This window comes from Capnocytophaga sp. G2, assembly GCF_035282625.1.
Lineage (GTDB): Bacteria > Bacteroidota > Bacteroidia > Flavobacteriales > Flavobacteriaceae > Capnocytophaga.
Genome location: NZ_JAYKBU010000009.1, coordinates 57,672 through 115,342, shown reverse-complemented (window position 1 = coordinate 115,342; position 57,671 = coordinate 57,672). Strand labels below are relative to the sequence as shown.

Here is a 57,671-nt window from a genome sequence, read left to right as displayed (position 1 = left end):
AAAAACGTCCTGAAACTTCGTTTGTTGCCTCTGCTGAGGGAGAAGTATACCCGTTGCGGGGTCAAACTTGCCTGGGGCATGAAAAAGCGTCTGTCGTTCTTCTGCCCTTTGGTAGCCCTTGCCTTTGGTGGTACGGATATGCACTAGTTGTACCCCAAAGAAATCTCTTGCTTGGCTTAGTATAGGAATTAGCTCTTCAAAGGAATGCCCATCGTAGCTGCCTAGATACTCTATTTGCAAATCAGCAAAGAAACTACCCTTATCGGCTCCCTTTGCCAAGCGTTCCAAGTAATAGCGAAAAGCACCTGTGGAGGGGTCTATGCCTATTTGGTTGTCATTGAGTACCACCAGCATATTGACCTTGCTATCTCCCATTTGGTTGAGTGCTTCCAAGGCCATGCCATTGACAAAAGAAGCGTCCCCGATGACAGCCACATGCTTGCGTGAGAAATTCTCCTCGAGCACTGCCGCGGTAGCCATGCCCAATACTGCCGATAGCGAAGTGCCTGCATGGCCTGTACCGAAGGGGTCGTATTCGCTCTCCTTACGCCTTGGAAAACCTGAAAGGCCACCCCATTGGCGATTGGTAGCAAAGCGTTCGCGCCTGCCTGTAAGGAGCTTATGCGGATAGGCCTGATGCCCCACATCAAAGACCAATATATCCTCAGGAGTATTGAAGACATAATGTAGGGCGATGGTCAGCTCCACCACGCCCAAGCCAGCCCCTAGATGGCCTTCTTTGGTAGCTACTTCATTAATGATAAAATGGCGCAACTCCCCCGCTAGCTGCCTAAGCTCAGCGAGAGAGAAATGGCGGATATCCGCAGGGGTATATACTTGTTCGAGTAAAGTCATTTTTTATTACAAAGAACTCAAATAATCCTGTAAAATAAGTGTGGCACTGATGCGATCCAAGAGGGCTTTGTCTTGTCGTTTTTTTTTCTTAGTGCCGCTTTCCACCAATATATGTGAGGCTATTTTGGAGGTAAAGCGTTCGTCATAGCGGGAGACGGGTATTTCGGGGAGTTTCTCTTGGAGTTTCTCCATAAAGGATACAATAGCAGCCTCACTCTCAGAGGGTTCGCCCGAGGTCTGCTTAGGTAGACCTATGATGATCCGTTCTACGGATTCGCTCTGGCAATATTGTTGCAAGAAATCCAATAGTTCAGTTGTTTCTACTGTCGCCAGTGCCGAGGCAATGAGCTTGAGTTCGTCCGTTACCGCGATACCACAACGCTTGGTACCATAGTCTATAGCAAGAATACGCATTTGAGCTTTTAATTTTAAGTTTTGAGTTATTCTCTTCATTTTTCACTTTTCATTCTTCACTTACCACCGTCCATATATATCCCTCCCAAAAGAAGCTCCGTGTCTCATACGCTTTATCTCCCTCGGGATGGGTGATGAGTGCTTGTTGGCGAGAGGCGAAGGATTGGAAATGAGGCACTTGCAAGTCCTCATAAAAGCGTACTGAAGGTAGGTCGGCTATCTTATAGAGGGCTTCCTTGATCGTCCATAGTTGGGTATAGGCTTGTATCTGGGTAAGCTCGTCCATATCAGAGGGAGCTTGCCAAGGGGTAAAGCGGGGGGCAAGGCGAAGGATACGGGGGGTACAGCGCTCTATGTCTATCCCTATGGGGTGCGGGCTTAGGGCAATCATCACAAAATCGTGGCTATGAGAGATAGAGATATATTGTCCCTCTATCTGCGGCTTACCCTCCGAGGTATAGTAAAGAGCTGTGGTAGGTAGTTGCGCCTCCCGCAAGAGGTGGCGGAGGGCTAAAAACTCCCTCTGTTTTTTCTCGCTGTGGAGGGTCGTCAGCCGCTCTTCCTCCCTTTGGGAGAGGGTGAGACCAGAGCTAAGCTGCACCACCGTCTCAGTGAGTTGCCATGTATAAACATGGGTATCGACTATATGGAGTTGCTGGAAAAAAGGCATCTATTTCGCAATTAGGGCGGTGATAAACTGGTAATCGTCTTCATTATTTACAAAATCCATATAAGAAACATCTATAACTAATATATTTAAGGAAGTATTTTTCTTTAGAAAAGAGAGATAACTTCTCTCTATACGTTCTAAATATTCTTTAGAAATAGGAGTCTCAAAGCTTCTTCCTCTTTTCTGTATGTTTTGTAATAAAATGTTAGTATTTTGATGTAAATAGATATATAAATCTGGTTTTTCCATACGCTCAAAGAACAAATAAAAAATCTCCTCATAGAGAGTATATTCTTTTGCTCCTAGTGTCTCAGAAGCAAAAATAAGCGATTTAGAAAGGGCATAATCAGCTATAAGTGGAATTTTTTCTTTTTTATTAGCAAGTACCTTCTGTAGCTGTTTATAACGGTCTTTGAGAAAATTTAGTTCTGTTGCTAAAGCAAAACGTTGAGGTTCCTTATAAAAATCTTCTAAAAAAGGATTGGAAAGAAATTCTTCCAAGAGTAGTTTTCCTGAAAAATCCCCTGCAAGCCTTGTGGCTAAAGATGTTTTTCCTGCTCCTATATTTCCCTCTACAGTAATATATTGATATTGTGTGGCATAAGAAGGATTTAATAAAGAAATTTTCTTTCTTACCAAAGAAAGTTCCGCAGCATCAGGGCAAGATTTTAGGAGTTCTTCCGTAGTTTTTTTCTGGATAGGATGCATATATTGTGGAGCAATATCCATTAAAGGAATCAATACAAACTTCCTAAAAGTCATTTTAGGGTGTGGTACACAAAGCTGATTAGTTTGAGCAACAATATCATCATAGTACAGAATATCAATATCTAAAGTCCGTGCCTGATACTCTTGTGAGGAAGAGGTAGCACGCACACGTCCTAAATGTCTTTCTATAGTATGTATCTTACACAGAACTTCCTCCAAAGAGAATTGAGTATGCACTTCCACACAAATATTATAAAAAGGAGTTGAGGAAAATCCCCATGCAGGGGATTCATATAAAGAGGATACTTTTGCTACTTCTCCCACCGACCGTGTAAGCAAAAAAAGAGCATGCTGTAAGTACTGTTCACGATTTCCTAAATTACTTCCTAAAGAAAGATATAAGATATGATATGCCATTGGATAAGTTCGATTTATGAAAAATTAAGAATTAAGATTTTGTCTTACAAAGTCTTGAATATCTTCAAAAAAAGGAAAAAAATCTTGTTCAAAAAAAGATTCTTCTGTTCGAAGAGAATCAGTAGCATATTGCATCTGTGAACGGAATCCTGTACGCCTATCCATTTGATAAAGGATTTTGCTAAGACCTGCAAAAGTCTGATAGGCTTTGAGCCAATTATCCCGAATCATATAAGACACAATAGATTGAGTTCTCGTATTAAGTATTTCTCTTTTTTCCTGTAGAAGGGTGTAAAATTGAGTAATATAAGTGTCCAGTGGCATAGCAGAGAATGTTTGCCAATGCTTAGCCAAGAAGTAATCATAGAAAATATCTGTAATCACCCCTGCGTAATGACCATAGAGGGGGACTAACCGCTTTTTGCTAGTACGAAAACGAGGATGAGCATCAGTGAAAGTATCTATCTGTCGGTGCAAGAGGATACCTTTTTGGACAGGTTGAGGATAGTCCAAATATTGTTTTCCACGTATGGTATCTCCCATAAAGTTTCCTATCTTGAGTAAATCATTATCATCTCCCGATAAAAAGATATGTGCTAAGAAATTCATTTTCCATTATTAATAATTAATGGCTAATAACTATTAATACTAATCATTAATCATCATTACTTATCCTTTACAATAACAAAACGTGCTTTATAACCCGTAAGTAGCGCCCATGTTTCACTAATAAGCACATTATTATTCTCATCTATTACACGGAACTCAGCAGTATTAGGTCCATAGAGCCCCTGATTAAGAGCCTTGATTTCTATTTTATTAAAACCTATTTTAAGAGGAATATGTAATTTTTGGAAATTACCACGAAGATATACATTGCTTACTATGAGTTCATCATTGAGATACACATCTACCAAATCACCATCCACATCAGCATAATCCCTACAGAAGATACCTACTGCATCAGCAGTACTATTGAACTCTCCATAGGATTTATCTCCCTTAAGTGCGGAGAGGTCATATTCTTCTTCTTGTTTCAAATTGGTCAAGTGATCAGGGAGTTTAAATTCCTTATGAGCATATTCCTTACGATACTGACCTGTGAAATCTACTCCTTTATTTTCTGAAGAGAAAGAAGGAGTTGGATTATTTTTCAGATAGTTTTTCATCCAAGATTCCACCCCTGAGGTTTTTTCAGAGGATTTAGGTTGCAAAGGGGCTTCTTTTTTAGGAGTAAGCGAAAACCTTCCTGTAGAAAGCTTCTCAGGTTGCCCATACATATAAGCAGTAAAAGCTAAGAATACTATTAGAATTGTTCTCATGTCAAGAAAAAAGCAAAAAGCATGCCAAACACAAAGGCGCAGAGGATTACGCCTTTGTTTGTTTACTATTTTTTCTTTACCAGAACCAATCTAGAGGTAAACTTTTGTCCTTGCATTTCTGCTGTATCAGAAATTATTAAAGAATCATTCTTAATAGTATAAGCACTACGTTCTATTCTTCCTGTTTCATTGGTTACCTTTATACTATCTTTGCTTGCCGTATAAGCGAGCTTGAAACTATCCTCTTTACAATCTTCTCTTTGCATAAAAGTATGATAGATAATAGAATCCTTTCCAAAGGAAAGATAAGTCTTCTTAGTACAATCATCTAAAGGTTGTGTTTTCCCATTCACAGCAATACTTGTCATTTGCCAATCTCCTGCCAAAGAAGATTTCTTTTCTGAACAAGCACCCAGTAGTGCCAAAAGGGCAGTGATGCCTATAATTTTTTTCATTGAAGTAATTTTGAGTGCAAAAGTACATCTTTTCTTTCAATTGTCCTAAAAAAATAAAATAAAACTTTTTTGTTTAGTAAAAATATAGTACTTTTGGCATTTGTTTCTTATCCATGAAGAAAGTAACTATTTTAGGTGGTGGAAATGTAGCTTATCACTTAGCCCAAGGACTTTCCAAAAGTTCAGAGTACACCCTTGTACAACTATATAATAGGAGCCCTCTAAGTGCTCACTTCTCCAGTATTCCCACTGAGAAAATAATGCTTTTGGAAGATTTACTTCCGGCAGATATCTATATTATTTCGGTAAAAGATGAGGCGATATCCTCCCTCTCATTAGACTTACCTTTTGAAGGGAGGCTAGTGGTACATACCTCAGGAAGTGTTCCTTTAGGAGCTCTAAGTGACAGACAACGGCGAGGTGTTTTCTATCCCTTACAATCGTTTTCAAAAGGGCAAACCATAGATTTCTCAAAAGTGCCTTTCTGTTTAGAAACAGAATATAAGGAAGATTTTCCATTATTAGAGGGTTTAGCGAGAGTTTTCTCTCCTAAATATTATGCTATTGATAGCCTACAAAGGCAATACTTACATATAGCTGCTGTTTTTCTAAATAATTTCACCAACCATCTCTGGTACTTAAGCGAAAAACTCTGTCAGCAAAAAAGAATTCCCTTTGAACTTCTACAACCTCTTTTGGATGAGACCTATCAAAAAGTTCAGCAAATATCTTTCTTTCAAGCACAAACAGGTCCTGCTAAGCGAGGAGACAGAGCCATCATAAAAAATCACTTAGAATTATTACATGGATTAGAAAAAGAAATCTATAAAAATATATCAACCTCTATATTAAATACTTATGGAAAATAAAAATTACAAGGAATTATTAAAGGACATTACCACTTTTATCTTTGATATAGATGGGGTGCTTACTCAGTGCCAAGTATTGGTACAGAACGATGGCGATCTGTTGCGTTCGTTCAATGTAAAGGACGGCTATGCCATTAAGCAGGCTGTTAATCAGGGCTATCGTATCGCTATCATCACAGGAGGGAATAATATAGGCACCCGTAAAAGATGTGAACAGTTAGGGATTACTGATATCTATATGGCTAATCATCTGAAGATAGAACCCCTAAAGGAGTTTATGGATAAGTATCAACTTCGCCCTGAGGAAATCCTCTATATGGGGGACGACATACCTGATGTAGCTCCTATGAAGTTAGTAGGTTTACCTACCTGTCCACAAGATGCCGTAGCTGAAGTAAAAGCTGTCTCTCGGTATATCTCCTACTTAAAAGGAGGAGAAGGTTGTGTAAGAGAAATTATAGAACAGGTAATGAAAGTACAGGGAAAATGGCTTACAGAGTTGACCCAACGCTTATAGACAAACTAAAAAATAATGTGTATCTTTGCCACTTGTTAAATTATATTACAACTAATAATGATTAATTATAACGGAGAAATACAACAGACAACCCCTGCCATCTCTGCTAAAAATCGTGGGTTTCTTTATGGAGATAGCGTTTTTGACCTTGTAAAATACGTAGAAGGGAAATTTCTTTTTTGGGAAGAACATTACTTACGGCTTATGGCAACTATGCGTATTGCTCGTATGGATATTCCTAATAGCTTTACCCTTGAATTCTTGGAAAATGAAATTCAGAAGACTATACAGGCAAATTCATTGAGTGCTAAACCTCTGTTGATACGAACTACCATTACTCGCAAAGAGGGAGGCGGTTACACTCCTGAGAATCAAGATATAAATTATTGTATTGATATTGACGGGATCACCACTCCTTTCTATCAAAACCTTAATATTCCTTATGAAGTAGAACTCTTTAGAGATTACTATACACAAACAGACCTATTGTCCACCCTTAACTCCACCAACCGCCTACTCAATATAATAGGAAGTGTTTTTGCCAGAGAGAATGATTATCAGAATTGTATCCTGATGAATACAAATAAAAATGTAGTAAGTTTTTTGGATGGAAACATATTCTTAGTATTTGGAAATGAGATAGTAACTCCTCCCTTGTCCGATGGAGTTCCTAATGGCATCACTCGTAAAAAGCTTATAGAGGCCATTAGAAAAACTAATGATTTTACTTTAGAAGAACGTACAGTATCTCCCTTTGAATTACAAAAAGCAGATGAGCTTTTTCTTACCAATACTCGTGAGGGTATACAGTCTGTAAGTAAATATCGTAAAAAGGAATTTACAAATACAACAGCAATAAAGCTATTGGGAAAACTCAATACTCTTGCACGCTTAGGATAAAACTATGAAAAAAAAATATCATTTTCTCGTGAGTTTGTGTATTGCTTTCTTATGGATAGCATGTGCTCGTGTTGGATCTCCTACTGGAGGTGAACAGGATAAAACCCCTCCAAAAGTACTAAGAACCACCCCTCCTAATGAATCAGTCCACTTTGTAGGAAATCGTATTCGTATTTATTTTGATGAATATGTTGTTCTAAAAGATATACGCAAACAACTTATCATCTCTCCTCCTATGAAATATTTTCCTGAGATCACCCCCTCAGGAAATGCAGCTAAGTACATAGATATTAAAATATTAGATACTTTAAAAGCCAATACTACCTATACTTTCAATTTTGGAAAAAGTATTCAAGATAACAATGAAGGAAATCCTCTAAACTTTTTTTCCTATACGCTTTCTACTGGGGATGCTATTGACTCACTTACCTTAAAAGGAAATATCAAAGATGCTCAAAGTGCAAAGCCCGATAACTATGTGAATGTCATGCTTTATGAAGTAGGTGAGAAATTCTCTGATTCCATTATATACAAAGAACGACCTACCTATGTAGTTAACACTTTGGATAGCTTAACTACTTTTGAACTCACTCACCTGAGAGCAGGAAAATATATGTTAGTGGGTATGAAAGATAAAGACAATAATTATCTCTTTGATCCTAAGACCGATAAGATAGGCTTTCATAAAGAATTTATTACCCTCCCAACCTCAGATACTACCTACACCCTCACACTTTTTAAGGAGATATTACCTCCTAAGGCTTCTCGTCCTTTTATCTCAGGAGAGAAACGCATAAGCATTGGCTATCAAGGAGAAAAGGATAGCATTCAAATACATCCTCTATCTCCTCTACCCACAAATTTTGAATGGGCAATAGAGAAAGAACCCACGAAAGACACTCTATGGATGTGGTATAATCCTCAAATAAAGGATTCCCTCAAACTACAAGTAAAGAGTGATAAAGTAGATACATTCAATATCAAACTTCGTAAAATAAAGCCTGAAAAATTTACTATTAATACAGAATATAAGGGGACTTCTCCTACTAAAGAGGAAATTCATTTTCTTTCCAATATTCCTATTCGTACTTTTGATAAAAATTCTATACAAATTACAGATAAAGATAGTACTCAAGTAGATTTTCAAGTAAAATTCACTCCCAATACTTCTCAAGTAACTCTTACCCTTCCTGTAAAAGAAGGAGAAAAGTACAACCTTGTTGCTCAGAATGCCTTTGAGGACTTCTATCACCAAAAGAGTGACACCCTAAAAGAGTCCTTTTCTGCTAAACGCACTGAAGACTTTGCCTCTCTTAAAATATCCTTTAAGGATTCATTACACTTACCCATAATCATAGAACTTACAGATAAAGATGGAAAGAAAGTCCTCTATGACCAATATGTAGAACATTCAGCCTCTACTTACAGTTTCCCTTTTGTAAAAGCTGGGAATTATCTACTGCGCATAATAGAAGATACCAACCATAATAAAAAGTGGGATACAGGAAACTTTCTGCTTAAGAGGCAACCAGAGAATATTCGATACTTTGCCAAAGAAATAGAATTACGTGCTAATTGGGAAGTAGAACAAGAGATCTCTTTTGATAATTAGCCCTTAATATGATAAATATACGACAATATACTAAAGAATTCAGCTATAACCTACGCCTAGCAACTCCGATTATTCTTTCCATGTTAGGACATACTTTAGTAGGGGTAATTGATACAGCCATGGTAGGCAATGTAGGAACTTTAGAATTGGCTGCTGCTTCCTTAGGCAATAGTTATGTATTCTTATTAATGTCATTTGGAATTGGATTCTCTACAGTAGTAACAACTCTTACCGCTGAATCAGAAAAGAAGAAAAATCCCACAGAAACCAAATCCATTCTCACTCATGGAATTTTTATCAACGGTTTACTTTCTTTAATCATTTTTGGAGGTTTATTTTTTTCGGAACCTCTTATGCGATATACCCAGCAGAAAGAAGATGTTATTGCCCTGGCTGTACCTTATGTACATTTGGTAGCTTTCTCAATCATTCCTTTAATGATTTTCCAATCCTTTAAGCAATTTGCTGACGGTTTTTCCATTACTCAATATTCCCTCTATGTAACTATTATTGGGAATTTATTCAACATTTTTCTAAACTATTTGTTTATCTATGGGAACTGGGGATGTCCTCGTATGGGCGTACTAGGTGCTGCAATAGGTACTCTTGTCTCCCGATTCATGATGCCTTTTATGTTATGGATTATCCTTTATAAAGATACTCGTATGACCCAATATATGACTAAACTTATTCCAAAAATAAATAGAGGTATGGTAAAGAAATTCCTTAACTTAGGAGTACCTTCAGGATTACAGGTAGTCTTTGAAGCTGGGATTTTTATTGCTGCTACTTGGATTAGTGGTGTATTAGGGGAGGTCTATCAAGCAGCAAACCAGATAGCCTTAAGTATTGCTACCTTAACTTTCATGATTGCTAATGGGATGAGTGTAGTGGCAATGATCCGTGTAGGAAATTATAAAGGATTAGAGGACTATATTTCTCTACGTAGAGTTGCTATTTCTATCTTTCTCTTCATTCTTTTAACTCAAATAGTTTTAGGTGGTATGATAGGCATCCTACGATATGAGCTCCCTACATTATTTCTTGATACTAATAAACTTAGTTCCCTTAGTAAAATTACCTTAGTAATAGATGAATCCGCACACTTACTTCTAATTGCTGCTCTTTTCCAGCTTGTAGATGGTTTACAGACAGTCGCTTTAGGAGCTTTACGAGGTTTACAGGATGCAAAAATTCCTATGGTTTTATCTTTTATCTCTTATTGGATTATTGCCTTTCCTATCTGTTACTACTTAGGACTACATACCTCCCTTAGAACTACAGGTATTTGGATAGGGCTCCTCTCTGGACTTGCTTTCTCTGCTATCTTACAGACTACCCGTTTTCTGTTCTTATCAGGGAAATTAATCAAGCATAATCATTCTTAATTTAAAAAACATTAATATGAATTCATTCCCTAAATTCTTACTTGGTGATAACACCGATTATCCCGATGCTATCTTCATTATTCACACAGAATTTCCTCGCTTTATCCTTAACCTCACTAATGATGAGGTAGAATGGCTTGAAGAATTTGATAAAGAAGATGAGGAGGAACTTGCATCCTCAGCGGAAAGTCTCATTGGAGAAGCCACCGCTTTTTATGATCGAGAAATAAGCCGCTATGAATAATTTTATAAATACCCTTAATGAACTTGACCAAGAGATGATTCTCTTCCTCAATGGATTAGGTTCTCCTTTTTGGGATGGTTTCTGGCAATTCATTACTAACAAGTGGACTGCCGTTCCGTTATATGCTTTACTGTGTTGGCTCTGCTATAAGAAGCATTCTTTAAAGCAATTCCTTGCGATCCTTTTGTGTATTGCTGTGATGATTGCCCTAACTGACCAACTCTCCAATCTCTTCAAAATACAATTTCATAGGCTTCGTCCTTGTCATAATCCTTTGATTAATGGACGACTTCGCTTTACTCATTGTGGAGGACAATTTGGATATTTCTCAGCCCATGCTGCCAATACTTTTGCTTTAGCCTGCTTCTTAGGAAATATATTCAAACACTTCTATCCTAAAATGCTATTGTGGCTATTATTATGGGCTTCTATAGTTTCTTACAGTCGTATCTATTTAGGAGTACACTATCCTTTAGATGTACTTACAGGGCTCTCCATAGGTATACTTTTCGGGTATGGTATGTACATTTTCTATAAAAGAATAATAATTAAAAAGATAAAATAAGAAAGAGGTTACCCTTTTCGGACAGCCTCTTTCTCTTCAATAGCCCCTTCCTATACAAATACGCTACTGACAATAAATCCCTATCATAGGGTTTGTATATACTTGTTAAATATTTTTTTATGATGTTTTAGCTTATCTATTTTTAGTAAAGATTATCCAAGAAAACTTATTTTGCTAAAACTGTCTTCATCTCTCCTTGACAAATACAAGTACCTCCTAAATAGGTTTCTATCCTCACTAAGGTTACCTCCAAGAACTCTTGAATAATATTTATATGAGTCTTTAAAACTATTCCTATTTCCGGAAGTTGATAGATTTCTATTTGCTTGATAGCTCCAATATAACCCATAGGAGTAGGTTGGTTATTCAAATAATAAGCATACCCCTTATGCAGAGCTACACTTTGTGCCATGTGCTCAATAAGTCCCGCTGCAGAAAGGCAACTTCCCTGTACAAATATATTCTTCTTAGTAATGGTAAATCCTACTAAAGCAGATGTAGAGTCATATTCCAAAAGAGCATCTACCATTATCATAGGTGAGCGCTGTGGAATAAGTTGCTTTATGAGCTGTAAATCTGAAATTAGGCATTGCTTCATGTAAAATCAAAAAGAGTAAGAAGAGCAGCTTTCATCGCTCTTCTCAATTATGCATCTATATTGGCATATCTAGCATTTTTCTCAATAAACTCACGGCGAGGAGGTACATCATCTCCCATAAGCATAGAGAAGATACGATCAGCTTCTACAGCATTTTCTATAGTCACCTTACGCAAAGTGCGATGTTTAGGATCCATAGTAGTATCCGCAAGTTGTGTAGCATTCATTTCACCTAACCCTTTGTAACGCTGAACAGCTACCTTAGCCTGTGCCTGAGAATAAAATTCATTTGTAATAGCATCTCGTTCCTCATCTGACCATGCATATTGCTCTTTTTTACCTTGTTTGAGCAAATATAAAGGAGGTGTTGCTATGTAAATATGTCCTTCCTCAATAAGTTCTCGCATATAACGGAAGAAGAAAGTTAAGATAAGGGTAGCAATATGAGAACCATCTACATCGGCATCACACATAATGATTATCTTATAATAGCGCAATTTACTCATATTAAGTGCCTTAGAATCTTCATCCGTTCCTATAGTTACCCCTAAAGCCGTATAAATATTTCTAATTTCCTCACTATCAAGCACTCTATGTTGCATTGCTTTTTCTACATTAAGAATTTTCCCTCTAAGAGGGAGAATTGCTTGAAACTTTTGGTCACGTCCTTGCTTAGCGGTTCCTCCTGCGGAATCTCCTTCTACTAAGAAAAGTTCACAATTTTCAGGATTTTTATCTTGGCAATCCGCTAATTTACCAGGAAGACCTGCCCCTCCCATAGGAGATTTTCGTTGTACGGCTTCACGTGCTTTCTTAGCCGCCAAGCGAGCTTGAGCTGCTAAGATCACTTTATTTACTATCGTTTTAGCATCTTCTGGATTTTCCTCTAGATAGCTCTCCAACATCTCAGAAACAGCTTGAGAGACGGCTGCAGTTACCTCTCGGTTACCAAGCTTAGTCTTAGTTTGTCCTTCAAATTGAGGCTCCGCTACTTTCACTGAAATAATGGCTGTAAGTCCTTCACGAAAATCATCTCCTGAGATCTCCAAAGGATTCTTCTTATCTTTGCTCGCCTTTTCTAATAATCCTGATTTATCGGCATAATTCTTCAATGTGCGAGTAAGCCCCATTCGGAATCCCTGTAAATGAGTTCCTCCTTCATGTGTATTAATGTTATTTACATAGGAATGTAAGTTCTCATTGAAGGAATCATTATATACCATTGCTACTTCAACAGGTATCTCATTCTTCTCTCCTTCCATGGAAATAATTTTTGAGATAATAGGAGGACGATTACCATCTAAGTATTGGATAAACTCTACTAAGCCTTTTTCAGAATAGAATTCTTGAGAAAGAGGTTTTCTTTGATCATCCTTTTCTCTCAAGTCAGTAAGTGTTATACGAATTCCTTTGTTAAGGAATGCTAGTTCTCGAATACGAGAAGCTAAAATATCATAACTAAATTCTATAGATTGCTGAAATATTTCAGTATCAGGGAGAAAAGTAACCTTAGTTCCTCTTTTATTTGTTTTTCCTATTTCTTTAACCGGATAAAGAGCAACCCCTCGTTCATACTCTTGTTGCCATTCTTTTCCATCACGATATACAGTAGCTGTCAGATGTGTAGAAAGTGCATTCACCACAGATACCCCTACTCCATGCAATCCTCCGGAGACTTTATAGGAACCTTTATCAAACTTTCCCCCAGCCCCTATTTTGGTCATTACCACCTCAAGGGCGGAAACTCCTTCTTTTTTATGTATATCCACAGGAATTCCACGACCGTTATCTTCTACTGTTATAGAATTATCAGGATTAATAAATACAGAAATAGTATCACAATATCCTGCAAGAGCCTCATCTATGGAGTTATCTAACACTTCATAGACTAAGTGATGCAATCCTCTCATTCCTACATCACCTATATACATAGAAGGACGCACACGCACATGCTCCATTCCTTCCAAAGACTGGATATTATCTGCTGAATATTTGTCTTGATTTAATTGTTCACTCATTGGAGTTTTATTTATGAAAAATCGGACAAAGATACAATCTTTTTTTCTCACTCACAAATTTTACAAACAAATAATGGAAAAATTTTTATTGTTTATTCTTTGAAAAATACTTATTTTTGCCGCCAAAAAACAACTTTTATGAAATGGCAAGGAAGACGACAAAGCGACAATGTGGAAGATCGCAGAGGAGTTAGCACTACGGGAAAAATAGCTGCAGGCGGTGGGGTTCTTGGAATTATCATCCTTCTCTTACAAGTGTTTGGTGGAGAGACAGGTCAGACTTTAGCTCCGTTATTAGAACAATTCAACCAAGCAGGGCAAACCTCCCAGTTAGCCAATGAGGCAGACCTTACTGAGGAACAAAAAGAAATCAAAGCCTTTACTGCTACCGTACTGGCAGATACCGAAGATGTGTGGGAGAAAATATTTAAGGAAAATAACTTAGGTACTTACCAAAAGCCTACCTTAGTACTTTTCACTGATGCAGTACAAACTGCTTGCGGAAATGCTAGCAGTGCAGTAGGTCCTTTTTACTGCCCTGGTGACCATAAGCTCTATATGGATATGAGTTTCTTCGAGGAACTTCGTACCCGTTTTGGAGCTAAGGGAGGAGATTTTGCTATCGCATACGTAATGGCACATGAGGTAGGTCATCATATACAAACGCTCTTAGGAACTTCTCAAAAGGTACATCAAGCGCAACAAAGACTTAGCCAAAAAGAAGCCAACAAACTCTCGGTATCCTTGGAACTTCAAGCCGACTTCTATGCAGGGGTATGGGCACATTATGACAAACAGTATTTAGATGCCGATGATATAGAAGAAGCGGTAAGTGCAGCCAATGCTGTAGGGGATGATGCTATCCAAAAACGTATGCAAGGACAAGTAGTTCCCGACTCTTTCACCCATGGCACCTCCAAGCAACGTGTATATTGGTTCATGAAAGGTTATGAAACAGGTGATATCAATCAAGGAAATACCTTTGAATAATAGTTAAATGTTTAATGATCAATGATTAATCATTGTTACCATTAATCATTATAAAAGTTGGGTAAATCAGCTTATCGCTATTTCTGGAGAAGAAATAGAGGAAAGTCCGGACACCACAGAGCACTATAGCGGGTAACGCCCGTCCGCCGCAAGGCGAGGACTAGTGCAACAGAAAGCAAGTACAGTTCGGCTGTAGTGAAATCAGGTAAACTCTATAGGGTGCAACGCCAAGTAAACCGACAACTAAGAGTAGCTCGCTCAATGTCGGAGGGTAGGCGGTTAGAATGGTCTGGCAACAGTCCATCCAGATAAATGATAAGCACTTTCCTCCAAAGGGAAAGCACAGAATCCGGCTTATGATTTGCCCACTTTTTAAAGTGAAGAATGAAAAAGCAAGTATTGAATAAAAGATGTGAGATTTTTGTTAAATCTCGCAGTTTTTATTCCAACAGTTTTTATATCTTTTCCCATTCAATAGAATTAGGTCTTTTCTGTGTCTTGAAAAAAGATTGGGCTACCTTGTAAAACATATCAATAGGGAGCACTTTGTTTTTGCTAAGGAATACCTCCGTCCCATGTATATTCTCAACAAATACTTCTATACCTTCTTCTGTACCTCCTTTGCTTATATATTGTACTTCTTCATCCAAATAGTAAATAACACACTTATTCCCTTTGACAAAAGCGGATAACTGAGGAAATCCATTTTCCTTAAAAGTTAAAATAAAAAAATTGACCTCCTCTAAAAATCGCTTTCTTAGTAATATTTCTAATTCTTCAAGAGAAACTACAAAATACTCTTGGTTAAAATCATTTAAGTACATTCTTACTCTTTATTTTCCATTATCATATATTTTTACCTTTCACAAAATCCTAAAGATAAAAGTTTTTCCCTAAAAGCTGTAATAACAGTGGGAGGTGTTGCTGATTCATGTTTGATATTTACCAGTAATTTTGCTTTCTCCTTTTCATCTATATAAACTTCTTTCTCTTTATAAAAATACATCCAAAAGAAAAAACCGTTATAAGAAACCGTTATTTCATCATATTCCTTATCTACTCGCACTATTTCATCTTTTAGCCTTTCTTTTAAGTTACTAAAAGAAGTCTCTATCACAAAAAAGCTCTCTACTGCCATCTTACTTTTTACTTTTCACTTTACTTATGATGATGCCTCCCGCCATGGCTACATTGAGGCTTTCTGCCTGTTGTAGTTTGCCAAAACGAGGTATGGTAATAGCTCCATTGGCTAAGGCGGCAACCTCTGGACTGACACCATTGGCTTCGTTGCCCAAAACAATCACACAATCTTCAGGGAAAGTAGTAGTATAGAGGTTTTCCCCCTCCAAGTTCGCTACATATACAGGTAACGCACAGGTAGCCAAGAAGCCCTCTAAGGGTAAATAATGCACCTCCACCCGTGAGAGTGATCCCATAGAGGCTTGCACTACCTTAGGATTATAGCAATCCACCGTCTGCTCGCTGCACAGCAGCGTTTCTATGCCAAACCAATCACATAGGCGAATCAGTGTACCCAAGTTACCAGGGTCTTGGACATTGTCTAAAGCCAAAATAAGTCCCTCTTGGAGTATCTCCTTTCTTTCACGTTGCTGGAAGATAGCCACCCCTTCATCTGGATGTTTTAGAGTGCTGAGTCGCTGGAGTTCCTCTGGACTTACAAGAATTAGCGGATGCCCCACAAGATGAGGAGAAAAAGCATTGGTTGCGTAGATAGCCTTTGCCTTATAGCCTGCTTTCAGAAATTCTATTATACTTTTCTTTCCTTCTACCACAAAAAGCCCTAGTTCGTTTCGATATTTCTTAAGGGAAAGCTTCTGTAGAAGTTTGAATTGATTTTTGTTTAGCATATCTGTACTAAATAATCATAAGGCAAATATACAATTATTTTTGAAAAAATAGTATCTTTGCAAAAATATTCATCTCTATGAAATACTACCTTATCGCAGGAGAAGCCTCAGGCGACTTACATGGAGCAAACCTGATGCATTCATTACAAAAGATAGATCCTCAAGCACAATTTCGTTTTTGGGGTGGTGAACGTATGGAAGCGGTAGGGGGTACATTGGTCAAGCATTACCGCAATTTGGCTTTTATGGGCTTCTGGGAAGTAGTAGCCAACCTTAGGACTATTCTTCGCAATATTGATTTTTGCAAACGCGATATCGCTCAGTTTCATCCCGATGTGCTTATCTTTATTGATTACCCTGGTTTTAATATGCGTATTGCTAAGTGGGCTAAGGAGCAAGGAATTCCCACTCATTATTACATTTCACCACAAATATGGGCTTGGAAAGAGAATCGTATCAAGGCAATTAAGAGGGATGTAGATAAGATGTATGTGATTCTTCCTTTTGAAAAAGATTTTTATGAAAAGAAACACCAATATCCTGTAAATTTCGTAGGACACCCTCTCTTAGATGCGATTGCTTCTCGTAAGGAAATAAGTGAAGAGGAATTCAAGCGAGAAAATAGCTTAGATAAGCGACCCATCATTGCCTTACTTCCTGGCAGTCGCAAACAGGAGATTTCCAAGATGCTCTCAGTGATGCTTTCAGTAGTAGGAAGCTACCATCAATATCAGTTTGTTATTGCAGGAGCCCCTTCTCAGGAATATGAATTCTACAAACAGTTCATCAAGGAAGAGAATGTACATTTTGTTAGTGGGAGAACACATGATCTGCTTTCTCTCTCCTATGCTGCTTTAGTAACCAGTGGAACCGCAACTCTTGAAACAGCATTATTGAATGTACCTGAAGTAGTATGCTACCGAGGCAATTGGATTTCTTATCAGATTGCCAAACGAGTTATTAACTTAAAATATATCTCCCTAGTGAATCTTATTATGGATGCTCCTGTAGTTACTGAACTTATCCAAGGAGCACTCAATACTCGAAACTTAAAAGTAGAATTGGAAAAACTCCTTACTCCCTCTTATCGGGAAGAACTTATTAATAACTATAAGAAATTGAGAGATAAATTAGGCAACAGTGGTGCCAGCGATAGGACAGCTAAAGCAATTTTCTCCTCTATAAAATAAAAGGCATCACAATAGGCGCCAAAATAGCAGTAAAAACTCCATTGAAAATCATTCCTAAACTAGCGTAGATAGCGTGCTTTTCACTAAGGTTCAGAGCAGCCATAATCCCTAAAGCATGTGAGGCTGTTCCCAAAGAGATTCCGCGTCCCATAGGGCTTTTGATCCCTGTCCATTGAAGCACTTTAAAACCTAAAATAGACCCTAAAATTCCAGTAACTATTACAGCTGCTACTGTAAGAGAGGTAATTCCATGTAGCGTTTTGGAAACTTCAAGAGCAATAGGGGTAGTAACTGATTTAGGAGCCAAAGAACGAATGATAGCATCACTAGCTCCCAACCACTTGGCAATATAACTTACTGAAAGGATTCCTGTTAAGCTTCCTATAAATTGTGAAACTAAAAGTGGAAGTAATTGTTTTTTAATCTTGGAAAGTTGTTGGTATAGAGGTACGCCCATAGCCACGATGGAAGGCTTGAGCCAAAAATCAATATACATTCCCGCATTACGCTCATAGGTCTCATAGGAGATATTGAAGATAACCAAATAGCCAATAAGGACAGAAACGGCAAGCATCACAGGGTTTAGAAATACCGATTTGTATTTCTGCTGGAGCATGAGTACTCCATAATAGACTCCAAAGGTAAGAGCCAAAAGTACTAAAGAGTTTTCAAATATTTTCATGATGATGTTTGGTTCTTTTACGCATAAGTTGATAAATATGTCCGGTAATAACCATTACAATAACAGTGCTAACTACAATAGCGATACTGATAGACCAAAAATTTTTAGCTATTAGGTCAAAATAAGCCAATATAGCCACACTGGGTGGTACGAAGAACAGTCCTAAATGGGAAATTAACATATCGGAAAAAGCTTTAACCCAGTGCAATTTTATCCATCCCAAACGTAAAAAAAGGGTAAGCAATATCATTCCTATAATGCTAGAAGGAAAATGAATTTCCGTGAGATACACTACCAATTCTCCCAAAGCTAAGCAACCAAAGATGATGGCACAATATCTGATTAACATAAAAAAGTAATTAAAAAACGGGCGCAAAGGTACAACTTTTAATAACAAATGACCAATGATTCATAACAAATCTTTTCCACATTATTCAACAAAAAATCCGACTCAAAAAAGTGAGTCGGATTTTTTGTATATGGAAAAAGTTGTTTTAACCTCCAAAATCATCGAAGCGAATGTTTTCATCAGGCATACCAAAGTCTTGTCCCATTTTCTGAACAGCTTTGTTCATCATTGGAGGACCACAGAAGTACAATTCAATATCTTCTGGAGCTTCGTGTTTGCTCAAATACTGTTCAATGACAGCATTGTGAACAAATCCTAAGAATCCATCCCCTTCAGGATCATTGATATCTTTCTTCACTTTCCAATTGTCTTCGGGTAATGGTTCAGAAAGTACAATAAAGAATCTAAAATTAGGAAATTCTCGTTCAAGTTCACGGAAATGTTCTACATAGAATAACTCTCGTTTGGAACGACCTCCATACCAATAAGTAACCTTCCTTTTAGTTTTTAAGGTTTTAAAAAGATGGTATAAGTGAGAACGCATAGGCGCCATCCCTGCTCCCCCACCTACATATAACATCTCAGCATTAGAATCATTGATAAAGAACTCACCATAAGGCCCTGAAATGGTTACCTTATCTCCTGGTTTGCGAGAGAAGATATAAGAGGAAGCCACCCCTGGATTTACATCCATCCAACCTCCTTTAGCTCTATCAAATGGAGGAGTGGCAATACGCACGTTCAACATTATACGGCGCCCTTCTGCTGGATAGGAAGCCATAGAATAAGCACGTTCTGCTGGATCTGGATTCTTCATCACCAGTGGCCATAGCTTGAACTTATCCCATTCCATTTTGAACTTCTCAGGCTCCCCTGGATGTTCTTTAGGATGTGCAGTAATATCAATATCTGTATATTTTACCTCACAGGCAGGAATTTCAATTTGAATATATCCTCCTGGTCTGTAGTTCATATCCTCAGGGAGCTCTACCACGAATTCTTTAATAAATGATGCCACATTATAGTTGCTCACTACTGTTGCTTCCCATTTCTTGATACCAAACACTTGTTCTGGTACCCCTATTTTCATATCTTGTTTTACTTTTACTTGGCAAGCCAGGCGCATACCTTCTTTGAGTTCTTTCTTGGTAAAGTGAGGTGTTTCTGTAGGAAGAGCTTCTCCTCCTCCTTCATATACATGACATTTACATTGCAAACAGGATCCTTTACCACCACAAGCCGATGGTAAGAAAATCTTTTCATTACCTAGGGTAGATAGTAAAGATCCTCCTATGGGTACATCTATTTCTTTATCATTATTAATGGTAATCTTCACAGGTCCCGATGGGGTTAGTTTTTGTTTTACATAAAGTAAAATCGCCACTAACAATAAAATTATCACTAATAATCCTATTACTGTAACAGTAATAGTTGTTAATATTTCACTTACTAAAATCATTACTTAAATCTTTTGTGTTATTGGCTAATTTATCAGTTTTCACTTCTTGTTGAATAGTTGTTTCTTGTTTAGGTGCTTCTTTCTTTTTGCTATTATCTCCGGTAAGCATTCCTCCGAAACTCATAAAGCCTATTGCCATAAGTCCTGTGGTGATAAAGGTAATTCCTAAACCACGCAAAGGAGCAGGCACATGTGAATAGCGTATCTTTTCACGAATAGCTGCCAGGGCAAGGATAGCAATAGCCCACCCTAATCCTGAACTAAATCCATAAGCTACTGAAAGCCCAAAGGAATGAATAGTTTCTTCACGTGATTGCATAAAGAGTGATCCTCCTAAAATAGCACAGTTCACTGCTATCAGTGGCAAGAAAATACCCAATGAATTATATAACGATGGTGAGAATTTCTCCACAATAATCTCAACAAGCTGCACCATAGTAGCAACAGTAGCAATAAATAAGATATAAGTGAGGAAACTCAAATCATATTGTGCATATTCTTCACCTAACCAAGCCAAAGCACCTTCTTTGAGGATATATTGGTTCAACAAGTAGTTCATTGGTACGGTAAGTGTTTGTACAAAAATTACAGCCGCCCCTAAGCCTATAGCAGTTGACACTTTTTTAGATACAGCCAAATAGGAACACATACCTAAAAAAGTAGCAAATATCATATTCTCGACGAATATGGATTTAAAAATCAGTGTTAAATATTCTAACATTTTGTTCTCTTTTTAAATGATTAATGACTGTTCTCTATAAGGGCTTTGTTACGTGAACGCTGTACCCATACTACGATACCATAAGTTACCAATGCCATTGGAGCCAAGAGCATAAATCCATTATTTTCATACCCTAAAGCATACACACCCGTTTTCTTGATAGGGTCCCCTAATACTTGAAAACCAAGCAAAGTACCTGATCCCAAAAGTTCACGGAAGAAAGCTACAATAAGCAAAGCGATAGAATAACCTCCTGCATTACCCAAGGCATCTAAGAAAGATTTTCCCGGAGGGTTCCCTAAGGCAAAGGCTTCAAAGCGTCCCATCAGAATACAGTTAGTAATAATAAGCCCTACATATACTGACAACTGCTTGCTCAGGTCATATACAAAGGCTTTGAGCACAAAGTCCACCACAATTACCAAGGTTGCTGCTACGATGAGCTGAGCAATGATACGAATTTTAGGTGGTATCACATTTCTAAGCAAAGAAATGGTTACGTTCCCCATTACCAGCACAAAGGTAAAAGAAAGGCTCATTACAATAGCTGCTCTAAGTTGGGCTGTAATCGCTAAAGCTGAACAGATACCTAATACTTGTACTGTTACAGGGTTATTATCCCATAAGGGATCTTTTACTAGTTTGATATCTTTTTTTGTTAGTCCCATAGTCTTATTTGTTTAAACTCTTAATATAGGATACATAGGCGGAAATTCCATGCTGAATCATATTAGCAACTCCGTTTCCTGTAAGAGTAGCTCCTGCAATAGCATCCACCTTACCATCTTCTTTACGTTTGTTTTCAGGGTCTGCATTGGTTTTGGAGATTTTGATACTTTGGAAATTACCACTTGCATCTAAGAGATGTTCTCCAATGAAATCATCCATGAAGAAGCGTTCCTTAATATTAGCTCCTAACCCGGCAGTTTCTCCTTTATGGTCAAAGAAAACACCTTGTACAATTAAATCTTTATCCACTGCAATATACCCCCAAATAGCATCCCATAATCCACGACCATTTACAGGGATAATATAGATTGTTTTGCCATCTTTTTCTCCCACATACAAAGGTAAGCCTTCACGGTGACCATTAAAATTAATCAGATCATCTGCTCCTTTCACTTCCTTAGCGGTATTATCTGCAGGATTAATAAGGTATTGCTCTTTAATATATTTATCAAATTCAGCATTTGCTTCCTCTGTAGTTAAAAACACTACCTTTCCTTCCCCAAGGGATCCTTCATTATGATTTACCCCCATAGCATAAAGGATATTTTGTTTCTTTTCTAGTTTCTTATTCTCACTGATTTGATGACTCAGTGCGGAAGAAATTCCAGCGAGCAAAGCTCCTACGATTACCACCATGACAATGGCGAAAATCACTGTGTATGAATTACTTTCTGTTTTGATTGCCATAATTATGCGGTTTTAGTAGTTAGTTTTAAGCGTTTTTTTCGACGTGAAACATTGGCTTGTACTACAAAATGGTCAATAGTTGGCGCCAATACATTCATTAGTAAGATAGCAAGCATCACCCCTTCAGGATAAGCTGGGTTGAAACAACGAATAGCAATAGCCACAAATCCTGCTAAGAAACCATAAATATATTTTCCTGTATTGGTCTGTGCAGCAGTTACTGGGTCAGTAGCCATAAAAACCGCTCCAAAAGCCAAGCCTCCGATAAGCAAATGCTCATAAGCAGGCAGACTCCACAGAGCAAAGAATTGTGTACCTTCCACCGATGGTGCCAAACAATTAAAGATAGTCCCCATCACAAAGGCGCCTACGAACATACTCACTATCACTCTCCAAGAAGCAATCTTGGTATAGATGAGGAACAAAGCTCCTAAAAGTATCAATAAGGTAGAGGTCTCTCCTACAGAACCTCGAATAAATCCATAGAAAAGGTCTGAAACTTGATAAGTCTCTGGTTGCCCTTGTGCTAAACTTCCCAAGATAGTCTCCCCAGATACAGCATCTAACTTTGCTCCAGCAGCAATATCACTTGCTCTCTTAAGAGTTCCTTCCACCCATACTTTGTCTCCGGTCATTGAAGTAGGATAAGCAAAGAATAAGAAAGCGCGAATGGTAAGGGCAGGGTTTAGAATATTCATTCCTGTACCTCCAAATACCTCTTTCCCTATAATCACTCCAAAAGCCACTGCTACAGCAAGCATCCAAAGGGGTATATCAATAGGTACAATCAATGGTACCAACATACCAGTTACCAAATATCCTTCTTCTACTTCATGCTTACGGATAGTAGCAAAGATAAATTCAATACCTAAACCCACTATATAGGAAACAATAACTAAAGGAAGTACCTTAATAGCTCCTATGGAAAAATTCGTCCAATTCCAAAAATCTCCACTGAAAAAGGACATTCCTGCTTGAGGTTCTAAGTCTCCAAAAGCTACTTGATGCTGGTATCCTGCATTAAAGATACCAAAGATCAAGCATGGAATCAGTGCCATAATCACGGTATTCATAGTCCGCTTTAGGTCATCAACTGCCTTAATATGAGTACCTCCATGGGTTACCTCATTAGGCGTATAAAGGAAAGTGTGAAGTGCATTAAAGGTTGTTTCCCACTTAGTGCCCTTATACTTCTCTTTTAATGTATGTAATTTACTTTTTAAACTCATTTTATTATGAATAAGTTAATTATTTCTTTTTTATTGATTTGCGAATTAGTTTTAAAGCCCAATCGTAATGACTTGACGTTGCCGAAACTAAGTAAGAGCCTAAGGAGGTACTGCCCGTCCAGTGATACTTCTTTTTGGTAAAAAGCTCCTCATCAGTGTGTTTCAGTATAAACTGGAACACTTTGTTATGAGTGGCTTCAAAAAGTGAGAGCATCTCAGTAAGTGATACTTCTTGACACTGTTCCCATATCTCTTGGTTTAATTTAGGAGTGTCTTTCATAGTGTAACCTTCTTTGGGTATTTTGGGTTTACCTCCTTTCATTCCTTCCTCATACCAGTTTAAGAACAATAAATGCCAATAATACAAATGTCCTATAACATCACGAATATTCCTATTCATAGTACCTTCGGGAAATGCTTTTTCTCGCTGCCTCTCAGGTAGTGCTTCTATCAAAGAAATCAACCTTTGGTAATTTTCTTTGGCTAAAGTTACTAGACTTCCTTTACTTGTTGGTCTTGCCATAGGTTAGGCTTTTGCTCTTAGCATGTCATAAACAGTCTTATCAATATGGAGATATTCTATAATCTTATGAATGTCAAACTCTACTTTATCCTTCTTACTTTCCTTACGCTTAGCATTGGAGACAGATAGATAGTACTCACTTCCCGATGTATATACAGTGAATGTACTATGATTTTCTCCTTCATCACCTCTTTGAATAGTTTCTGATAATTGTTCCCAATCACCTTGTTCAACTTTCTTTTTGAAATCTGCCTCATTTTCTATAAAAGAAAAGATAGGTAAGTTTTCTTCCTTGAACCATTCTTGTATTTGTTCATCAAAAGGGAGTCTGGCTCTTTTAGCTGATAAAACACTGAAAAACATGATAATAGCAAATTCTGCCACCCAAATTGCAGTAAGGAAGCCTCCACTAATAGTATTTCCTTTGATTCCCCAAGTACCATTTTCATTGATAAGCTTTATCAAATCCAAAAGAGCAGAGGGATGGGAAAGCAGATAAAGTAATTGTTCGAATTGAACATTACTTACCACAATTCCTATTTGTTTGTTCCCGTAAGATTCTGTTCCATTAATTGCTAAATCCGACCATACCACCCATTGTAAATAATAGGCAACAAGACCAGAGAGAATAGCCAACAGAATAGCCAATCCATAACTGCGAACTTTTCCTAAATTAATCATTAAATAACTTACTATAAAACAGATTCCAAAACCGAATCCTATAGTAATTAAGACATTTATATAAATTAATGGGATATACCATGTTGCATAAGCATATATAGCAGAAAGTATAGGAAATACTACCACACATGCTAATACAAAATAAAGAAAAGCTAGAGGGGAAAATTTCCCTGAAGGTTTGTAATAATTTGACATATAACTACATTTAACTGTTTGCTATCCTAATTCATCCATCATTAAATCAAGCCCATCTCTGATGATTTGCTGATGTGGTTGTTTGGACACACACACAAACTCAGTCAAGGCAAAATCTTCAGGAGCTATCTCATAAGCTCCAAGATTTTCTAATTCATCCAAGTCCTTATACAGACAAGCTTTTAGCAACTGCATAGGATAGATATCCAAAGGAAACACTTCTTCATACATACCCGTTACTACAAAGGCACGCTGTTCACCATTGGTATTGGTGGTAAGATTATACTTTCTGTTAGGGTGAAGCCAAGAGAAAGTAAGCGCACGGGTAAGTGAAATCTTATTAGAAATAGGTTTCGCCCATCCTAACAAATCATAATCATTTCCTTCAGGAATAGCAGTAATTTGATCATCATAGAATCCTAAATAGTCATTTTCACTTACTTGAGTACCCGTAAGTACATCACCACTGATAATACGTGTAGTTGCTATATCCTTCACTTGATTCCCTACCACTGCACTAATTTGTGCTCCTGCAAGAGCTGTTACATATTCAGGAGCCTCAATACGAGCACCTGTAAGAGCCACGATACGAGTAAGGTTCATCTTTCCTGTAAGGAAAAGTTCTCCAATAACTACCAAATCCTGTGGAGTTACTACCCATACTACTTCTCCTTTATTTATAGGACTGATATGAGCAATCTGAGTGCTCACATTTCCTGCAGGATGTGGACCAGAGACATTATGCAAAACAATGTCTTTAAGATCACGGAAAGGAGATAGTGAACTATCCTTGAAAACAGATACATGTACCTTACCTGTGGTGAGCTTAGATAAAGCTGTAAGAGCTACCTGTAATTCTTTTTCCTTTCCTTTGAGTACATAGTCATAATCAGGCGCAAGTGGATGGGTTTTGCAAGCCGATACAAAGATTGCCTTAGGCTTACTATCCACACTGGCAATTACGTCATAAGGACGTTGTTTGATAAATGGCCAGCAACCTGATTGTAACAAATGCTCTTTAATTTGTTGAGCAGAAAGCTGTTCTACTTCTTTCTTTCCGAAGTCATGAAAAGACTGAGTAGTGTCAGGAGTAATTCTGATTTCCAGAATTTTACGGCGTTCTCCACGGATAATTTCCGTGATAGTACCACTAACGGGAGAAGGGAACAATATCCTTTCATCTCTTTTGTCGTAGAAAACGGCGTCTCCGGCTTTGAGTGTTGCCCCCTCACGTACAATGAGCTTGGGGATTACGCGGTGGAATTCAGCAGGCTTTATACCGTATACCTTTGCCAGCGGAGTGGCTTTGGTAATTGTCTCGGCTTTTCCTTCCAACTGAATGTCCAATCCTTTTCGAATACGGATGTCGCTTGACATAGGATATAAATTAGTTAGTTTCTTAAAAAGTCGCGCAAAAGTATCATTTTTTTTTTAATTAATTATCAAAATTTTCTTTTTTAACAGCCTTATTCTATTATTTATATTCTTTATAAATAAAAATATTATTTGCCCTACTATGGAATACTTATCCTTGATGGAAGTATCTTTTTCTAACTGTTTTCTCTGGACTAAATAGTTAAAGAATATGTTTATTTACATATACCCTGCTGTTTTATGTTAAACACTGATAATTATATATTATTGAAATACAAGCCTTTGAAAATAAAAAAATAAAAATAGTATTTTTTTCTATGTTTTTTTCAAAAAAATGATATACCTTTGCGCCGTTAAAACTTAAAAAAACAGAATTAAAGATGAAAAAAATTCTTTTATCTGCAATAGCTGTATTTGCATTCAGCTTTGCTAACGCTCAAGAAGAAAGCGATTTTGGATTCTCTAAAGGAGATGTTCTTGTAGAAGGAAATCTTAGCCTAACTTCTAAAAGTGTTCCTGATGGTAGCAGCACCAAAACTACCACTTCTTATGGTTTTGCTCCTGTAGGGGGTTATTTTCTTTCTGATAATTTTGCCCTTGGATTGGGGTTGAACATTTCTTCAGATAAAGAAAATTCTCGAGAAGTAAACACCTTTGGTGTGGGGGTATTTGGACGTTACTACTTCCTTGAATTAGGACAACGCTTCAAAGTATATGGACAAGCAGGTCTTGGTTTTGATTCCATCAATGACAAAGTTGCTGATGCTAAATCCACTGAATTCGGTTTCCATGCTGGCTTAGGAATGAATTATTTTCTTACTAAGAGTTTTGCTATTAACTTTGGTTTAACTGATATCTTCTCTGTTGTAAATAACAAACCAAAAAATGGAGATGGTACTACCACTGTTAATTTCAATGTAAATAAGTTTAACAACTTCTTTACTACTCCTACTTTTGGACTTTCTTTCAGATTCTAATTATCTGACAGTTTAGGACAATATAAAAACCGCTCTATAGAGCGGTTTTTATATTTTAGGTAGTTATATTCCCTAACCTTCTAAAGCATTACAAATTCACATCTCTACCCTGATATTGGTTAAGATAATCCTAATAAGTGTCGCTTCCCTTAAGAGACATATATTATCTTAACTAATGAGGAATATAAGATTTTTTTAATGGATTTGCATCAGTGATCATTGACATTTGACCATTAATCATTGTCCTAATCCTTTTCTTAAGCGAATAGCAGTAAGAACTTTCTTGGTATAAAGGGGAAAATCTGCGTTGAGGATCCAACCAAAATAACCAGGCTCTTCTTCTAAAATTTCTTCTACCTTACGACCTTTATGCTTACCAAAGGTAAAAATCTCTTCTCCTTTATCATTATAAGCAATAAATCCTGCAAAATCAGCTATTTGTTTACGAGTAGTAAAATCACTTAGTTGTTTGACATCATTGGGTAGCGTATCAGAATAACAGTCCAATTGTGCTTTAAGGATTTCATAAGTAGCATCAGTATCAGCCTGTGCAGAATGAGCATTGTCCAGGGACTTCTTACAGTAGAACTTATAAGCTGCTGAAAGAGTACGCTGCTCCATCTTATGAAAAATAGTTTGTACATCTACCGTTACACGGTTCTTTAGATCAAAATCCACTCCTGCTCGTAGGAGTTCCTCTGCCAACAAAGGGATATCAAAGCGATCAGAATTATAACCCGCTAAATCAGAATCCTTAATAAGGTTATGTATTTGTTTTGCCAGTTCCTTGAAAGTGGGGGCCTGAGCAACCATCTTATCACTAATTCCATGAATGTCCGTAGAAGCTGCTGGGATAGGTATCGTAGGATTCACCAGCCATGTTTTACTTTCGCGGGAACCATTAGGGAACACTTTAAGAATAGAAATCTCCACAATGCGATCTTTGGAGACATCTGTCCCTGTAGTTTCTAAATCAAAGAAACAAATAGGACGAGTAAGGTTTAATTCCATGTATATGTTCAATTGAAAAAACAGCACAAAAGTAACGAAAAAAATCATATAATTAGGAACAGTAAGAAATTTTATTTTTTATTTTCAAAATTCCTTTTAAATTCGTAATTTTGTATCCATATAATTACAAATTATAAACATGATGAATTATAAACGAATGTTACCCCTTGTGGCTCTTGGAACTATAGGAGTTCTCAAGGCACAGAATGCACCGTATTGGCAACAACATGTAGATTACAAGATGGACATCAACATGAATGTAAAGAACTACCAATACACAGGAAAACAAGAACTCACCTACACTAACAATTCTCCTGACACCTTGAAAGTAGTGTACTACCATGTATTCCTTAACGCTTTCCAACCTGGAAGTGAAATGGATGCTCGTTTGCAGACTATTCGTGACCCCGATCGCCGTATGGTCAACAACAAAGGTACCAAAGAGAAACCTCAGTATGAAAGTCGTATTTCCCTTCTTAAACCTGAAGAAATTGGATATGTACGCGTAAATGCTCTTTCTCAAGATGGTACTCCTGTAAAATACAAAACAGAAGGTACTATTGTAAAAGTGGATTTGAACAAGCCTATCCTTCCTCACTCCTCCACTGTACTTAAGATGGACTTTACAGGACAAGCTCCTGTGATGATTCGCCGAAGTGGGCGTAATAACCCTGACGGTGTGGCTCTCTCCATGACTCAATGGTATCCAAAATTAGCAGAATATGACTATCGTGGATGGGATACTACTGAGTATATTACTCGTGAATTCTATGGCGTCTGGGGTAATTTTGATGTAAAGATTACCATTGATAAGAACTATGTTGTAGGGGGCTCCGGCTATCTACAGAACAATAATGAAATCGGTTTCGGTTATGAAGATGCGGGTGTAAAAGTACCTAAAGTAAAAGGTAATACTCGTACTTGGCACTTCTATGCACCACAAGTACACGACTTCACTTGGGCTGCCGACCCTCAATTTGTTCATGATAAATTAGATGCTGGCAATGGACAAACTCTCCACTTCCTTTACAAAAAATATCCTGAAAATTGGAAGAAAATCCAACCTCAAATGCTCAAAACCTTCAACTTCTATAATAAGTTCGTAGGCAAATATCCTTGGCGTCAATACTCCTTTATTCAAGGAGGGGACGGAGGTATGGAATATGCTATGTGTACTCTTATTCAAGGCGGTGAAAACTATGATTCCCTATTAAGCACTGCCGTACATGAGTTTGGACATGCTTGGTTTCACCTTATCTTAGCCAGTGATGAGACTGCTTATCCTTGGATGGATGAAGGATTTTGCTCTTATATACAAGATCGTGCTCTCGGCATGTTAGGGGCTAAAGATCCTTTTGTAGGCTTTTACAAATCCTATAACAGATATGTAAAATCCAATTATGAAGAAACTCCTACCCACCAATCCGACCGTTTCAATACCAATTATGCTTACTCTATTACCGCCTATAGTAAGGGAGCTCTCTTTCTAAGACAATTAGAATATATTATTGGTGAAAAGAATGTAGAAAAAACGCTTCAATTATATTATAAGAAATTTGCTCTCAAGCATCCACAACCTCATGACTTTATTCGTTGTGCTGAAAAAGTTTCTGGTATGCAACTCCAATGGTACCTTAATGAATTCATGCAAACACCTCACCATGTAGACTATGCTGTAGAGAAAGTAGGAGCCAAAGGCAACAAAACAGAAATCACCCTCCGCCGTGTGGACAGGATGCCGCTACCTACTGATGTATTCGTAATAGATAAAAATAATAAAACCTATTACTACTACATCCCTCTCCGTATGCAGTTTGGAGAAAAAGAAAATCCTTATAACTATGAACGTAAAGTATTACCTTCTTGGGGTTGGGGACATCTTACTTACACCTTTGATGTAGATATACCTTTTGAAAATATTCAAAAAGTAGTTATTGACCCTAATAATATTACGACAGATATTAATACTGATAATAATACTTTCCAAAAATAGAAAGGGTATTAGTTTTTTATATTACAAAAGAAAAGCCGTTCCGAATGTGGAACGGTTTTTCGTATTTTTATAAGTACGAGGAGCTACAAGCTCTCGCTATCATAGGGGATCAGAACTTATACCCTACCCCTACTTGAATTACACGGTTATTACTATAGTTCTTAGAGTCTCCATCTTTTGTAAGATTTGCTAATCCCCAGTTGTAAGAGGCTTCAAAGAACAATCCGTTATTAGGCAAATTGTATTCCACCCCTAAGCCAATACCATAATCAAAATGTCTGTAGGAATCCTTGTCTACTGTTTCTGTTTTACCATCTTCCTTTAATTGACTACTTAGGATATACCCCATATAAAAGCCTGCTTTAGGTCGGAATCCCTCAAAATCATACTTTATCCAAACAGGCAAGTTAAGGGTGTGTTGTATATATTTCCCGTCCCCTTCTTTAGCTTTAGCTCCTTGGTTGGAATAAGTGAGACCTGCATCCATAAGGACAACATCATTAAAGGCAAATTCTGCTAAACCACCTACATAGAAAGCAGGACGGATTTTAGTTTCAGCCTTCACATCATTCACTTTGGAAGCTATATCAGCAAGGTTAAGCCCTGCACGAGCTCCAAATTTTACTTGTGCACTGGCTCCTACTACAGTAAGAGCGGCAAATACTACGGTCATTAATACTTTTTTCATAAATATATAATTAAGTATGTTTCCCTACTCTATTAAAGGATTTTCGGGTTTTTCCTTTTTTATTCTTTTACTGAGGGCAAAAGTAAGTTTTTCCTCTGATAGTACAAAGAAAATTGAATTATTTTTACACTTTTCACTTTCAAAAACCATGTTAAGTCAATACCTATGATTAGAAATTAATCATCGGTCATTGCTATGGCTTTTGCCAAAAATAATCAGGGTCATTTGTGATATATTCTTCTTTTTCTTTTTGAATTGTAAAGCCTTTAGGCAAAAGAGCTACAAATGAAGTATCTGATTTTCTAAAACGACTTTCTGGGTTAAATTTGCTCTGTAGTGGACAAGAGAACCAATACAGGTTTTTTGCCATATAAACCTCCAGATACTCTTCTTTGGTTAGCTTTTCCTTGTTATTCCAATTAGCATCTTTGTTAAGTACTAAAGGCTTATTATGTATCAATCGGTCTCTTACCTCCGCAATACTTAAGAGATTTCCCTTTTCATCCTTTACATAGGCATTAAAAGTTGGGTCTATCCAAATCCATTTCTGCAACTGTTGAGAATAGACACTATTAATCACATGACAATCTGTATCATTGGGATTCTTAGGCATACAGGTTACATAACGAGATGGAATTCCCATTGCCAGATACATTTCATTGAGTGTAATAGCCAAATGCCTACAATTCACCCCTTTCTTTGTTGCTTTATGATAGTTGTAGATATCTATAGCATCAAACTCACAGAGCGCATAATTTCTACCATCATGTACAATGTTATTATGTACAAAATGGAGTAAATTGAAAATCTTGGAAAGCTCATCCCCTGTTCCCGCTACGGAATCCAACTTAAAATAATTTCTCACTTGCTCAAGGGAAGGATCATTAGCTGCTTGATAAGTAAAGCGTGGAAGCGTATTTGTTTGCTGTTTTTGATAAGCTCCTGCTTGTTGTAGTATCACAAGTTTATCAAAAGGTTTGAGTTTTTTCAATAATGCAATAAATTTCTTTTCCTTGCGAATATTAATAAAATCTTTATCTGTCTTTACATTTCTATAATCATCATAACCTAAAGCTACTGCTTTTTCAAGAGTTGCAATTGCTTCCTTTTTCTTGTTTTGTAAGGAGCGTACGCAAGCCAAATTATAATATATATTGGCTTTTATAGCCTCAATAAGGTTCTGGTTCTTTTTATACTTTGGGTCATTTTCAGTCAAGGATACTTCCTCCAATTTTTTCAAATTAGAAATAAAAATTCCCTCTTCTTCTTGATACTTTCCTTCCTTATGCAATTGCTGACACTTGCTATTGGCTTCTTCGAAATAATTGAAATAGTCCTCCAATGTATAGGAAGATTGAGCCTTTGTATACAAAGTAAAAAGACTCAAAATAAAGAATAAAAAATACTTTTTCATATCTATGTGTTTTTAGATTAATGCCCAAAATTACGATTTAAAAATGAAAAAGAAAAGAAAAAATCTTCTTATTTCCATAATAACAAATAACCAATAGTTAACTATTGGTTATTTGTTATTAATTATTGATCATTAATTAAAGGTATATCGGATGGTAATTCCTGTTCGAATAGTAGTCATTGGGTAGGAAGTAGATATAGCATATTTGGAGAAGGAATAATCAAAATAGAAGATTCCTGAGAGATTCTTGGAGAAAGCATAATCTGCCGTAAATCGAGCTAACCAAGAAGTTTGTCCATTAGTTACCTGATTATCATCTAATTCCATATTGCGAATTACAGTATAATCGCTGCGTAAGGCTATATCTGCCTTAAGGTTAAGGTCACTCTTGATAATCACATCACGCCCATTAAAGCGGGAAGCAAAGCTAATATCCTTAAAGCGATAACCTAATCCTAAGCGGTATTCTTTACGCATAAGTTCAGTGAGATAGTTATTATCTAAACTGATAGAAATAGTCCTATCTCTGCGAATTTCTCCCATCACACTGAATGAATTTTGCAACTCAGTATCAATACGAATAAGAGGAGAGAACTGTTCTACGAGGTTTACATTAGTAAAGAGTTTTTCATTTCGGAAATTGCCTCCTTGATCCAACTGAGTAGGGTTCTGGTAATATTCCAAATTAGTACGGAAATTACTTAGTGCATAACTAGCTCGATAGCCATGAGTAAGAGAGAAACGACGGAAAATTTTTCTAAAACTTTCCAAGCGCATTAACCCAGAATAGCGAATAGTCCATGCTGGGATAGGAATATTCCTAAAGGCTCCTAAAGAAACTTTATTAGCACTCCGCCCTGTATAAGCTGCATAGAAGGCAGGCATCATTACCGCTTGGTTATTTTTTCCAAATCCTTTAGGGAATCCATCACTATCTATATTGGCAGGATTGGTGAGGTCTATTCCCTTTTGTTGTGCCAAACGATTGGCGATGGTAATCCTATTCTCTTTAAAAGTTTGGAATGCTTTAGAGCTATATTCATTAGACTTCATGAAAGAAGTCAAGATCATATTATCCGAAATCACAAAGCTACCTGTAGTATTTCCTATAAGTGGATTATAACCACCATTGATAGCATTAAAAGTTTCCGCAAAGTTATCAATGTATTCACGATCAGCCTTAAGGTCTATTTGCAAATCATTAGTAGGCTGCAAACCTGCTGTAATTCCTAAATTCTTATTGGTAGAACGAATAAACTGCTCATTAAAGTCAGCAAAATTAGTAAGCCACCCATGCCGACCTGCCTCATAACGGATATCATCTTGCCACCCAAAGGCAAAAGGTAAAGAAGGCTTAGAAGAACCGAAGAAACCTACTTGAGGTAAATATCCTGGTAACATAGTACCATTAGTTTCCGTATAACTAACTCCTATACGCTTTATCATAGTAACAAAACGTAAAAGATGGTCTTTGGCTGTCCACTTATCATTTTTACCTTTATTCTTCACTCCTAAAGAAGTATAGAAACGATCAAAAGTCATATTCGCCGCAAAATTGTGGGTGTTAGCATTCTGTACTTTATTAATCTGGTGTCCTGCTACCTGAGTAAGAGCGTCAGAACCACGTTGCCAATCAAAATCACCAGTATAAGAATAAGAAGCTTTCAAGAAAGACAAGTAAGGTAGCTTATCCAATGGTAGTTCATAATTCACTTTAAAAGCAGACATAAAGTGATTAGGAGTACCTGGATTCCAAAAATCATTCCATAGAGTGAGTTCTTTATTTACCTCTTGTCGCCCATTTTCCCACTGGTAATAATTACGAACAATATTACTATTGGTGACATCATAACTTATTTTAAGAGACTTAGTAAGGGAATAATTGAGCCCATATTGCCAATCAAACAGATAATTACGTTGTTGTAATTCAGGTAAAGGCACCTGATTATTAGGATTCACTCCTAAAGGATACACTTCACGGAAGCGTTGACGAGCAAAAGTACGCGTAATAGTAGGTCCTATATAAATATTATTAGGCAAGAGATTGAAATTCACCTCAGAAAGCCATTTAAGGTATTTATTAGTATTTATTTTCTCATTTCCTTTGAAAGGAAGTATCTGCTTTTGTTCAAAAGCATGTGCATATTGTATTCCTGTACGCACATTTTGCTCCCGTTGATTTTCTATTTCAAAATCATGGTGATCCATCTGATTATAAGCATAGTTAAAAGTAAAATTCTCTATACTATATATTTTGGCTTTTTGTTCTTCAGCTAAGTTTTTCTTAACTCCTATCAAGGAGATACCTTTACGTAGGGTATAATCTTCAGCCTGTCGCTTAATAAGGTCTTTTTGTTCTTGAGTTTGAGCAGCATTAATACGATCCTTCAATCGTATATCCTCATATTGCGGATCATATTCAGGAGTAGCTACTGTTGAGGAACGATTAAGCCCTACAGGAATTTGCATATTCCACTTTTTAGGAAAGAGCTTACCAGCATTGATATTCATCATAGCATCAAACTGACGTACTTCTTGACGGCTACGTTCATTAGGTTTTTGTTCTACAGTACCAAAACCTACAGTACTCATTTTCCCCGTAACAGAAATATCCATAAAGTCCGCAGCATTCAAATCCACAGCAGCTATTCCAGCCCAACCTCCTTTATTCTCCAGTTCAGCCAATCGTAATTCATTAAACCATAATTCTCCACATATACGATTAGAAGTTACATTCTTCACGCCTATCATAACGATTTGAATATTTCCTAAAGAAGGATTCCCCTTAATTGCATATCTATTTTGTCCCATCGTGTGAGGTGTTGTGGCAGGTGATGGAATATGATTAAGGTTAGCATCATAATAGGTAAGATTCGCTAAGTTTCCACTATTAATTCCTTTAGCCTTTATTTGGGTAAGTGCCTCCATAGGGATATCAAATCTGTTCTGAGAGGGCCAAATCACCTCTTCTAAATGAGCTCCTGCGGGAGTTACTTGTAAAGGAATCTCCACCTGATAGAAATTTTCAGACAAATCCGAACCTAAACGAATAAAAGCTACCATTTCCCCATCAGCAAGGGATTGATTTTTATAACGTTCCGCATGAACAAACATCTTTATGCGCTTATACTGTCGAAGGTCTGCATGAAAATTCTTATAAACCCCTCGTGCATCATTAGTATTAAGGTCACACACTGTATAGGAAAGAGATTGCTCATTTTGCCTCACAATAGTGTTATTTTGATTCACTTGTTCCCTATATACCCCAGGAGGCATACGATAAGGAATGGGTTGTCGGGATTCATTTTCAATAAGGCTTACTGAACCAATCTCAGTATGAGTACCTGTCCCTGGTGCGGAAAGATCATCCTTAAGAGATTTGGTATAGTGTCTCCAATCACCTCGTACTAAATCCAATGTACCAAAGCGTAATACTACATCAGATGAGAAGCCTGTAAGATACATGCGTATATGGGTTATTGAACGTAAATCTCCTCCTCCTCCGAATTCTCTTCTATTAGCATCTTTTACAGGTATTTTATACTGAATCCATCGCGCTAAAATAGGTTGTCCACTAGGAGTCTCTGCATATACTTCCCGTATATCACTTACATACCTATCTGTTCGTTGTACATTTCCCCGAATAGGCACTCGATATTCATAATAACTATTGACAGTGCTCATTGTATTATCCCTATTAATATCCTCTACATCTGGATTTAAAGATGCAGCTTGGCTATTTCCTGCCACAGGAGAGTTTCCTTGAGTACCATTATAATTATAATATCGGTTAAGAATACCTCCATTACGGGACAAATAATATTCATAATTATCCAAAGCAGGGTCATTGGGAAATTCAGAAACATTATTAGCATAGATAGAACGTTCCTCAGCATCAGTAAGTCCATCTAACCCAATATCCTGTAAAGTTCTATTTTCTGTATTGCTGTCAAAAGCATATAGTAATGATTGAGCCACTGGTGTTTTACCCCAAGAAGTTGTATAAGTAGAAGACTGAATAGAGAGTCCCGGCAAACCATTTTCATATTGCTTTCTTCCATCTTTAAGAATATCCTCAGAAATATTTCCAAGATCAAAAACTAACTCTCCTGTAGTGGAGGGAGAGAACTCTCCTGAGGAATAAGGGTCTAAGACCCAAAACTGTATATATTCAATATTATTCTCTTCAAAGTTAGTAGCTGTGATTCCACGCATAATACCTCCCCATTTTCCAGTAGGGGGGACACTGCTAATAGCTTGAGGATTATTATTATAAGATCCCTTAGCATTAGGGTAATAGGCTAGATCCAAAGTGTTCTGCACCAATAGATCCCCTTGAGCCAATTCTCTTTCTGGAAAAATCTCTTTTACATAAATACGTCGTGTACTATTCTTAGAAATTTCTCCATTATTTATATCATTGGGTTTATTATTGGTATAAAAGACCGGATCGATTGTATACCAAGCAAGTTTAGCTCGTCCATATCCGTTTTTTAGGTTATCTGGATCATCAGGAGTATTTCCATAGAGTGTTTGGGAAGGATAGGCTCCTTGTCCAAAGCGTAAAGGTGTACTGGCAAGAGACCATGAACGGAATCCTCGTATATCCACTGTAGTTTGTGCAGATTCAAAATCATCTAAATAAGCAGTTGCTTCTCCATCAAAATTAGTACTTTTAGGAGTACTTGGTCGCAGAAAAGCCATTTCTCCTCGTACTGAAAGGTTGGAAGGAACATCACTCTGCAGAGAAGGCACTTTGTTAAGCAAGCGAGTAAGAAAAGGAAGCTCCGTAGAATAGGTACCTCCAAAACCAAAAATAGTATTATTCACAGGCTCCTGTCCATAATTGGCTTTCTGAGTATAAGGACGCTCTCGCATATTAATCAAAGAGGCTCCTACTATGAATTTATCATTGAACTTATGTTCTACATTGACGCCCATAAAACGGCGACTTTGCCCTCCGAATATCAAATTATTTTCTACAGAGACCTGAATAGGCATATTTGAGTTCTCAATAGTCGGATCAATAATATGTACTGTTCCTTGCTGATAATTCACCGTATAATCTATCCCTTCCTGAAGGACTCGCCCTCCTACAGTAACACGCACTGAACCACGAGGGACATTGTATGCTCCTAAAGAGATTCCCCTACTTCCCTTGGACTTATAACGTCCTTTGAGGCTGAATTTATTTTTTTCAGCATCCTCTAAAGCTTTGGCTTTGATGTCAGTATAAAGAGAACGGAATACATATTTCTTTTGATTAGCATTCCATGCTGTAGAGGTCGGATGATAAGCAGTTGGATCATTATATCTATTTCCTCCTCCTAACTTATCATATAAGTATTTACCAAAAGGTTCTACCTTGGTAAAAATAATCTTTCCATATTCAGGGTCAATGGTAATTCCATCTACAAAGTCAAAGAAACCATCTCCTCCATTTTGTGGGTCATTATAAGCATTAAGACGGTCAAAATTAAAAAGTTGGAGTAATATCTTACGAGTCAGCTCCCGATTCCAAGTAGCCTCGTCCACAGGAGAAATATAATTCACTGGAGAAGGATCATTATAGAAGATATTCATTCGGAAGTTATCTGGATCAATTTGTACAGTATTAAGTGAATACACATTCTTCATCATCAGTTTCCAAATAGGGTCTCCTGTTACCAAACGATTACTTTTAAGCATCTTAAGTACCAAGCAATTATTAGTAATTTTATTTTGTCCTGCTATATAAGCGTTAGTGGTGGCAGAAATCCCATCATTAGCGAACTCTCCTACTTGATACACATTTCCTTCATAAGTATACTGATAAGCAACCGCTAATACTTCATCATTATTTAATCTTTGACTCAGGGAGATATACCCTAACTGCTTATGTACTTTATAATCGCGCCCTTCTTCTAACTTTTGAGCATTTTCCAAAATAGCATAATCAAATCCTTCATTTACTAAGGCTGACATAGTTCCAAATCCTGACCGGATAGTAGCTACATCTCGAATATTCTTTGTCAGAACAGATTGAGGGGAGTCCATACGTGTTGGATCATATTTATTCGCTTCATTAGTAGGACGATCTCCTATAGATCCTTGAAAGAAACCCACAGGTGCATTTGTAGAAATACGTGTATTTTCGGATTTTGCTTCTCCTAAATCCTGTAATGCTACAATATTGCGGATATTAGCTGTTCTGTTAGAACGGTTAGTAGCCCATACTTCTACTCTAACTATTTGCACTTTACTGCGAATATAAGGATAGTTCTCCAAAGCGCGGTCATATTGGTCACGGAAAAATTGAGAAAGGAAATAGTTACGATTTTCATCATAGTCTAGAGCACGAATCTCAAACTCCTGCATAGTTCCTCCTCCTTGGGCTGTAACAGTTTGTGATTGGGAACGCTGTTCTGAGAACACACCTGTTACTGTAGTACGACCAAACTGTAATTCTGTTTTAACACCAAAAAGGCTCTGTGCTCCAGTAATAAGGGAGCTATTAAGAGGTAAACTCACATTTCCTAATTCTACCTTACGGACTATATCATCTTCATTAGGAGTATATTCTAACTTAAAAACATTCTGGAAATCAAATGTTGCCTGCGTATCATACATTGCATTAATAGAGAGACGTGTTCCTACTTTCCCTTGTATTCCTAAACTGATGCGTTGATCAAAATCCAATCCATAAGAACTTCTGTATTCTGGGCTTATTGCAGGGTTATCATTTTTATTATAACGCATTCCCAAATCAAAAGCAACACTTCCTTGAGGAATAATATCAATCGTATTTCCTCCAAATATAGATTCAAAAAATTCTGATTTCACATAGAATTCAGGGAGCAAATCTCTTTGTGCATTAGTAGCTTTTCCTTTTTCTGAAGGACGCATAGCCGCTGTTTTTTCTTTAAAATAAAGCCCCATACGCTCCCGCATGACCAAGTCCTCATATTCTTTTGGAGTAAGGAACATGGGGGTAGAAATATCATAATCTCCCACCTTTTCACTGTAAATATATTTATTAAGTGCAGGACTATACTTATACTTACGCGAAATTCTATCAGAATCTTTTAATAACAAATGGCGCAAAGATTTGCTTGTTTTTATCGTATCTTTTGCTTTTCCCTGTACTTGTTCATTTTCCTGCCCCTTGACAATAAAAGTAGAGGAAAGTAAAAAAAAGAAAAATAATTTTGCAACTAATTTCCTATTCATTTTCGCCTATAATTGTTTTAATGCTTGTTTGATTAGTTCTTCTACAGAAACTTCCCCTGTGGCGTGGGAGAGAATCTTATTCACCACATTTTCAGCTATCTTTTGGGGATAACCTAATACCTCCAAAGCAGAGAGAGCTTCTTCCTTATAATGCTGCTGCTGACTTACTGTAGGAGCAATATTTCCTTCACTTGAAAGCTTTAGCATTTTTTCTCTTAAATCCAAAATAATGCGCTGAGCCGTTTTAGCACCTATCCCTTTGACAGATTGTATAGTTCGTACATCATTATTCACAATAGCACTCTGCAATTGAGCGGGGGATAGAGAAGAAAGCATGACTCTGGCAGTATTCGCACCTACTCCAGAAACAGAAATCAATAGAGAAAATATCTCCCTTTCAAATTTTTCAAAAAATCCAAAAAGCGTATGAGCATCTTCCTTTATCTGTAAATATGTATAAAGTTTTATCTGTTCCGAATCAGAAAGTTGAGAAAAAGTATTAAGAGAAATATTTACCCAATACCCTATTCCATTACAATCAATAATGACATAAGTGGGGGTTTTCTCTACCAAATGACCTTGCAACTGTGTTATCATAGATAGTCTCCTCTGCGTTTAATGGGCAATATTCGTAATTTTTCTTGGATTTGATAAGGTTTTTATAAAAAATATAACTTTGAACCTATTGTTTTATTTTCTTATTAATATTTATTTTATCTTTATTAACTTATTATGTACAAATAAAAATACTCATTGCTTTCATAAATATATGAAAACATGAGTATTTAAAAAGTATTTCGTCTGAGAAAAATCCACTAATCATTATGCATAAAATCATGCTTCTGTAATAGTTCCTCTTCTGTTTCTTTGTTATTTTCATCAGGGATACAACAATCCACAGGACATACTGCTGCACATTGTGGTTCCTCATGAAAGCCTAAACATTCCGTACACTTATCAGGAACAATATAATAATAATCATCACTTATAGGCTTCTGTACTTGCTCAGCATCCACATGCTTACCATTAGGAAGGATCACATTCCCCCTCAGTTTTGTTCCATCGCTATAGCGCCAATCATCAGCACCTTCATATATTGCATTGTTAGGGCATTCAGGTTCACAAGCCCCACAATTGATACAGTCATCTGTAATAATAATTGCCATTTTTTATTTTTTAGTAATAAATTAATGTCCTATTTTAAAAGACAAAGATACAACTTTTCTTCTGGCTAAAAAGAAAATATTCCTGTTTTTAGGGAAATCTCTCTTTAATTATAAAAAGTATAAATAAAAAACTGCTCTATGAAAAAACAAAGAGCAGCTTTTATTAAATATTCTCAAGTTATCTTCTATAAATCAATCATCTTAATAGCGGTAATAGCTGCCTCTATTCCCTTATTTCCGTATTTTCCTCCACTTCTATCCAAAGATTGTTGAAGGGTATTATCCGTAAGTACACAGAAAATTACTGGAATTTCCTGACTTGCGTTAAGATAAGCAATGCCACTTGTTACTCCCTGACACACAAAGTCAAAATGCCTTGTCTCCCCTTGTATCACACACCCTATAACAATAATAGCATCTACCTTAAGGGTAAGCATCCTTTTAGCTCCATTGATTAACTCAAAACTTCCAGGTACATTCCATTGAATAATATGTTGGGGAATCACACCACAATCCAGAAGAGTTTGTACAGCTCCCTCTCGCATATTCTCAGTAACCTGTCCGTTCCATTGTGAAGTAATAATCCCAATTGTTTTATTCTTTACATCAGGTAGCTGTTCCTTCTTATAGGAAGAAAGATTTTTATTCTCAGTAGCCATCCTAAAGATTCATTAGTGTTGTTACTCGGCTAATTTGTGTATCTATTGTACTTGCTTCCTCTGATTTTGGAAAATCATTTTTGATTCTTTCAAAATATTCCAATGCTTGTTTGTAATTTTTCTGTTCTACAGCCACTTGTGCTGCCTTATTTAAATATATAGGCGCTGTAAGTGAATTATCACTTTTATTAATTGCTTTTTTATAATAATCCGTAGCTTCATTTAGCTGTTTCAATTGTACAAAGGCATCTCCTATATTTCCTAATGCTAAAGCACTTAAAATGGGATCTTTAGAAGAAAATTTATCCAAATGAGAAACTGCCTCCTTATATTTGTTCAGTTGCATATAAGCCATCCCTGCAGAGTAATAGGCTACATTAGCGGCTTTACTGCTTGAATAATCCTTAATAATTTTAAGAAATCCTGCGTGCATCTTATCTCCTTCAAGAGAAAGTGTAAAAAGGGAATCCCTTACTGCTGTAGTAGGAGCATTAAGTGCCTCATCAAAAGTAGCAAGAGCAAAGGATAACTTTTCAGAAGCTTCCGTTTCCTTAGGAACACTTACAAATTGCCTATAAAGCATATATCCAAATCCAGCAAGCACCACAACGGCGAGTACCACGAATATCGAACGCTGATTCCTTTGTACCCATGCTTCAGTTTTTCCTGCTTTCTCATCTAAAGTTTGGAATACCTCAGCTGTCGTACTCTCACGTGATAACTTTTCGCTAGTCAAAGAGTTACGAGATTCTTCTTGTTGTTTTTCTTTCCTTGTTTGCCGTCCAGGACGGTAATTATTCTTCTTGTAAACTGACATATTTTTTGCTTTAAAAAGATTTTGCAAAAATAAAATTTTTATTTGTAATAAAGGGTGTTTTTCTCAATAATTTTTAATAATTTGCACAAGTTTTTACAAGCCCTTTTTCAGATGTTTCTAAAACAGCTTTATATACTGAATTTCAAGAATATAGAGAATAAAGAGTTCTCTTTTTCCCCTAAACTTAATTGTTTAGTAGGCAATAATGGAGTGGGAAAAACAAATTCTCTGGATGCTATTTACCACCTTAGCATGACCAAAAGCTACTTTAATACAACCACTTTATACAATATTCGTTTAGGAGAAGATTTTTATCTAATAGAAGGAAATTTTCAAAAGGAAGATCGTCAAGAACACATAGTATGTAGTGTTAAAAGAGGACAAAAAAAAATTCTAAAACGCAATGGAAAGGTTTATGAAAAATTATCTGAACATATAGGAGCTTTCCCTATAGTTATTGTATCTCCCTCAGACAGAGATCTTATTCATGAAGGGAGTGAAACACGTCGCAGATTTTTAGATAGCATGCTTTCACAAATTCAACCCCATTACCTTGAAGATCTATTACACTACAATAAAATTCTCTCTCAGCGTAATAGTTTATTAAAAATAATGGCTGAAAAACAATATTTTGATGATATTACTTTAGACATTTATGATGAACAACTAAGCCTATATGGGGAGAAAATATTCCAAGAGCGCTCTGCTTTCCTTACCTCATTCCTTCCTTATTTTCAAGAGCAATATAAAAGACTTTCCCAAGGAAGAGAAACCGTAGATATTCACTATGAAAGTTCTTTAAAAAAAGAAAAACTAAAGACACTCCTTAAAAGGAGTATAGAACAGGATCGAATAGTTCAATACACTACCGTAGGAATTCACAAGGATGATCTTATCTTTAGTATAAATAATCAGCCAGTCAAAAAATTTGGCAGTCAAGGACAACAAAAATCTTTTCTTATAGCCTTAAAATTAGCTCAATTTCACAGCATCTATAAACAAACTTCTGTTACTCCCATATTATTATTAGATGATATCTTTGATAAATTGGATGCTCAACGAGTAACCCAACTTATTCATCTTGTTACTGAGGCTCCTTTTGGTCAAGTATTTATAAGTGATACAGATAAAGATCGTACTGAGCGTATAGTTAAGGAAATCACACTTGATTACCAAGTTTTTACTTTATAAAAAATTTATTATTAAATATTTTTTGTGTAATAAAAAAATTCCTATATTTGCACCCTCAAACTGCATAGTAAAAATGAAAGATAATAAACGCGAATTTAGGGCGTATGATATTCATTTTGCAGGATTAAAAGATGGGAAACATCTCTTTGAATATCATATAGATAATCACTTTTTTAATTTGTTTGATTATCATGAATTCAATGATGTAAATCAAGAGGTCACCATTCACTTAGATAAAAAAAGTACGCTTTTGGAACTTAATTTTTTCAGTAAGGGTACTGTAAATGTAAACTGTGATATTACTGACGAACCTTTTGATTTGCCCACTGAGGGGCAATTACATTTAGTGATAAAGTTCGGAGAATCATACAATGATGATAATGAAGAGCTACTTATATTACCTCAAGGAGAACATACTGTGAATATTGCACAATATATCTATGAGATGATTATACTTTCTGTTCCTGCAAAACGAGTAAATCCTAATGCAAGAGATTTCTCTAAAGCCTTAGAGACTTTAGAATCTCTTAGTCCTAAAGAAACTGAAATTGCAGCAGATGATTCCCAGATAGATCCTCGCTGGGACGAATTAAGAAAATTGTTGAACAAATAAAAAGATAAGAAAATGGCACATCCCAAACGAAGACAATCCTCTACCCGAAGAGACAAAAGAAGAACTCATGATAAAGCTATAGTTCCTCAAATAGCAAAAGATCCTACTACAGGGGAGTTGCACCTATACCACAGAGCACATTGGTTTGAAGGTAAACTCTATTATCGTGGTCAGGTACTTATTGATGAGACTCCTAAAGAAAATGAAGCTAAAAAAGATAGCAAATAAAGATAATCTTCTTGAATAATTTCTCCTTCTATGTAAAAAAGAAGGAGTTTTTTTATGCATTTTCTAAAAATAAAGAGGCTACCCTTTTCGGATAGCCTCTTTTAAATATATTATTATCAATAAAACTTTAATTATTTATAAAGTACTTTTTTCACTGCTTTTATTACATCTTGAGCATTAGGTAACCATTCTTTCAATAATACAGGAGAATAAGGTGCTGGTGTATCTGCTGTGGTTAACCGTTGGATAGGAGCATCCAAATAATCAAAAATATGTTCTTGTACTTGATAAGTAATTTCGGAAGATACACAACCAAAAGGCCATGCTTCTTCTACAATTACTAAGCGATTCGTTTTCTTAACAGAATTAAAAATAGTTTCCCAATCCATTGGGCGTACAGTACGAATATCTACAATTTCACATTCTATTCCTTCTTTTGCTAATTCTTCAGCAGCTGCAAAAGCTTCTTTAATAATCTTACCAAAGGAAACAATAGTTACATCCTTACCTACTCGTTTGATATCAGCTACTCCAAGAGGAATCGTATATTCTTCTTCAGGTACTTCTCCTTTATCTCCATACATTTGCTCTGATTCCATAAAGATAACAGGGTCATCATCACGGATTGCTGACTTAAGTAATCCCTTAGCATCATAAGGAGTGGATGGAACTACTACTTTAAGACCTGGACAGTTTGCATACCAGTTTTCAAAAGCTTGTGAGTGAGTTGCTCCTAATTGTCCTGCAGAGGCAGAAGGACCTCTGAAAACAATAGGAATATTGATTTGTCCTCCGGACATTTGTCTAAGCTTTGCTGCATTACTAATAATTTGGTCTATAGCTACCAAAGAGAAGTTAAATGTCATATACTCAATGATAGGACGACAACCATTCATAGCAGATCCTACTCCAATACCTGAAAATCCACTTTCTGAAATTGGAGTATCAATAATTCGTTTAGGACCGAATTCATCCAACATACCCTTAGATGCTTTGTAAGCTCCATTGTATTCAGCTACTTCTTCTCCCATTAAATAAATAGAAGGGTCACGACGCATTTCTTCGCTCATAGCCTCACAAACAGCTTCTCTGAATTGTATTGTTCTCATTATACTTATTTTATATCGTATTTTTTATAAATCTTTCTATTCTATAAAGAACTGCTTAGCGTGTGCAAAGTTACACAAATTTTTACTTTATACAAAATCTGTAATTAATTTTGTGATAAAATTTATTTGTTCTTCATCTAATTCTGTATGCATAGGAAGAGAAATCACCTCTTTCACTAATTCATTAGTTGCAGGGAAATCTTGCTCCTTATAGCGGCTATCTGAATAAGCCTTTTGCTGATGCAAAGGAATTGGATAATAGATACCAAAAGGCACACTATGCTTAGATAAGTGTTCTGCCAATGCATCACGCTTTCCGTTAGTAATACGTATTGTATATTGGTGAAATACGTGAGAGGTATCACCCTGAGGAATCTCAGGAGTGATAATATGAGAGTTCACTTGTAGTTTTTCAGAGTATAGATGAGCAAAAGCTCTCCTCTTTTGATTATACGTATCCAAATAAGGTAATTTAGCACGAAGCACACAAGCTTGCAAAGAATCCAAACGAGAATTAACTCCTACCACATCATGGTGATAACGTATATACATACCATGATTGACCACTCCTCTTAGAATGTGAGCCAACTGGTCATCATTGGTAAAAATGGCTCCTCCATCACCATAACATCCCAAATTCTTAGAAGGGAAAAAACTGGTTGCTCCTACATGACCTATGGTACCTAATTTCTGTTTTTTTCCATTACTCCATGTAAAATCAGCTCCAATAGCTTGCGCATTATCCTCTATAACCAATAGATTATGTTCTTTAGCTATTTTCATGATTTCTTCCATATTAGCAGGACGGCCATATAAATGTACGGGAACAATAGCCTTTGTTTTAGGAGTAATTGCTTTTTTAATAGCTTCTACATTAATATTAAAAGTATCCTTATCTACATCTACCAAAACAGGAGTTAATCCTAAAAGAGCAATTACCTCTACAGTAGCAGCAAATGTGAAGTCTGCTGTTATCACCTCATCACCCTTTTTCAAACCTAATCCCATCATAGCTATTTGAAGAGCATCAGTTCCATTGGCACAAGGAATTACATGCTTTACCTGTAGATAATTCTCTAATTCTTTTTGGAAAGCATGTACCTGAGGTCCATTGATAAAAGCGGCTGTATCAAGTACTTCATTAAAAAATTGTTGTATCTGAGCTTTTAAAGGTGCATACTGACCTTGTAAATCTACCATTTGAATTCTTTTCATGGTCTCTCTTTTTTAATCGCCTGCAAAGATACAAAAGTTAGTGAAAAATGAAAAGTGAAAAACGAAAAATAATATAAATAACTTACTAACATCTTCTAAAAAGGAAGATTAAATTATTGTTAATTATTAATTTATAAGGTTATATATTATTTATTTTTGTACTCAAATAATTAATTCATCATACATTCTAATTAAAAATCCCAATTTGATATGTCAGTAATAACCCTATTAGAAAAGGCACAACGCATCAACAATGCGATGCCCGCACGTATGGCTCAGCGTCCGCAGGTGAGCGAAACCGTAATTCCCGAAAAGGAATTTATCACTGTAAAGCAAGCGAAGGAAAAATTTAAAATTCCTATCTATCTGAATGACGACGACAAACTATTGCTCCTCAAAGGCGATGTACTGGTGAAAGGCAACATCACCCGCCAATGGACGGAAGACCTTATGGAAGGCTTACACTGGGAAGGCGATGCTTATGGTATCTTTATCGATGGAAATCTTACCGTTGCAGGTGATATTTTAGATGATAATTACTTGCATTTAAGAGTATCGGGCAACGTGATTTGCGATTATCTCTTTACCTATAACGGTGCTATCTTCATAATGAAAGACCTTTATACTACCTTTGGGCTGTATGGCGAGTATAATGATGGTATGCTTGATGTATTAGGCAATACCAATGCACCGTATTTCGTAGAAGTTGGACACTATATGCCCGACGAAAGTAAGGTTACTGAGTTTATATTCGTAGAAGCCGAAAACGAAACTGAACAAGAGGATTGCTATCTTCACGACCCTGAAACAGGCTATTTGGAAGAGAGCTGGAAACTCCTCAGACCAGAAGTATGGGAAGAAAATGAGCTTTTCTCTTATTTTTCTGTCAATCGTTTCTTTCAGTTGGTAAAAAACGGAGAAAATCCACTTATCAGCGTAGATACTTATAAAAAATAATTGTTATGAACCTCTCTAACCTTCCCTATCGAACTACTTCTTATGACGAGATTGCCGATGAGCTACCTGAGTCGTCTCTATACAAAGAGCATTACGACACTCGTTGGCAAAATCGCGTTATCGTGATTGACGGCGACTGGATTTTGGACGAACCTTTGGATTTAGACGCTGTCGATGAGCTTTCTCCTTACTACAACCCCGATGACTACGATTCTCTGCCCCTTTTTATTCTCGTAAAAGGCAATATGCAGGCTACCAATATCTACAATGGCGAAACCTGTGGTTCTTGCGGATTAGTGGTTTTGGGCAATCTCACTGCCGAAAATATAGTGGTCGGTGGGCAAGAGATTTTCGTAGGCGGTGATTTGCGCGTTTCGGGATTCTATTGGGGCGATTACAATCACGGAAGCCTTACCGTAATGGGACATATCAGCATTTACGTGTTCTTGGAAACTGATTACAATCACGATAACAAGCGTTTTGAAGAAAGACGCAATGCCGATATTACCGAATACCTCACCGATGATGATTATGGAGGGCTTTTGTTAGGGGAAAAGCTCGTTTCTTACTTAAAATCCGAATTTTCTTTTGTGTTAGACGATATTTTAAAGATAGATTATATCCCTTGGAGCTGGAAATGCTGGATAAACGAAGAAAAATTATTTCCCGCTTTAGCACAAGGCGAAGCTATATTCGTAAGCCCTGAAGAAACACAAAAACGTCGCGATGAAATAAGTAAAAAACAAGTACATCTGTTCCCTAATACCGATATTTCGATAGAAAATTTACTTCGTTTTACTTATCCGCCCCTCTTCTCGCTTGTATGTAAACCTGACAAAAACAATCACCCGCGTTTTGAAATGTGGGACGACAATGATGTATTTTACCGCATCCTTTACGACCCTGACGATGGCACTTATTCTCTTTATATCCAGAACGGTGAAGATTATGGTGTGCTTGCCCAAGTATATAAAGGGAAGTTATACACCTCAATCAATACTTTTACTGATGAGGGAGTAATTGATATGACTGCAACATCACATCCCGCACATTTTGCGTTCTTAGAAAAAGAGTTTGCTTACTTTTGCAGGCGTTATAAAGAGCTCATCAACAGTCGCATCTACTATCTTTCAAAAGTGAATGAGGCAAACTTTAAGTCGCTTTTAGCCAATGGAAGACTTCAAGATTTCTACGCACAAAAAGGAAAGAATGCTGATGGTTATGTAACGCTTCAAAAAGATGATTTCATACTAAAAGTAAGTAACGAAGAGGCAACCACTGCGAGAATTAGCCTCGGTGAGCACAGCAAATACAATGAGGACGGTTCTGTTGCTTATCTGTACTTTCATTATGAATGGAACACCGAAAGAAATTGCGTGTTACTCATCAACGAAGAGGAAGATGGCGAAGAATATGAAGCAAGTTTTGGCAACACCCCACGATACTATCGCGCAATGATTTATTTCAGGAAGTTGCAACTATTATTCCCACCTGTGGAGGAGCAAAACAACAGGGTGATATCCTTTCCCGACGGGAGATTTTAATAATACCAATAGAGACAAGAGATACAAATAACATTTAAAATTGAACTATTATGAAAACATTTATTTTCGGGCTAATACTTGGGATATTCTCAGTGCACGCACAGCAATATCAATTGGATAGTATAAACCATATAGGTTATAGGGTAGATTCGCTCAGTAGTGCCTATCAAGTTACAGATTGGCAACATTATAACGCTAAAAAACATTTATTAGTAGTAGGCGATAACCATATTTTCCCCCATCGTTACGCTACCAAAACTGTTATTAAGAATGACAAAGAAGGCAATGAGATTTATAATGTTTTTTACCGCCAAGATTCTTTGAGTAAAAGATGGATAGCAATCCAGAAAGATGAGACTAAGAAAACGAAAAATAAACTCATCAGTATTACTTACCTCAATGAAAATGGCAAAAAGCTATCCCCCAGTAGCAAACGCGTTAGCAATACAACAGGTCACATCACCAAAACTGTGTATTACAAATATCTCAATAGGCGTTGGCTTAGAAATACTCGCAATACTTATACCGAGAATGAAAAAGGACGTACAGTGCTTTCTGTTGATGAAATTTGGGATAGTGACATCCAGCAGTGGCAAGGCGACAAGAAAATTGTACGAAAGTTTGAGAATGATACGCTCCTTAAAGAAGAGATTACCTATTCTTTTGGAAATAATGAGTGGTATGAAGACGAAAAAACAGAGTATATTTACCCTAATGAGAATGAAAGAACCTCTATACAGTATGTTTATAGAGAGGATGGGTGGCTACCTACGCAAAAAATCACTTATACAGAAGATAAGACAAACAGAATTTTCACTAATATAGTACAAGTTTGGGATAAAGAGCAAAACAAATGGCAGAATCAGAGTAGACTCACTGATATATTGGGCGAAAACAACCAGAGTACCTCTATTACTTCAGAGAATTGGAATAAAAAGACCCAAACATACGAGATATACTACACTAATAAGTACCGCTACAACAAAAACAATGAGCTTATTGAGTATTTATTCATCAAACCAAACGAAGAAGAAGGGAGAAGCATTTTTGAGTATGACCGCGAGGGCAATCTGCTGAAAGAAACGAGATATAAACGCACTTCATCAGCGCAAGAATGGCAACCTACTGACCTTATTGAAAATACGCTATCCTCTATTTTATTTGAGGATCTTTTAGATAAAGGATTTTTAAGCAATTCGGCGGGAAGAATAGGCAAAAAAGCCCTCAGTGAACAAAAACTCTACCGATATATAGATGGCAAATATTTACTTTACAGCCACAAAAAGTTTTATTATTCTAAAAGGTAATAAAAGAAAACCAATCCTATTTCACATACAAAAATCCCTTTTTTACTTCTTTCTCCCCTTTATAAAAATAAGTCAATATATAAAAATATGTCCCTGAAGGGAGTTTTTGTCCTTTTGCAATAATTCCTTTTGTATTTGCATACCCTCGAAATATCTCTCCATTTTCTTGATAATGGTCACTTTCATATACTTTTAATCCCATTTCATTAAAGATAAGTAATGAGACAGGCATATTGGCATCTGCATTTTCTACTTTAAAATAATTATTAGAACCATTCATTGTAGAAACTGCATTATAGATCTCTATTTCCTTCTTCTGAGGAATAGGTTTTGGATTAGGGATCACCTCTTTAGGAGTAATTGTAATAACTTGAGTATGAGTAGCAGTATTTCCACAAGCATCCTTGGCAAGCCATTGATAGATGACCTTACTTAGTTTGCCATTTATCTTTTTCTCTTCTTTAGATGGAGTTACAGTCACTGTGCTACAAGTATCCGTAGCAGTAAGGGTGGTTTGCACAGGAATAGGTGTCCCCTCTTCTATACTTATATCTGTAGGGAGTGTCCCTACAAAGGTGGGTGCTACTGTATCCTCTATCTTAATTGATTGAACATAACTAATAGAAGATCCACAAGCATCCATAGCCGTATAAGTACGCTCTATAGTATATGTGTTCTCACAAAGTTCATCAAGCTTTCTATCCAAAGAGGAGACTCTTACAGGAGTACAGCCGCCTTCCGTAGAGGGAAGTTCTGCTTTGGGTAAAGGTTTCCCACAAGAAAGGGTTACTGATAGAGGAAGCGTACTTGTTACAAACTTCAAAGGAGAGATCACTTTGGGAGTAATTGTAATAACTTGAGTATGAGTAGCAATATTTCCACAAGCATCCTTGGCAAGCCATTGATAGATGACCTTACTTAGTTTGCCATTTATCTTTTCCTCTTCTTTAGAAGGGGTTACAGTCACTGTGCTACAAGTATCCGTAGCAGTAAGAGTGGTTTGTGCAGGAATAGGTGTCCCCTCTTCTATACTTATATCTGTAGGGAGTGTCCCTACAAAAGTGGGTGCTACTGTATCCTCTACTTGGATTTGTTGTACATGAGTAAGTACAGTAAGATCACATATATCTTTCACCATGAAGGTACGCTTAATAATATAATTATTAGGACAACTCCCACCTATACGTTCATCCTTATAAGTAATAGAAGGATTACAGCCTCCTGTAACCGTAGGAAGATCTACTTTAGGAGCCGTACTGCAGGATATAGTAACATCTGAAGGAGTGGTAACAAATGACATTTCAGGAAGTGTCTCATCTTTTTCAAGAACAAAACCTCCTTTATCTTTAGGATTATTATCAGTTAGAGCAAAGGCAATACTATCCATCACTTCTATTTTAATAACCCCTGCAGGCACCTGAAATCCTGTATTCCCATAGGGGATTTTTCCTATATTAATATTAGGCAATGTAACCTCATAGTTTCCATTATTATCCACCCCTTCAGCTAAAACATACTTAAAAGTCTCTCCTAAATCATCGGAAAGAAGGATACGTACTTTTGTTCCTCTAAATATCTGGTTATCCACATTCCATGTAAGAGAGAGCTTTTTCCCTCCTTGATATTTTTTATCAACTGTATGAGTGGTAATCTTAAAAGGAATACCTTCTTTCACAAGTACCTGCGTTTCCACTAAGTCATACTGAACAATATAGTCCAAAGCCTGATCAGGCTTTGCATCACTTACTCCTATCCAAAAAGTAAATATCCCTGTTTTCTGATTTGATAGCCAGCTATTGACAATTTCATTTCCTGTTTGCTTGTTATACTCTTTCTTAAAAGTTACAAGATTGGTGGTTGTTCGCTTAGGAATTATATATTGGGCTATAGAGGCTTGCTCTCCCTTTCGTACATCTCGCTGTTGCGCCATATAATATAACTGTTCACTATCTGGGTCAGTAGCTGGTACATAGAACTGAAAATAAGTATCTTTTGGAATTGTATACTGTTTTTTTATTTTTGTTTTGTCTATCTTAGGGGGAGCAGAAGTAAAGGATATTTTTCGCAAATGCGCCCCTGCATCTTCATTAAGAAGCTTCCGAATACGCTCAACACTGGATAAAGAGAAAAAATCTCTTTCATTTCCATGGCTCATCACAGATTGACCTTTATCATATTCTGTTTTTTCACTAGCATAATCGTGGACAACTCCACTAAAAGTATGTATTCCACCAAAGAGATGTCCTATTTCATGAGCAATTACATTCGCAGTAGGAACAGCAACCGCATCTGCTTTGTGTTCTTGGTTATACACTCCTTTGATATAAGCAAGCCCTCTTACTCCTTTAGCAATAGAAGAGGTATAGGAAATACAAATACCCACATCATAGTTCTCCACTCCAATAAGGTCATTAATAGCTTTTGTAGAGAGTCCTATAACATAACTTGCATTCTTAGTGCGAGGAAAGATCTCCTTATCAGGATCAGTTACAATAAGCCGCTCATCTTTGACTAACTCAAAACGAACCCCAATATCCCGCATATACATTACATTTAGGAAATGCTCTGTATCTTGCCAAAACTGTTTTACTTTTTGGGAATTTTTATTAAAATACGAACTATTGAAAGCATTATAAGTAACATATATCGCCAAACGATATACCTTGAGTGTTTGAGTGTTAGAAATGGTTGGTTGCGCATTCACTCTAACTAACCCTAACATTATCAGTAATATATATAAAGTAGTTGTTCTCATAAAAATTGTTTCTTAACGCGCTGCAAAGATAATAAAAAATATCCTAAAAAAAAGGCTGAAATTTTCTCAAGAATTTCAACCTTTTTTAGCTAAAGAAACATACTATAATGAATCACATATTATTTGAATTTGTTCATACCCTTCTATTAGAACTACTACAACTCAAAAAAATCAATTATATATCTTATTTTATATTTTGTTCTGCCGCAAAATTAATACTTTACAAATAGTTTCAGCTAAAAATTCATAGTAAAAAATACCAATTTTTCTGCCATTTTGTCAGATGTACAGGTGCGGCATTATCTTTGCTGAGGGATAGACAAAATTTGAATACAAATGAAAGGACAAATAAATGTTTCCGTGGAAAATATTTTTCCACTTATCAAAAAATTCTTATATAGCGATCATGAGATTTTTCTCCGTGAACTTATTTCCAATGCCACTGATGCTACCTTAAAGTTCAAACATCTATGCCAAATAGGCGAAGCCAAAATCCCTTACGGGGATCCTATTATTGAGGTAAAAATAGATAAGGAAGGGAAAAAACTACATATCATAGACCAAGGAATTGGGATGACAGAGGAAGAAGTAGAAAAATACATTAACCAAATTGCTTTCTCTGGAGCCGAAGAATTCCTTAATAAATACAAAGATTCCGCTAAGGATACAGGTATCATTGGACATTTTGGATTAGGGTTCTACTCGGCTTTTATGGTAGCGGACAAAGTAGAAATCCTTACCCGTTCATACCAGGAGGATGCCCAAGCTATACGATGGGAATGTGATGGTTCACCTGCCTATAGTATTGAACCTATAGAAAAAAAGGATCATGGTACAGAAATCATCCTACACATTGCTGAAGATTCTGTTGAATTTTTAGAAGAAAGTAAAATACGCCAACTCCTTATTAAGTATAATAAGTTCATGCCTATCCCTATTAAGTTGGGTATGCGTAAGGAAGCTCTTCCACGTCCTGAGAATGCTCCAGAGGACTATAAAACAGAGTACAAAGAAGTAGATGACATTATTAATAATCCCACTCCTGCTTGGACTAAACAACCTTCTGAACTTACAGAAGAGGATTATAAGGCTTTCTATCATGAGTTATATCCTTCTCAGTATGAGGATCCTATGTTCAGCATTCACCTCAATGTGGATTATCCTTTCCACCTGACAGGAATTCTCTATTTTCCGAAACTTAGCAATGATCTACAATTTCAAAAAGATAGGATACAGCTCTACCAAAATCAGGTATTCGTAACCGATAATGTAGAGGGAATAGTTCCTGAATTTCTCACTCTCTTGCGTGGAGTTATTGATTCTCCCGATATCCCTTTAAATGTATCACGCTCTTACCTACAAGCCGATAGTAATGTAAAGAAAATTTCCAGCTATGTAACCCGTAAGGTTGCCGATAAGCTCCAATCTCTTTTTAAAGAAAACCGAGAAGATTTTGAAAAGAAATGGAATGATATCAAAATAGTCATAGAATATGGTATGCTTTCTGAAGAAAAATTCTTTGAGAAAGCACAGAAATTCGCTCTCTATCCTACTGTAGAGGGTAAATACTACACCTTTGAAGAACTCTTAGAAAAGATAAGACCTTTGCAAACTAATAAGGATGAGCAACTTATCATTCTTTATGCCAATAATAAGGAAGCTCAACACAGTTATATCGCAGATGCACAGGAAAAAGGCTACGAAGTACTGCTTTTAGATTCTCCTATTGCAGCACATCTTATACAAAAATTGGAAACTACCCAAGAGAAAATATCTTTTGCTCGTGTGGATGCAGACTCTATAGAGAACCTCATTAAAAAGGAAGATTCACAAATCTCTAAACTTTCTGAGGAAGAAACCGAAAAACTTAAAGACTTTGTTACTACAGCTATTGATAACACTGCCTATACAGTACAACCAGAAGCTTTGGAAAGTGATGCTACACCTTTCCGTATTACCCAGCCTGAATTTGTCCATCGTATGAAAGAAATGCAAGCTTTAGGAGGCGGCATGATGGGAGGTTTTGGGAACTTTCCTGAGATGTATAACTTAGTGGTTAATACCAATAGCCCTTTAGCAAGCCAGATTCTTGCCACTGAAGATGAAACTGCCCGTAAAGCCCTTATTAGTCAGTCCTTTGACCTGGCACGTCTCTCTCAAGGACTACTCAAAGGGGAAGCTCTTACTGAGTTTGTCAAACGTAGCTTTAGCTTACTGAAATAGTTGCTTTTTTACAAAATTTAAGAGGCTGCCCAAAAGGGTAGCCTCCTTTTTTCTAAGATAAAACAACTTTGTCTATAACCAATCTATAGAATCATTCAATTATTTTTTCTCCCTTTTTCTCTTAAGAAAACTCCACCGTAACCGTTGTTATGGCTTATATACCAAAGGAATAGAAAGTGTTGTTTGGTTTCCTACCTTATCTGCTACAGTAAGTTCAAAGAGATATTCTTCTTCTTCAGTAAAATATTTGTCCGCCAATGTGAAAAATAAAAGATTTTCTTTATGTTCATACTCCATTAGCACCCATTTACCATTGATTGTAGCGGTATATTTGCCTATTCCACTAAAATTATCAGTAACACTTACTTTAAGTTTGTCTAATTTAGCTATATTATTCTTAGCTTTAGAAAAGTTCAATGCCTTCACTGTAGGAGCTTGTTTATCTGTGGTGAGTACAAACTTACCCAATGTTTTTACTCGAGAGGTAAGAATATTCCCTTTACGATATGTATTTTGATAATATTTTTTTGCTTTCTTACCTCTCACAGAAGCAATACATACATAAGGAAGTTCCTCTGAGGTATATTTTGTAGCATTGAATACTACATTATACTGTTTTTGTAATGGTTGTATAGGCGCATTCACAGAGAGTGTATCACCTTTTTGCTGTACCTCAATAAAGGTATCATGAAAGAAAGTGTTCTCAGGAAAAAAAACAGAAGCTTGATCTGTTTTATACATATTATCCCTATTAGCCACTAAAGGTATCCCTTTATTTTCAAGGTTTCTTTCAGTAATAGCCTCCTTTTTACCTTCTATAGGAATAGTAATAGTAGCCTTATTATGATTGAAATCCTCCACTTCTATCTCTATCAAATAGGTAAAGCCTTCTTCAATATCTATCACTCCATTATCCTGAGCTAAAGAATAAATAGAAAGTTTATTATAAGGTTCTTTATAAAGGAGTTGTATGCGGGAGCCCACTTTAGTAAAGAGAGGATAATCAATAAAAGTGTTCAAATAAGGATCCTCTCCAGAGACTAATTCATCAAATGTATAAGAGAGTTTGGGAGACCCATTCACGGACATAGTTACCTTATATATTCCATAGGTATTATAAGTACCTGTCATCTTATCAATAGCTTGAATCCCCAATCCTATCTTTCCTTGTGCATATATCTTAGCTGTATGATAAGCTGTTTTTTCTTTGGCTAAATAAAGTTCTTTTTTAGTTTGTTTTCCCTCGATAGCAGAGGTATCCTCAAGCGGATAGGCTATAACCTTAAAGACCAGTGGGGAAATATCATCATCACAAGGATAACCAAAGAGAAAAGGATTATAAGCATTTTGAGTATGTGTATCCCGAATTTCATAATGAACGTGAGGTCCTGCACTACCTCCTGTATTACCACTCAAGGCAATTAAATCTCCTTTTTTCACCACAAAATCCGTAGGCTTCGGTTGGAGTTCTATTTCATATTTCTCTGCCTTATATTGGTTCTCTTTGACATATTTTTCTATCTCTGGAGCAAATTTTTGTAAGTGAGCATATACTGTCGTATAGCCATTAGGATGATCTATATATACTACCTTCCCATAGCCATAAGTGCTTACACGAATACAAGAGATATAACCATCTGCCGTAGCATATACATTCTGTCCTTGTTTGCCATCAGTTTTAATATCCAAACCTGCATGAAAATGATTCCCTCTAAGTTCACAAAAATTCCCTGCATACGAAAGAGGTATATCTAAGGGAGAACCAAAATAATCTCTGGGGTATTCTTTTTGAGATTGTTGAGCAAAAAGAAAAGTAAAAGAAAAGTATATTATAAGAAAGGAAATTCTTTTTATCATCTTTATACAAATAAACAAGCGGGCAAAGTTACAGGTTTTTAAATTACTAATCAAACTTTTTAAAGATTAATTTCAGTTAAGATTTTTTTAAAATCATATAGAAGATAAATAATAGAAACATCCCTATATTTATGAAATCACTTGTAAAAAGTTCATACGTCCATAACAGCCCTTCATATTTTCCTCTGAAAGCATAATAGAACAGGATTTGATATCCAATATGAAAGATAAATCCCATAGCCAAAGCTAAAGGAATAAAGAAATATTTTCTACGAATAAGGTATAAGCCTATAAGAAAAGGGATTGATAATAAGAATGCTTTTAAGTAAAAAAGAATATCCATGTGATCTAAAAATACTTTATTGCAAAGATACAATTATATACTTTTCCTTTATATACTATTTAAAAAATTTATAGTAATATGCCCTTTAATTACTTTTTTTATGGTAATTTTGCCTCAAATTATCAAGTTATGAAATTAAGTTGGGCTGCAGGAATCCTTATAGCTA

The 57,671-nt window shown here is 36.5% G+C and carries 54 protein-coding genes and 1 other RNA gene (2 of these 55 cut by a window edge); 20 read left to right on the top strand and 35 right to left on the bottom strand.

Annotated elements, in window-relative coordinates:
* The 7 genes from VJJ03_RS06835 to VJJ03_RS06805 form a co-directional block, all read right to left on the bottom strand.
* A protein-coding gene (locus tag VJJ03_RS06835; RefSeq protein WP_323974597.1) for a 1-deoxy-D-xylulose-5-phosphate synthase crosses the window boundary here: on the bottom strand, positions 1 to 855 show its 5' end (the start). 879 nt of this gene lie to the left of the window's left edge; 855 of the gene's 1,734 nt are visible here — the first part of the coding sequence; the start codon lies at positions 853 to 855; its stop codon lies beyond the left edge, outside the window.
* A gap of 6 nt (positions 856 to 861) precedes the next feature.
* A complete protein-coding gene (gene ruvX, locus VJJ03_RS06830) occupies positions 862 to 1,269 on the bottom strand; it encodes a Holliday junction resolvase RuvX (RefSeq protein ID WP_040358274.1) in 408 nt (135 codons plus the stop codon).
* A gap of 49 nt (positions 1,270 to 1,318) precedes the next feature.
* Positions 1,319 to 1,939, bottom strand: coding sequence for a 4'-phosphopantetheinyl transferase superfamily protein (locus tag VJJ03_RS06825; protein WP_323974595.1), 621 nt, complete (start codon positions 1,937 to 1,939; stop codon positions 1,319 to 1,321).
* A complete protein-coding gene (gene folK / locus VJJ03_RS06820) occupies positions 1,940 to 3,064 on the bottom strand; it encodes a 2-amino-4-hydroxy-6-hydroxymethyldihydropteridine diphosphokinase (RefSeq protein ID WP_009745331.1) in 1,125 nt (374 codons plus the stop codon).
* A 24-nt stretch (positions 3,065 to 3,088) separates the two neighbouring features.
* Positions 3,089 to 3,673, bottom strand: coding sequence for an acyl carrier protein phosphodiesterase (locus VJJ03_RS06815; RefSeq protein ID WP_323974593.1), 585 nt, complete (start codon positions 3,671 to 3,673; stop codon positions 3,089 to 3,091).
* Positions 3,674 to 3,729: 56 nt separating this feature from the next.
* Positions 3,730 to 4,386 (bottom strand): hypothetical protein, encoded by a 657-nt coding sequence (locus VJJ03_RS06810; RefSeq protein WP_323974592.1) that lies wholly within the window; start codon positions 4,384 to 4,386, stop codon positions 3,730 to 3,732.
* A 65-nt stretch (positions 4,387 to 4,451) separates the two neighbouring features.
* Positions 4,452 to 4,841, bottom strand: a complete 390-nt coding sequence (locus tag VJJ03_RS06805; protein ID WP_009745328.1) for a lipocalin family protein — start codon at positions 4,839 to 4,841, stop codon at positions 4,452 to 4,454.
* A 113-nt stretch (positions 4,842 to 4,954) separates the two neighbouring features.
* On the opposite strand from VJJ03_RS06805, the gene VJJ03_RS06800 reads away from it, so the two are divergent.
* Genes VJJ03_RS06800 through VJJ03_RS06770 form a run of 7 tightly spaced genes read left to right on the top strand, consistent with a single transcriptional unit; the run spans position 4,955 to position 10,936 of the window.
* Positions 4,955 to 5,710, top strand: a complete 756-nt coding sequence (locus VJJ03_RS06800) for a Rossmann-like and DUF2520 domain-containing protein (protein WP_009745327.1) — start codon at positions 4,955 to 4,957, stop codon at positions 5,708 to 5,710.
* Positions 5,700 to 6,227: a KdsC family phosphatase gene (locus VJJ03_RS06795; protein WP_009745326.1), complete on the top strand. Its 528-nt coding sequence runs from the start codon at positions 5,700 to 5,702 to the stop codon at positions 6,225 to 6,227. The genes VJJ03_RS06800 and VJJ03_RS06795 overlap by 11 nt, the downstream gene beginning before the upstream one ends.
* Before the next feature lie 57 nt (positions 6,228 to 6,284).
* A complete protein-coding gene (locus VJJ03_RS06790; protein WP_009745325.1) occupies positions 6,285 to 7,127 on the top strand; it encodes an aminotransferase class IV in 843 nt (280 codons plus the stop codon).
* A 4-nt stretch (positions 7,128 to 7,131) separates the two neighbouring features.
* Positions 7,132 to 8,739, top strand: coding sequence for an Ig-like domain-containing protein (locus tag VJJ03_RS06785; protein WP_323974589.1), 1,608 nt, complete (start codon positions 7,132 to 7,134; stop codon positions 8,737 to 8,739).
* Between the two features lie 8 nt (positions 8,740 to 8,747).
* Positions 8,748 to 10,127, top strand: coding sequence for an MATE family efflux transporter (locus VJJ03_RS06780; protein WP_323974588.1), 1,380 nt, complete (start codon positions 8,748 to 8,750; stop codon positions 10,125 to 10,127).
* A gap of 16 nt (positions 10,128 to 10,143) precedes the next feature.
* Positions 10,144 to 10,371, top strand: a complete 228-nt coding sequence (locus VJJ03_RS06775; RefSeq protein WP_323974586.1) for a hypothetical protein — start codon at positions 10,144 to 10,146, stop codon at positions 10,369 to 10,371.
* The gene (locus VJJ03_RS06770) at positions 10,364 to 10,936 is read left to right on the top strand and encodes a phosphatase PAP2 family protein (protein WP_323974585.1); all 573 of its coding nucleotides are present in this window, start codon (positions 10,364 to 10,366) and stop codon (positions 10,934 to 10,936) included. The genes VJJ03_RS06775 and VJJ03_RS06770 overlap by 8 nt, the downstream gene beginning before the upstream one ends.
* 166 nt (positions 10,937 to 11,102) lie before the next feature.
* Here the strand turns inward: VJJ03_RS06770 and VJJ03_RS06765 are convergent, their stop codons facing one another.
* Together VJJ03_RS06765 and gyrB are read right to left on the bottom strand one after the other, a co-directional pair.
* Positions 11,103 to 11,534 (bottom strand): hypothetical protein, encoded by a 432-nt coding sequence (locus tag VJJ03_RS06765; protein ID WP_009745320.1) that lies wholly within the window; start codon positions 11,532 to 11,534, stop codon positions 11,103 to 11,105.
* Positions 11,535 to 11,581: 47 nt separating this feature from the next.
* Positions 11,582 to 13,552 carry a DNA topoisomerase (ATP-hydrolyzing) subunit B gene (gyrB, locus tag VJJ03_RS06760; protein ID WP_323974583.1) on the bottom strand — a complete coding sequence of 657 codons (1,971 nt, stop codon included), beginning with the start codon at positions 13,550 to 13,552 and terminating at the stop codon, positions 11,582 to 11,584.
* Positions 13,553 to 13,690: 138 nt separating this feature from the next.
* Between gyrB and VJJ03_RS06755 the strand changes: the two genes are divergently transcribed.
* Entirely contained in the window at positions 13,691 to 14,542 is an 852-nt protein-coding gene (locus VJJ03_RS06755) for a neutral zinc metallopeptidase (RefSeq protein WP_323974581.1), read from the top strand.
* 58 nt (positions 14,543 to 14,600) lie between these two features.
* An RNA gene (gene rnpB / locus VJJ03_RS06750) (RNase P RNA component class A) lies at positions 14,601 to 14,914 on the top strand.
* Positions 14,915 to 14,997: 83 nt separating this feature from the next.
* On the opposite strand, the gene VJJ03_RS06745 is transcribed toward rnpB, so the two are convergent.
* Genes VJJ03_RS06745 through VJJ03_RS06735 form a run of 3 tightly spaced genes read right to left on the bottom strand, consistent with a single transcriptional unit; the run spans position 14,998 to position 16,410 of the window.
* Complete coding sequence (locus VJJ03_RS06745) at positions 14,998 to 15,366, bottom strand: Imm1 family immunity protein (RefSeq protein ID WP_323974580.1); 369 nt, start codon at positions 15,364 to 15,366, stop codon at positions 14,998 to 15,000.
* Between the two features lie 32 nt (positions 15,367 to 15,398).
* Positions 15,399 to 15,680: a peptidase gene (locus VJJ03_RS06740; RefSeq protein WP_323974578.1), complete on the bottom strand. Its 282-nt coding sequence runs from the start codon at positions 15,678 to 15,680 to the stop codon at positions 15,399 to 15,401.
* Position 15,681: 1 nt separating this feature from the next.
* Positions 15,682 to 16,410, bottom strand: a complete 729-nt coding sequence (locus tag VJJ03_RS06735) for an RNA methyltransferase (protein ID WP_323974576.1) — start codon at positions 16,408 to 16,410, stop codon at positions 15,682 to 15,684.
* Between the two features lie 77 nt (positions 16,411 to 16,487).
* Between VJJ03_RS06735 and lpxB the strand changes: the two genes are divergently transcribed.
* A complete protein-coding gene (gene lpxB, locus VJJ03_RS06730) occupies positions 16,488 to 17,600 on the top strand; it encodes a lipid-A-disaccharide synthase (protein ID WP_009745312.1) in 1,113 nt (370 codons plus the stop codon).
* Here lpxB and VJJ03_RS06725 read toward each other — a convergent pair.
* From VJJ03_RS06725 to VJJ03_RS06680, 10 genes are all read right to left on the bottom strand, one after another.
* Positions 17,590 to 18,282, bottom strand: a complete 693-nt coding sequence (locus VJJ03_RS06725) for an LrgB family protein (protein ID WP_323974574.1) — start codon at positions 18,280 to 18,282, stop codon at positions 17,590 to 17,592. The genes lpxB and VJJ03_RS06725 overlap by 11 nt on opposite strands.
* On the bottom strand, positions 18,269 to 18,631 hold the full coding sequence (locus VJJ03_RS06720) for a CidA/LrgA family protein (RefSeq protein WP_009745310.1): 363 nt from the start codon (positions 18,629 to 18,631) through the stop codon (positions 18,269 to 18,271). The genes VJJ03_RS06725 and VJJ03_RS06720 overlap by 14 nt, the downstream gene beginning before the upstream one ends.
* A 145-nt stretch (positions 18,632 to 18,776) precedes the next feature.
* The gene (nqrF, locus tag VJJ03_RS06715; RefSeq protein ID WP_323974572.1) at positions 18,777 to 20,090 is read right to left on the bottom strand and encodes an NADH:ubiquinone reductase (Na(+)-transporting) subunit F; all 1,314 of its coding nucleotides are present in this window, start codon (positions 20,088 to 20,090) and stop codon (positions 18,777 to 18,779) included.
* Entirely contained in the window at positions 20,074 to 20,811 is a 738-nt protein-coding gene (gene nqrE / locus VJJ03_RS06710) for an NADH:ubiquinone reductase (Na(+)-transporting) subunit E (protein WP_009745308.1), read from the bottom strand. Before nqrE ends, nqrF begins: the two co-directional genes overlap by 17 nt.
* A 20-nt stretch (positions 20,812 to 20,831) precedes the next feature.
* Positions 20,832 to 21,479, bottom strand: a complete 648-nt coding sequence (locus VJJ03_RS06705) for an NADH:ubiquinone reductase (Na(+)-transporting) subunit D (RefSeq protein ID WP_009745307.1) — start codon at positions 21,477 to 21,479, stop codon at positions 20,832 to 20,834.
* 4 nt (positions 21,480 to 21,483) lie between these two features.
* Positions 21,484 to 22,227 carry a Na(+)-translocating NADH-quinone reductase subunit C gene (locus VJJ03_RS06700; RefSeq protein ID WP_009745306.1) on the bottom strand — a complete coding sequence of 248 codons (744 nt, stop codon included), beginning with the start codon at positions 22,225 to 22,227 and terminating at the stop codon, positions 21,484 to 21,486.
* Positions 22,228 to 22,229: 2 nt separating this feature from the next.
* Positions 22,230 to 23,456, bottom strand: a complete 1,227-nt coding sequence (locus VJJ03_RS06695) for an NADH:ubiquinone reductase (Na(+)-transporting) subunit B (RefSeq protein WP_323974570.1) — start codon at positions 23,454 to 23,456, stop codon at positions 22,230 to 22,232.
* Between the two features lie 19 nt (positions 23,457 to 23,475).
* On the bottom strand, positions 23,476 to 23,979 hold the full coding sequence (locus VJJ03_RS06690) for a ClbS/DfsB family four-helix bundle protein (protein WP_323974568.1): 504 nt from the start codon (positions 23,977 to 23,979) through the stop codon (positions 23,476 to 23,478).
* Between the two features lie 3 nt (positions 23,980 to 23,982).
* Positions 23,983 to 24,855, bottom strand: coding sequence for a hypothetical protein (locus tag VJJ03_RS06685; protein ID WP_323974566.1), 873 nt, complete (start codon positions 24,853 to 24,855; stop codon positions 23,983 to 23,985).
* Positions 24,856 to 24,876: 21 nt separating this feature from the next.
* Positions 24,877 to 26,232 (bottom strand): Na(+)-translocating NADH-quinone reductase subunit A, encoded by a 1,356-nt coding sequence (locus VJJ03_RS06680; protein ID WP_009745302.1) that lies wholly within the window; start codon positions 26,230 to 26,232, stop codon positions 24,877 to 24,879.
* A gap of 377 nt (positions 26,233 to 26,609) precedes the next feature.
* Here VJJ03_RS06680 and VJJ03_RS06675 point away from each other — a divergent pair, with 377 nt between their 5' ends.
* Positions 26,610 to 27,206: an outer membrane beta-barrel protein gene (locus VJJ03_RS06675; protein ID WP_323974565.1), complete on the top strand. Its 597-nt coding sequence runs from the start codon at positions 26,610 to 26,612 to the stop codon at positions 27,204 to 27,206.
* 237 nt (positions 27,207 to 27,443) lie between these two features.
* Here VJJ03_RS06675 and VJJ03_RS06670 read toward each other — a convergent pair whose 3' ends face one another.
* On the bottom strand, positions 27,444 to 28,217 hold the full coding sequence (locus VJJ03_RS06670; RefSeq protein ID WP_323974563.1) for a 3'-5' exonuclease: 774 nt from the start codon (positions 28,215 to 28,217) through the stop codon (positions 27,444 to 27,446).
* 142 nt (positions 28,218 to 28,359) lie between these two features.
* Between VJJ03_RS06670 and VJJ03_RS06665 the strand changes: the two genes are divergently transcribed.
* On the top strand, positions 28,360 to 30,210 hold the full coding sequence (locus VJJ03_RS06665) for a M1 family metallopeptidase (RefSeq protein WP_040358265.1): 1,851 nt from the start codon (positions 28,360 to 28,362) through the stop codon (positions 30,208 to 30,210).
* Positions 30,211 to 30,319: 109 nt separating this feature from the next.
* Here the strand turns inward: VJJ03_RS06665 and VJJ03_RS06660 are convergent, their stop codons facing one another.
* From VJJ03_RS06660 to VJJ03_RS06630, 7 genes are all read right to left on the bottom strand, one after another.
* Complete coding sequence (locus tag VJJ03_RS06660; RefSeq protein ID WP_009745298.1) at positions 30,320 to 30,898, bottom strand: porin family protein; 579 nt, start codon at positions 30,896 to 30,898, stop codon at positions 30,320 to 30,322.
* 193 nt (positions 30,899 to 31,091) lie between these two features.
* Positions 31,092 to 32,312, bottom strand: a complete 1,221-nt coding sequence (locus VJJ03_RS06655; protein WP_323974560.1) for a transglutaminase-like domain-containing protein — start codon at positions 32,310 to 32,312, stop codon at positions 31,092 to 31,094.
* A 132-nt stretch (positions 32,313 to 32,444) separates the two neighbouring features.
* Positions 32,445 to 39,521 carry a cell surface protein SprA gene (gene sprA, locus VJJ03_RS06650; protein WP_323974558.1) on the bottom strand — a complete coding sequence of 2,359 codons (7,077 nt, stop codon included), beginning with the start codon at positions 39,519 to 39,521 and terminating at the stop codon, positions 32,445 to 32,447.
* 6 nt (positions 39,522 to 39,527) lie between these two features.
* Positions 39,528 to 40,118, bottom strand: coding sequence for a Holliday junction branch migration protein RuvA (ruvA, locus tag VJJ03_RS06645; RefSeq protein ID WP_009745294.1), 591 nt, complete (start codon positions 40,116 to 40,118; stop codon positions 39,528 to 39,530).
* 218 nt (positions 40,119 to 40,336) lie between these two features.
* On the bottom strand, positions 40,337 to 40,687 hold the full coding sequence (locus VJJ03_RS06640; protein ID WP_009745293.1) for a 4Fe-4S dicluster domain-containing protein: 351 nt from the start codon (positions 40,685 to 40,687) through the stop codon (positions 40,337 to 40,339).
* A 185-nt stretch (positions 40,688 to 40,872) separates the two neighbouring features.
* Positions 40,873 to 41,346, bottom strand: coding sequence for a 6,7-dimethyl-8-ribityllumazine synthase (gene ribH, locus VJJ03_RS06635; protein ID WP_009745292.1), 474 nt, complete (start codon positions 41,344 to 41,346; stop codon positions 40,873 to 40,875).
* 1 nt (position 41,347) lies between these two features.
* Positions 41,348 to 42,163, bottom strand: coding sequence for a tetratricopeptide repeat protein (locus tag VJJ03_RS06630; protein ID WP_040358001.1), 816 nt, complete (start codon positions 42,161 to 42,163; stop codon positions 41,348 to 41,350).
* Between the two features lie 111 nt (positions 42,164 to 42,274).
* On the opposite strand from VJJ03_RS06630, the gene recF reads away from it, so the two are divergent.
* The 3 genes from recF to rpmF all read left to right on the top strand — a co-directional run bounded on the left by recF (position 42,275) and on the right by rpmF (position 44,195).
* Positions 42,275 to 43,354: a DNA replication/repair protein RecF gene (gene recF / locus VJJ03_RS06625; RefSeq protein WP_040358000.1), complete on the top strand. Its 1,080-nt coding sequence runs from the start codon at positions 42,275 to 42,277 to the stop codon at positions 43,352 to 43,354.
* A 73-nt stretch (positions 43,355 to 43,427) separates the two neighbouring features.
* Complete coding sequence (locus VJJ03_RS06620; protein ID WP_040357999.1) at positions 43,428 to 43,967, top strand: YceD family protein; 540 nt, start codon at positions 43,428 to 43,430, stop codon at positions 43,965 to 43,967.
* A gap of 12 nt (positions 43,968 to 43,979) precedes the next feature.
* The gene (gene rpmF, locus VJJ03_RS06615) at positions 43,980 to 44,195 is read left to right on the top strand and encodes a 50S ribosomal protein L32 (protein WP_009745288.1); all 216 of its coding nucleotides are present in this window, start codon (positions 43,980 to 43,982) and stop codon (positions 44,193 to 44,195) included.
* Positions 44,196 to 44,326: 131 nt separating this feature from the next.
* Here rpmF and VJJ03_RS06610 read toward each other — a convergent pair whose 3' ends face one another.
* Both VJJ03_RS06610 and VJJ03_RS06605 read right to left on the bottom strand, forming a co-directional pair.
* On the bottom strand, positions 44,327 to 45,304 hold the full coding sequence (locus tag VJJ03_RS06610; protein WP_009745287.1) for a pyruvate dehydrogenase complex E1 component subunit beta: 978 nt from the start codon (positions 45,302 to 45,304) through the stop codon (positions 44,327 to 44,329).
* A gap of 87 nt (positions 45,305 to 45,391) precedes the next feature.
* Positions 45,392 to 46,519 (bottom strand): DegT/DnrJ/EryC1/StrS family aminotransferase, encoded by a 1,128-nt coding sequence (locus tag VJJ03_RS06605; protein ID WP_323974555.1) that lies wholly within the window; start codon positions 46,517 to 46,519, stop codon positions 45,392 to 45,394.
* Between the two features lie 210 nt (positions 46,520 to 46,729).
* Between VJJ03_RS06605 and VJJ03_RS06600 the strand changes: the two genes are divergently transcribed.
* The 3 genes from VJJ03_RS06600 (at position 46,730) to VJJ03_RS06590 (ending at position 50,327) form a co-directional block, all read left to right on the top strand.
* Complete coding sequence (locus tag VJJ03_RS06600) at positions 46,730 to 47,476, top strand: hypothetical protein (RefSeq protein WP_323974553.1); 747 nt, start codon at positions 46,730 to 46,732, stop codon at positions 47,474 to 47,476.
* 245 nt (positions 47,477 to 47,721) lie between these two features.
* Positions 47,722 to 49,020, top strand: coding sequence for a hypothetical protein (locus VJJ03_RS06595; RefSeq protein WP_323974551.1), 1,299 nt, complete (start codon positions 47,722 to 47,724; stop codon positions 49,018 to 49,020).
* A 50-nt stretch (positions 49,021 to 49,070) separates the two neighbouring features.
* On the top strand, positions 49,071 to 50,327 hold the full coding sequence (locus VJJ03_RS06590; RefSeq protein ID WP_323974549.1) for a hypothetical protein: 1,257 nt from the start codon (positions 49,071 to 49,073) through the stop codon (positions 50,325 to 50,327).
* A 16-nt stretch (positions 50,328 to 50,343) separates the two neighbouring features.
* Here VJJ03_RS06590 and VJJ03_RS06585 read toward each other — a convergent pair whose 3' ends face one another.
* Positions 50,344 to 53,082 (bottom strand): reprolysin-like metallopeptidase, encoded by a 2,739-nt coding sequence (locus VJJ03_RS06585; protein ID WP_323974547.1) that lies wholly within the window; start codon positions 53,080 to 53,082, stop codon positions 50,344 to 50,346.
* Positions 53,083 to 53,418: 336 nt separating this feature from the next.
* Between VJJ03_RS06585 and htpG the strand changes: the two genes are divergently transcribed.
* Positions 53,419 to 55,305 (top strand): molecular chaperone HtpG, encoded by a 1,887-nt coding sequence (gene htpG / locus VJJ03_RS06580; protein WP_009745280.1) that lies wholly within the window; start codon positions 53,419 to 53,421, stop codon positions 55,303 to 55,305.
* A gap of 147 nt (positions 55,306 to 55,452) precedes the next feature.
* Here htpG and VJJ03_RS06575 read toward each other — a convergent pair whose 3' ends face one another.
* Positions 55,453 to 57,162, bottom strand: coding sequence for a M23 family metallopeptidase (locus tag VJJ03_RS06575; RefSeq protein WP_323974545.1), 1,710 nt, complete (start codon positions 57,160 to 57,162; stop codon positions 55,453 to 55,455).
* 76 nt (positions 57,163 to 57,238) lie between these two features.
* The gene (locus tag VJJ03_RS06570) at positions 57,239 to 57,505 is read right to left on the bottom strand and encodes a hypothetical protein (protein ID WP_323974543.1); all 267 of its coding nucleotides are present in this window, start codon (positions 57,503 to 57,505) and stop codon (positions 57,239 to 57,241) included.
* 129 nt (positions 57,506 to 57,634) lie between these two features.
* Here VJJ03_RS06570 and VJJ03_RS06565 point away from each other — a divergent pair, with 129 nt between their 5' ends.
* Positions 57,635 to 57,671, top strand: partial view of a FixH family protein gene (locus VJJ03_RS06565; protein WP_040358260.1) — the beginning only. The gene runs 425 nt beyond the window's last position; the window shows 37 of its 462 coding nt (coding positions 1-37); it begins with the start codon at positions 57,635 to 57,637; the stop codon falls past the right edge of the window.

What these genes read in the sequence shown, in the direction of transcription:
- gyrB (WP_323974583.1), bottom strand. Translation starts at nt 13,552, where the DNA reads ATGAGTGAACAATTAAATCAAGACAAATATTCAGCAGATAATATCCAG.
- VJJ03_RS06680 (WP_009745302.1), bottom strand. Translation starts at nt 26,232, where the DNA reads ATGTCAAGCGACATCCGTATTCGAAAAGGATTGGACATTCAGTTGGAA.
- VJJ03_RS06720 (WP_009745310.1), bottom strand. Translation starts at nt 18,631, where the DNA reads ATGTTAATCAGATATTGTGCCATCATCTTTGGTTGCTTAGCTTTGGGA.
- VJJ03_RS06590 (WP_323974549.1), top strand. Translation starts at nt 49,071, where the DNA reads ATGAAAACATTTATTTTCGGGCTAATACTTGGGATATTCTCAGTGCAC.
- VJJ03_RS06675 (WP_323974565.1), top strand. Translation starts at nt 26,610, where the DNA reads ATGAAAAAAATTCTTTTATCTGCAATAGCTGTATTTGCATTCAGCTTT.
- VJJ03_RS06600 (WP_323974553.1), top strand. Translation starts at nt 46,730, where the DNA reads ATGTCAGTAATAACCCTATTAGAAAAGGCACAACGCATCAACAATGCG.
- VJJ03_RS06660 (WP_009745298.1), bottom strand. Translation starts at nt 30,898, where the DNA reads ATGAAAAAAGTATTAATGACCGTAGTATTTGCCGCTCTTACTGTAGTA.
- VJJ03_RS06785 (WP_323974589.1), top strand. Translation starts at nt 7,132, where the DNA reads ATGAAAAAAAAATATCATTTTCTCGTGAGTTTGTGTATTGCTTTCTTA.
- VJJ03_RS06800 (WP_009745327.1), top strand. Translation starts at nt 4,955, where the DNA reads ATGAAGAAAGTAACTATTTTAGGTGGTGGAAATGTAGCTTATCACTTA.
- VJJ03_RS06795 (WP_009745326.1), top strand. Translation starts at nt 5,700, where the DNA reads ATGGAAAATAAAAATTACAAGGAATTATTAAAGGACATTACCACTTTT.
- VJJ03_RS06620 (WP_040357999.1), top strand. Translation starts at nt 43,428, where the DNA reads ATGAAAGATAATAAACGCGAATTTAGGGCGTATGATATTCATTTTGCA.
- VJJ03_RS06595 (WP_323974551.1), top strand. Translation starts at nt 47,722, where the DNA reads ATGCAGGCTACCAATATCTACAATGGCGAAACCTGTGGTTCTTGCGGA.
- VJJ03_RS06695 (WP_323974570.1), bottom strand. Translation starts at nt 23,456, where the DNA reads ATGAGTTTAAAAAGTAAATTACATACATTAAAAGAGAAGTATAAGGGC.
- VJJ03_RS06605 (WP_323974555.1), bottom strand. Translation starts at nt 46,519, where the DNA reads ATGAAAAGAATTCAAATGGTAGATTTACAAGGTCAGTATGCACCTTTA.
- VJJ03_RS06765 (WP_009745320.1), bottom strand. Translation starts at nt 11,534, where the DNA reads ATGAAGCAATGCCTAATTTCAGATTTACAGCTCATAAAGCAACTTATT.
- recF (WP_040358000.1), top strand. Translation starts at nt 42,275, where the DNA reads ATGTTTCTAAAACAGCTTTATATACTGAATTTCAAGAATATAGAGAAT.
- nqrF (WP_323974572.1), bottom strand. Translation starts at nt 20,090, where the DNA reads ATGATTTTAGTAAGTGAAATATTAACAACTATTACTGTTACAGTAATA.
- VJJ03_RS06700 (WP_009745306.1), bottom strand. Translation starts at nt 22,227, where the DNA reads ATGGCAATCAAAACAGAAAGTAATTCATACACAGTGATTTTCGCCATT.
- lpxB (WP_009745312.1), top strand. Translation starts at nt 16,488, where the DNA reads ATGAAATACTACCTTATCGCAGGAGAAGCCTCAGGCGACTTACATGGA.
- ribH (WP_009745292.1), bottom strand. Translation starts at nt 41,346, where the DNA reads ATGGCTACTGAGAATAAAAATCTTTCTTCCTATAAGAAGGAACAGCTA.
- VJJ03_RS06585 (WP_323974547.1), bottom strand. Translation starts at nt 53,082, where the DNA reads ATGAGAACAACTACTTTATATATATTACTGATAATGTTAGGGTTAGTT.
- VJJ03_RS06655 (WP_323974560.1), bottom strand. Translation starts at nt 32,312, where the DNA reads ATGAAAAAGTATTTTTTATTCTTTATTTTGAGTCTTTTTACTTTGTAT.
- VJJ03_RS06745 (WP_323974580.1), bottom strand. Translation starts at nt 15,366, where the DNA reads ATGTACTTAAATGATTTTAACCAAGAGTATTTTGTAGTTTCTCTTGAA.
- VJJ03_RS06705 (WP_009745307.1), bottom strand. Translation starts at nt 21,479, where the DNA reads ATGGGACTAACAAAAAAAGATATCAAACTAGTAAAAGATCCCTTATGG.
- sprA (WP_323974558.1), bottom strand. Translation starts at nt 39,521, where the DNA reads ATGAATAGGAAATTAGTTGCAAAATTATTTTTCTTTTTTTTACTTTCC.
- VJJ03_RS06810 (WP_323974592.1), bottom strand. Translation starts at nt 4,386, where the DNA reads ATGAGAACAATTCTAATAGTATTCTTAGCTTTTACTGCTTATATGTAT.
- VJJ03_RS06770 (WP_323974585.1), top strand. Translation starts at nt 10,364, where the DNA reads ATGAATAATTTTATAAATACCCTTAATGAACTTGACCAAGAGATGATT.
- htpG (WP_009745280.1), top strand. Translation starts at nt 53,419, where the DNA reads ATGAAAGGACAAATAAATGTTTCCGTGGAAAATATTTTTCCACTTATC.
- VJJ03_RS06685 (WP_323974566.1), bottom strand. Translation starts at nt 24,855, where the DNA reads ATGTCAAATTATTACAAACCTTCAGGGAAATTTTCCCCTCTAGCTTTT.
- VJJ03_RS06690 (WP_323974568.1), bottom strand. Translation starts at nt 23,979, where the DNA reads ATGGCAAGACCAACAAGTAAAGGAAGTCTAGTAACTTTAGCCAAAGAA.
- VJJ03_RS06630 (WP_040358001.1), bottom strand. Translation starts at nt 42,163, where the DNA reads ATGTCAGTTTACAAGAAGAATAATTACCGTCCTGGACGGCAAACAAGG.
- VJJ03_RS06805 (WP_009745328.1), bottom strand. Translation starts at nt 4,841, where the DNA reads ATGAAAAAAATTATAGGCATCACTGCCCTTTTGGCACTACTGGGTGCT.
- VJJ03_RS06735 (WP_323974576.1), bottom strand. Translation starts at nt 16,410, where the DNA reads ATGCTAAACAAAAATCAATTCAAACTTCTACAGAAGCTTTCCCTTAAG.
- VJJ03_RS06570 (WP_323974543.1), bottom strand. Translation starts at nt 57,505, where the DNA reads ATGGATATTCTTTTTTACTTAAAAGCATTCTTATTATCAATCCCTTTT.
- VJJ03_RS06755 (WP_323974581.1), top strand. Translation starts at nt 13,691, where the DNA reads ATGAAATGGCAAGGAAGACGACAAAGCGACAATGTGGAAGATCGCAGA.
- VJJ03_RS06640 (WP_009745293.1), bottom strand. Translation starts at nt 40,687, where the DNA reads ATGGCAATTATTATTACAGATGACTGTATCAATTGTGGGGCTTGTGAA.
- VJJ03_RS06780 (WP_323974588.1), top strand. Translation starts at nt 8,748, where the DNA reads ATGATAAATATACGACAATATACTAAAGAATTCAGCTATAACCTACGC.
- VJJ03_RS06825 (WP_323974595.1), bottom strand. Translation starts at nt 1,939, where the DNA reads ATGCCTTTTTTCCAGCAACTCCATATAGTCGATACCCATGTTTATACA.
- rpmF (WP_009745288.1), top strand. Translation starts at nt 43,980, where the DNA reads ATGGCACATCCCAAACGAAGACAATCCTCTACCCGAAGAGACAAAAGA.
- VJJ03_RS06725 (WP_323974574.1), bottom strand. Translation starts at nt 18,282, where the DNA reads ATGAAAATATTTGAAAACTCTTTAGTACTTTTGGCTCTTACCTTTGGA.
- VJJ03_RS06775 (WP_323974586.1), top strand. Translation starts at nt 10,144, where the DNA reads ATGAATTCATTCCCTAAATTCTTACTTGGTGATAACACCGATTATCCC.
- VJJ03_RS06610 (WP_009745287.1), bottom strand. Translation starts at nt 45,304, where the DNA reads ATGAGAACAATACAATTCAGAGAAGCTGTTTGTGAGGCTATGAGCGAA.
- nqrE (WP_009745308.1), bottom strand. Translation starts at nt 20,811, where the DNA reads ATGTTAGAATATTTAACACTGATTTTTAAATCCATATTCGTCGAGAAT.
- ruvX (WP_040358274.1), bottom strand. Translation starts at nt 1,269, where the DNA reads ATGCGTATTCTTGCTATAGACTATGGTACCAAGCGTTGTGGTATCGCG.
- VJJ03_RS06790 (WP_009745325.1), top strand. Translation starts at nt 6,285, where the DNA reads ATGATTAATTATAACGGAGAAATACAACAGACAACCCCTGCCATCTCT.
- VJJ03_RS06740 (WP_323974578.1), bottom strand. Translation starts at nt 15,680, where the DNA reads ATGGCAGTAGAGAGCTTTTTTGTGATAGAGACTTCTTTTAGTAACTTA.
- VJJ03_RS06575 (WP_323974545.1), bottom strand. Translation starts at nt 57,162, where the DNA reads ATGATAAAAAGAATTTCCTTTCTTATAATATACTTTTCTTTTACTTTT.
- VJJ03_RS06815 (WP_323974593.1), bottom strand. Translation starts at nt 3,673, where the DNA reads ATGAATTTCTTAGCACATATCTTTTTATCGGGAGATGATAATGATTTA.
- ruvA (WP_009745294.1), bottom strand. Translation starts at nt 40,118, where the DNA reads ATGATAACACAGTTGCAAGGTCATTTGGTAGAGAAAACCCCCACTTAT.
- VJJ03_RS06670 (WP_323974563.1), bottom strand. Translation starts at nt 28,217, where the DNA reads ATGGAATTAAACCTTACTCGTCCTATTTGTTTCTTTGATTTAGAAACT.
- folK (WP_009745331.1), bottom strand. Translation starts at nt 3,064, where the DNA reads ATGGCATATCATATCTTATATCTTTCTTTAGGAAGTAATTTAGGAAAT.
- VJJ03_RS06665 (WP_040358265.1), top strand. Translation starts at nt 28,360, where the DNA reads ATGAATTATAAACGAATGTTACCCCTTGTGGCTCTTGGAACTATAGGA.